Source organism: Oscillibacter valericigenes (genome assembly GCF_021531435.1).
Taxonomy (GTDB): domain Bacteria; phylum Bacillota; class Clostridia; order Oscillospirales; family Oscillospiraceae; genus Oscillibacter; species Oscillibacter valericigenes_B.
Window position 1 is genome coordinate 1 of sequence record NZ_JAFBIS010000009.1, and the last position, 55150, is coordinate 55150.

The following is a 55150-nucleotide window of genomic DNA, read 5'->3' on the forward strand; positions in this document are numbered from 1 at the left end:
GCAAATCTTTTCGGGCCCCTTAAGGGGCTTTGTCCGTATAAAGCCCTTATAGGGCTTACTCAAGCCTCCGGCTTAGCCGGAGGTTTTGACTCTTCAGGAGATGGATTCGACTGACGCGGCGGTAATTCGATGGAAATTGAGCTGAAAAGATGGTAATATATGGGTAACATCTTTTTTTGGAGAGGCGAATCATACGAATGGAACGGAAGTTTATTTTGACCTGTGAATCGACGGTAGACCTGCCCTATGCGTATATGCAGGAAAGGGAGATCCCCGTTCTTTTCTACTCCTACGCTGTGGATGGGCAGACATACATGGACGACATGGGACGGAACCCGGAAGCGCTGCCCCGCTTTTACGCTTTCCTCAATGAGGGAAAGATCCCGTCTACTTCCCAGCTCAATGCGTATCAATACGAGGAGTTCCTGGAACAGCAGTTACAAAAAGGCGATGTTTTACATATTGCGTTCGGGAGCGGAATGACATCTTCGGTTAAAAATGCCGTCATGGCGGCGGAGATACTGCGGGAAAAATATCCGGACCGCAGGATCGTGGTGATCGACTCCCTGTGCAGCTCGTCCGGGTACGGTATGCTGGTGGACTGCGCCGCAGACATGCGGGACCGGGGATGCACCCTTGAGGAGACAGAACAATGGGTGAATGCCAACCGGCAGAACGTCCATCACCAGTTCTTTTCCACCGATTTGAAATACTACCGCCGCAGCGGACGAATGTCAGGCCCTACCGCCATGATCGGAGCGATTTTAAATATCTGCCCGATCATGCGGCTGGATGACAAGGGCAAGATCATTGCTTACGGGAAAGTACGGGGAAAAGAAGCAGCCATTCGAAAGACCCTGGACATGATGGAGGAACACGCGGCGGGCGGTGTAAATTACAGCGGGAAGTGCTGGGTTTGCCATTCCAACTGCCGTATGGAGGCTGAAGAAACCAAAGCTGCGCTGCTGAAGCGGTTTCCGCATATCAGCGGAGAGGTCAGGATCTGTGACATCGGTACGATCATCGCGTCTCACTGCGGTCCCGGCACAGTCGCCGTGTTTTTCTTCGGCGACCGGCGTGAACCCTACGGCGGGAATATCAAAAAAGCATAAGAAAACCAGCCGATTCCCAACCCCAAAAAGGAACTATCCGGGCAGGGCGATGTATGAAATGTGCCCGCTGTATAGGAGATAGAGCGGTGGGCATACTTCCGTATGGGAATCAAACGTTTGACAGGATGGCTGGCGGGGAAGGGAGAAAGATCATGCGGATTCTGCTTGCTGTGGATGTCCAACATGAGTTTCGGGATCAAAACGGCAGATACGAAAAAATCGTGTCCTACATTAAAAATGCGTCTTCTGAATACGACTTTGTCTATGCGACGGTGTGTGCGAACAAACCGGATTCTCCATTCATAAAAAATGAGGTATGGTTTGACTGCATGAATGGAGTGGAGCCGCTGGCTTTTTCGCCGGACAAGATCTTTGTGAAGTATGGATACGGTTTTTTGGATTACAATTGGCTGGACCCGGAAAATCACTATGATATTATAGGCTTCAACACGGATTGCTGCGTTTTGAAAGTGGCGCTGGACTTATTTGACCGGGGATACGATTTCAGCGTTTTGACGGAGTATTGCTATTCTTCCAGCGGGGAAGAAGAACACCGGCGCGGTGTGGCTGTGTTAAGAGATCTGCTGGGAAAACTGGTCAAGTAAGGCTTTTTGCGGAGCAAAAGCCGGAAGTTCTGTTTTCAGGATCAACCAGGGCGGAAAAACCCCAAGGCACACGAAAAGCCCTGGGGCTTTTTTCGTGCACTGGAGCCGGATAAATTCAAGAAAATGTGTTAAAATAAAAACAAAAAATGGAAACTCTACAACAAACGCACACGTTTACGAAAATTTACGCACACGTTTACGTTGAATCTGCAAAAAAACATATCGCAGCTTTGTGCAAAAGGAAGAAAGCAATCGGTTTCCTGAAAATTTTCTTGCATTAAGAATTACGGTGGCCTATACTGAAATTCGTAAAGTGTCCACCGGATTTTTAGAAAATTTTATGCAAAGCGCGAAGCTTGTATGAAATTGCGGCATCCCCCGGCATTTGTCTATTGTGGGGAGCGGCAGTTGGGTGGCATGATAGCAATTAGCTTTAAGTGGTGCATTGAAGGAGAGAAGGTGAAAACGAAATGTCCCTGGAAGCAATCGAAAAGGTTACGCTGCTTGAACAGCAGAGCCAGGAGCGCAAGGCGGCTGCGGAAGCGGAGGCACGTCAAATCGTGGCCGACGCCGAGCGGGAAGGTCTTGCGCTCTTACAGCAGGTGCGCGCTGAAGCGGCGGCCAACGGCAGAAAGCTGCTGCGGGAGGCCGAGGAAAAGGCTGCCGTGAAAGCGGCCGAGATCAGCCGGACCGCTGAGGCGGAAAGCTCTTCACTGCGGGAGGCGGCCGGCAGGAACCTGGAGGCGGCCGCGGAGTATATTGTCGGAAGGGTTGTGAATCACTGAAATGGCCATTGTAAAAATGAAAAAGCTCCGGGTCATGGCGATGGCCGACCAGCGGGATGAACTGCTGAAAGGCCTTCTGCATCTGGGCTGTGTGGAGATCAGTGAACCTGACGACAAATTGGCGGATCCGGCCTGGTCCGCGCTTCTGAAGCGCGGGACATCCGACCTGGCGAAGGTCAGGACAGACCTGGCGGATGCCAACACAGCGCTGGAAGCCATCAAACGCTATGCACAGACCAAGGACGGTATGTTCACACCGCGCCCGGAAGTCACGGAAGAGGAATTCCTCGACCCGGACAGCAGCGAGCGGGCAAAGGAACTCTGCACGCAGGTCGGCGGGAACCTTCAGGATATCAGCCGGCTGCAGGGAGAGGAGAACCGCCTGCTGTCCCGGGAAGCCGCTCTGCGGCCCTGGATGCCTTTGGACATGCCTCTGGAGCTGGAGGGAACGGAACACGTGCTGTTCCGGCTGGGCACCTGTCCCGGTGCCACGGACACCGGCGCTTTGCGGACAGCCCTGGCTGCTTCCGACGCGGCGGTGGAGGTATATGAGATCAACGCGGATAAACAGCAGAAGTACTATCTTCTGATCTGCCACCGCTCGGATGAGGATGCGGTCCTGGAGGTCCTCCGACCCTACAATTTCAGTGTTGTCACATTTCAGGGCGTTGCCGGAACGGCGGCCGAAAATGTGGACGCGCTGGAAAAGCAGCTTGCGGAGAACCGGGCCGCGCAGGAATCGTCCGCGGCGGCCATTACCGAGAAAGCCGGAGACCTGGAAGCATTACGGATGTATGTGGACCGGCTGAACGCCGAAGTTTCCAAGGACACGGGGGCGGAACGGCTGCTGACGGATGGCACGATCCTGTTCTTCGAAGGCTGGGCCCCGGCGGAGAATCTGAAAGAGCTGGAGACCTTCCTGAACAGCATGTGCTGTGCCTGGGAGACAGCGGACCCCACAGAGGAGGAGACCCCCTCGGTGCCGGTGAAGCTGAAGAACAACTGGTTCACCAGGCCACTGAATATGGTGACGGAGATGTACTCCCTGCCGTCGTACAGCGGTGTGGACCCCAACCCGCTGATGGCGCCGTTCTTCATCTTTTTCTACGGCTTCATGATGGCGGACATGGGCTACGGTCTGCTGATGATGCTGGCGTCCTGGTTCGTTATGAAGAAGGCGAAACCAAATGGGCCGACCATGCGGCACATGATCCCGCTTTTGGGATTGTGCGGCGTGAGCACGTTTATCATGGGAGCCCTCACCGGTGGTTTCTTCGGCGACCTGCTGCCGCAGCTGGCCATGATGCTGAACCCGAATACCACCTTTACCGCGATGCCGGCGCTGTTTTCTCCGCTGAATGACGCGCTGGCGGTGCTGATCGGCTCCCTGGCTATCGGCCTGGCGCAGATCTTCACCGGCATGGCCATCAGCATGTACCGGCAGATCAAGCGGGGAGAGGTCATGGCGGCCCTTTGCAACGAGGGCGCCTGGTATCTCGTTTTTATCATCTTTGCCGTTGGCATTCTGGCGGGCCAGATCAAGGCGGCTCTGATCGCGATCTTGGTGCTGCTGGTGCTCACCCAAGGCTACGGAAAGAAGGGCATCATCGGAAAGTTCATGGGAATTTTCGGGTCGCTGTATAATAACATTACAGGTTATTTCAGCGACATCCTGTCCTATTCCCGCCTGATGGCCCTGATGCTGGCCGGCGCGGTCATCGCGCAGGTGTTCAACACTCTGGGCGGCATCACAGGCAATGTGTTCGCGTTCTTTATCATCTCCATGGTCGGAAACGCGCTGAACTTCGCGCTGAACCTGCTGGGCTGCTATGTTCACGACATGCGTTTGCAGTGTCTGGAGTATTTCGGCCGGTTCTATGAGGACGGCGGCAAGCCCTTCCGTCCCATTTCTATCGAACCTCGTTTTGTAGATATTGTTAAGAAGTAATTAATTTTAAGGAGGAAATCGTTATGTTCCTGGAAAACATTGGTGGACTTGCTATGGCACTGCTCGGCTCCGGCCTGGCGGTTGGTCTTTCCTGCGTTGGTTCTGCAAAGGGTACCGGTATTGCTGGTGAGGCCGGTACTGGCCTGCTGTGCCAGGACCCCAGCAAATCCGGTAAGGTCATGGTTCTGCAGCTGCTGCCCGGCACTCAGGGCTTGTATGGCCTGGTGGTCTGGTTCTTCGCTCTGATCCGCATGGGCATGATGAACGGCACCGCCGCTGACCTGACGCTGCTCCAGGGCTGCCAGTACTTTGCCGCCTGCATGCCCATGGCTTTGGGCGGCCTGCTGTCCGCCATTGCCCAGGGCCGCGTGGCTGCCGGCTCCATCAACATTCTGGCCAAGAAGCCCGATGACTGGTCCAAGGGCCTGATCCTCTGCGGTATTGTTGAGTTCTACGCCATCCTGTCTCTGCTGGCTTCCATGCTGATGCTGCTGTGGATCTGATCAGAACTGCCGGGACTGGAAAGGCGGGAAAAAGATGAACGGAATCGAAAAGATCACTCAGCGGATCGCGTCGGACGCGCAGGCTGAGGTCGACTGCATCCTGGGCGATGCCAGGGACGAGGCCGGCCGAATTGCCGCGAATTACCGCGCCCAGGCGGATGCTGAGGCCGCGGAGCTGGCCGCCAAGAATGAAAAGGCTGCCGCCGAGCGGGAAGAGCGGCTGGTGAGCGCGGCCCAGATGGAGGCACGCAAGGTCCAGCTGGCCGCCAAGCAGGAGATGGTGGAGAAGGCTTACATCCAGGCGCTGGATAAGCTCTGCGCCCTGCCGGAGGAGCAGTATGTGGCGATCCTGGCCGACCTTCTGGTGAAGGCGTCCTCCAACGGAAAGGAAGAGGCTGTGTTCTCCCCGGAGGACCGGGAGCGGGTCGGCGAGGCTGCCGTGGCGAAGGCCAACGAGCTTTCCGGCAAGCAGCTCCGCCTGTCTGAGGAGACGCAGCCCATCCGCGGCGGCTTTATCCTGAAAGATAAGAACGTGGAGGTCAACTGCACCTTCGAAACTCTGGTGCGCCTGCAAAAGGCGGAGACTGCGGGAGCGGTGGCGCAAAAGCTGTTCGCATAACAAGGAGGAAGTGTCTTGGCTAAAAGAATCAAAGACACCGATTACCTGGCTATCTCTGCCCGGGTACGGGCGATGGAGACCGGACTGCTGACCCGGGAACGGATGGAGCAGGTACTGGAGGCCCGCAGCGATGAAGAAGCTGTGAAGATCCTCCAGGAGTGCGGCTATCCGGAGCTGGACGCCACCCATCCCGAGGCGATGGACGCGGCGCTGTCCGCCGCCCGGGAGTCTACACTGTCCGACTTGGGCGACAGTGCTCCGGACCCCAGGTATATCGACATTTTCAAGCTGAAATATGATTATCACAATGCAAAGGCCGTCCTGAAGGCGGGCGCCATGGGGACTGACCCCGACCATATGCTGATGGATATGGGCCGTGTGCCCGCGGCGGAGCTGAAAGAGGCCATCCAGTCCGGCGAGCTGGACAACCTGCCCGCTCGTCTGGCCGCCGCCGTGGCGGAGGCCAAAGAGGTGCTGGATACCACCCGGGACCCCCAGCTTTCCGACATCCTGCTGGACCGCTGGTGCTACCGGGATATGGACGACGTGGCGGAGGCCACCGGAAGCAAGTTCCTGCATGGATACGTGAAGGCGCAGATCGACGCCGCCAACCTCCGTTTCCTGGTCCGCACCCTGCGGATGGGGAAGAACGCGGACTTCCTGCGGGGTGTCCTGTTTGAAGGCGGCGATGTCGCCGAGGACGCGATCCTGGCCGTCAGCGCGGGCGGCGGAAACGGTTTGGCGGAGCTGTACGCCTCCACCCGGTTCCGGGCGGCGGCGGAAGCCGGCGCCGAGGCCCTCCGGGGCGGAGCTTTGACCGAATTCGAGAAGCTCTGCGACGACGCGGTTGGCGATTACCTGGCGGGAGCGCAGATGGTGCCCTTCGGCGAGGCGCCGGTGCTGGGCTACTTGGCCGCCCGGGAGACGGAGTATACGAATCTCCGCATCCTGCTGCTGGGCCGCAGTATGGGCCTGCCTGCCGATGTCATTCGCTCCCGGCTTCGGGCCGGCTATGTGTAAGGCGGTGAAATGATGGCTACAACATATCAAATCGCCGTCATCGGCGACTGGGAGTCTGTTATGGGCTTCCGTGCCCTGGGCCTGGACACCTATCCCGTCACCTCCGTTGAGGAGGCCCGGGAGAAGGTGAAGGAGCTGGCAAAGACCGACTGCGCGGTCATCTACCTGACGGAGCAGCTGGCGAAGGACATGGAGGACGTGCTCTCCCGCTATAAGGACGAGCTGCGGCCCGCCATCATCCTCATTCCCGGACGGGAGGGCTCTCTTGGCATCGGCAAGGACAATATCCAGCGGGCTATCGAGCGGGCCGTTGGAGCGGATATCCTGTAAGGCGAAATAGCATTACAGATGAGACGAATAGCCTCGGAAGAAAATTTTCCAAGGAAGAAGGTATTCTGATTTGAGCGGTAAAGTTGTTAAAGTTTCCGGACCGCTGGTCGTGGCCACGGGCCTTGCGGACGCCAACATGTCCGACGTGGTCCGCGTCGGCCCCCAGCATCTGATCGGCGAGATCCTGACCATGAAGGGCGACACCGCCTCCATCCAGGTCTATGAGGAGACCTCCGGCCTGGGCCCCGGCGCCGAGGTGGTCACCACCGGTGCGCCTATGAGCGTGGAGCTTGGCCCCGGCATGATCGAGGGCATCTACGACGGTATCCAGCGCCCGCTGGAGAAGATCGTGGAGAAGGTGGGCGCCTGCATTACCCGCGGCGTGGAAGTGCCCGCCGTGGACCATGAGAAGAAGTGGGAGTTCACCGCCACCGCTAAGGTGGGCGATAAGGTCATCGGCGGCGACATCATCGGCACCGTGCCCGAGACCCCCGTGGTGCTCCATAAGATCATGGTGCCCCCCAACATGAGCGGCACCATCACCGACATCAAGAGCGGCTCCTTCAATGTGACGGAGACCATCGCCACCCTGAAGACCGACGACGGCAGGGAAGTGCCCCTGACCATGATCCAGAAGTGGCCCGTCCGTGTGGGCCGCCCCTACACCAAGAAGTATCCGCCTACCCGGCCCCTGTGCTCCGGCCAGCGGATCATCGACACCATGTTCCCCATCGCCAAGGGCGGCACCGCGGCTGTTCCCGGCCCCTTCGGCTCCGGCAAGACCGTGGTGCAGCACCAGCTGGCAAAGTGGTCCGACGTGGACATCGTGGTCTACATTGGCTGCGGCGAGCGCGGCAACGAAATGACCGACGTTCTGCGGGAGTTCCCCGAACTGAAGGACCCCCGCACCGGCGAGTCCCTGATGAAGCGTACCGTGCTGATCGCCAACACCTCCGATATGCCCGTGGCTGCCCGTGAAGCCAGCGTGTATACCGGTATCACCATCGCCGAGTATTTCCGCGACATGGGCTACGACGTGGCTGTCATCGCCGACTCCACCTCCCGCTGGGCCGAGGCTCTGCGTGAGATGTCCGGCCGTCTGGAAGAGATGCCCGGCGAAGAAGGCTACCCCGCGTATCTGGCCTCCCGTCTGGCTCAGTTCTACGAGCGGGCCGGCAGCGTGGAGTGCATCGGTTCCGACGACCGCAAGGGCAGCCTGACCGCTGTCGGTGCGGTTTCCCCTCCGGGCGGCGACCTCAGTGAGCCCGTGTCCCAGGCGACCATGCGTATCGTCAAGGTGTTCTGGGCTCTGGATTCCTCTCTGGCTTACAAGCGCCATTTCCCGGCCATCAACTGGCTGAATTCCTACTCTTTGTACCTGGACTCTTTGAATCCCTGGTTCGATGAGAACCTTGGGCCTGCGTTCATGCAGAACCGTGCCCAGGCCATGAGCATCCTGCAGAGCGAGGCCAGCCTGAATGAGATCGTCCAGCTGGTCGGTAAGGACGCCCTGTCTCCCGCTGACCAGCTGACCCTGGAGGTCGCCCGCATGGTCCGCGAGGACTTCCTGCAGCAGAACGCTTTTACGGATATTGACGGTTTCTCCTCCTACGACCGTCAGGAGAAGCTGCTGGCGATCATCCTCAGCTACGACAAGCTGTGCCGTGCGGCCATCGGCCAGGGCGCGCCTGCCGCGAAGCTGTTTGAGATCCCCGCACGTGAGAAGATCGGCCGCGCCAAGAGTGTGCCTGTGGACGATTATCCCCAGGTGTACCGCCAGATCCAGGCGGAAATGGAGCAGCAGATCGAAGCGATCGCCGCCCAGGGAGGTGAGCAGTAATGATTCGTGAATACAAAACCGTAGAAGAGATCAATGGCCCTCTGATGATGGTCCGCATGGTGGAGAATGTCACCTACGATGAACTGGTGGAGATCGAGCTGCATGACGGCTCCATCCGCCGCGGCAAGGTGCTGGAGGTCAACGGCGACGCCGCCGTGGTCCAGCTGTTCGAGTCCGCTGCCGGCATCAACCTGGCGGACGCCAAGGTCCGTTTCCTGGGCCATCCCCTGCAGCTGGGCGTGTCCGGCGATATGCTGGGCCGCGTGTTCAACGGCATGGGCCAGCCCATCGACGGCGGCCCCGACATCCTGCCCGAGGAATACCGGGACATCAACGGCCTGCCCATGAACCCCGCTGCCCGTGACTATCCCAACGAGTTCATTCAGACTGGTGTTTCCACCATTGACGGTCTGAACACGCTGGTCCGTGGCCAGAAGCTGCCGATCTTCTCCGGCTCCGGTCTGCCTCATGCCAACCTGGCAGCTCAGATCGCCCGTCAGGCTAAGGTGCTGGGCGACGAGGCCACCAACTTCGCTGTCGTGTTCGCCGCCATCGGTATCACGTTCGAGGAGTCTGAGTTCTTTGTCAGCGAGTTCCGCCGCACCGGCGCTATCGACCGTACCGTACTGTTCAGCAACCTGGCCAACGACCCCGCTGTTGAACGTATCAGTACGCCCCGCATGGCTCTGACTGCCGCTGAGTATCTTGCCTTTGAAAAGGGTATGCAGGTGCTGGTCATCATGACCGATATCACCAACTACGCCGAGGCTCTGCGTGAGGTCTCGGCGGCCAAGAAGGAAGTTCCCGGCCGCCGCGGCTTCCCCGGCTACTTGTACACCGACCTGGCCACGCTGTACGAGCGTGCCGGCCGCCGTCTGGGCAACCCCGGCTCCATCACCCTGATCCCCATTCTGACCATGCCCGAGGACGATAAGACCCACCCCATCCCCGACCTGACCGGTTATATCACCGAGGGCCAGATTATTCTGAGCCGTGCGCTGTACCGTCAGGGTATCCATCCTCCCGTGGACGTGCTGCCCAGCCTGTCCCGTCTGAAGGATAAGGGCGTCGGCAAGGGCAAGACCCGTGAGGATCATGCGGACACCATGAACCAGCTGTTCGCCGCGTACTCCACCGGTAAGGATAACAAGGAGCTGATGTCCATTCTGGGCGAGGCTGCTCTGACTCCCACCGATCTGCTGTACGCCAAGTTCGCGGACGAGTTCGAGCGCCGCTATGTCAATCAGGGCTATGAGGAGAACCGCTCCATCGAGGAGACCCTGGATCTGGGCTGGGAGCTGCTGAGCATTCTGCCCAAGAGTGAGCTGAAACGTATCAAACCGGAACTGATCGAGAAGTACTGGCCGAAGAAAGACCAGGAATAAGGAGGGGATAGCCAATGGCGAATATCACGGTAAGCCCCACCCGTATGGAGCTCACCCGCCTGAAAGGCAAGCTGCGTACCGCCCAGCGCGGCCACAAGCTGCTGAAGGATAAGCGGGATGAGCTGATGAAGCAGTTCCTTGACACAGTGCGGGAGGTTCGTGCCCTCCGGGCTGAGGTGGAGGAGGATCTGATGACGGTACACAAGTCCTTCACCGTCGCTTCCGCCCTGATGAGCTCTGAGGCATTGGAACAGGCCCTGCTGTATCCCAAGCAGAGCGTGGAACTGACGATGTCCTTCAAGAACATCATGTCCGTCAATGTTCCCGTGTATGACTTCCAGACCAAAACCAAATCCGATTCCGACATCTATCCCTATGGTTTCGCGGCTACCTCCGGCGAGCTGGATACGGCTGTGGATGCCCTCGGCAAGGTATTTCAGAAGATGCTGAAGCTGGCGGAGATCGAAAAATCCGCCCAGCTCATGGCGGAGGAGATCGAAAAGACCCGCCGCCGCGTCAACGCGCTGGAGTACGTGATGATCCCCGATACCCAGGAGGCCATCCGCTATATCACTATGAAGCTGGATGAGAACGACCGCGCCACCACGACCCGGCTGATGAAGGTGAAGGACATGATCCTGAAGCAGTCCCTGGAGGAGAAGAGAGCCGAAAATGCCAGAGCAATTGAGGCTTTCAACGCCGCGGAAGGACCGGTATAAGCAGCAACCTGCTGTCTGATACGGTGAACAGAAAGGCGGTCCTGATGGGCCGCCTTTCCTGCATTTGGATGCTTGGAAACGATATAAGATGTTGACAAAGCACATATAAAGGGCTAGATTAACATTTGACATATCAATCGGAGAGAAGGAGCAACGAACCATGTATTGTACACAGCATATTACATCGGACATCCTGTTTGTCGGAGCCTCTGACCGTAAGCTGGCCCGTTTTGAAAATGTGTTTCCCATTCCACGGGGTGTATCTTACAATTCCTATCTGATCCTGGATGAAAAGACGGTTCTGCTGGACACTGTGGATCAGGCTGTGAGGGAGCGGTTTTTCGAAAACCTGGCCGCCGGACTTCAGGGACGGCCGTTGGACTATGTGGTGGTGAACCATATGGAGCCGGACCATGCGGCTACATTGATGGATGTCCTGCGGGACTATCCCGAAGCAAAGGTCGTGGGTAACGCCAAGACGGTCTCCATGATCGGCCAGTTTTTTGACGGTGATATTTCAGGGCGTGCGGTAACGGTCAAAGAAGGGGACACCCTGACGACCGGCCGCCATACGTTTACCTTCCTGATGGCGCCCATGGTGCACTGGCCGGAAGTCATGGTAACTTATGACGCGGCGGAGAAAGTTCTGTTTTCCGCCGATGCGTTCGGAACTTTCGGTGCGTTCAGCGGCAATCTTTTTGCAGACCAGGTCAACTTTGAACGGGATTGGCTGGACGATGCCCGCCGGTATTATGCCAACATCGTAGGCAAATACGGTACACAGGTGCAGACATTGCTGAAAAAAACGGCAGGTCTGGATATTGCGTACCTCTGCCCGCTGCATGGCCCCATCTGGCGGGAAAACATCGGCTGGTTCGTGGATAAATACCAAACCTGGAGCAGCTATGCGCCGGAGGAGCAGGCGGTGGCGATTTTCTGCGGCTCGGTATACGGCCACACGGAAAACGCGGCGGAAATCGTGGCAAACCGTTTGGCGGAAAAGGGCATAAAGGAAATTTCCTTGCATGATGTTTCCGGCACGGATGTCTCCGTCCTGGTATCAGAAGCATTCCGGTGCAGCCATCTGGTGCTGGCGTCCTCCACCTATAACGGCGGCATTTTCACGCCGATGGAGAATTTCCTGACAGATTTGAAAGCCCATAATTTCCAGAACCGCACCGTCGCTGTGATCGACAACGGAAGCTGGGCCGCAACTGCCGGCAAGCAGATGCGGGAGCTGGTTGGCACCATGAAGAATATGACCGTGCTGGAAAACAGCGTCAGCCTGAAATCCTCTGTGAAAGAGGCGCAGCGGACAGAGCTGGAAGCTCTGGCGGATGCGTTAGCTGCCGAACTTCTGGGATAAGTACATCGTTGAAAGACGCCGGGTTCCCGGCGTCTTTTCTCTTGACAGCCATCAGGAAACAATGTATGATAAGTAAGAAAAGTATAACTTATCATACTTGATAGACTGGAGGACACGCATGGAAAAGACAAAGGGAAGGTTTGCCGGCACAGTCCGGGTAGGCGAGAAAGGACAGATCGTCATTCCCAAAGGGGCCAGGGAACTGCTAAAGATCCGGCCGGGAGACACGCTGCTGCTGTTGGCCGATGAAAAGCGGGGCATCGCCATCACGAAAGATGATGTGCTGCTCCGCCAGTTTGAGGCCATCCTGGGGCCGGAGAATGAGACATGAGTAAAATTGTCTTTTTCTGTATCCCGGCCTGGGGCCATACGAATCCCACGGTGGAAGTGGTGCGGAGGCTGACCAGCCGTGGTCATCAGGTGCGGTATTACAGCTTTGCGCCTTTTCGGGAAAAATTGGAAGAGGCTGGTGCGGAGGTGGTTTTGTGCGACGGTGCCCTGCCGCCGGCACCGCCGGATTTGGACCGCAAGGTGGGAAAAGACTTTACAGCGCTGGTAAAAATGGTAACAGACACCACGTTGGCCCTGGAAGAAAAGGTGTGCCGAGAACTGGAGGCGTTCCGGCCGGATGTCATTGTTTCCGACTCTGTGTGCTTCTGGGGAAAGCTTTTCGCGGGAAAGCTGGGAGTGCCGTATGTCTGTTCCACGACAACTTTCGCGTTTAACCAATACAGTGCGCAGCGCATGAAACCAACCAAAGGAGAGATGATCCGTTCTCTGCTTGGAATGCCCCGGGTGGGGCGGTGCATGGCCTTGCTGCGGCGTGACGGTTACCCGGTCCATAATTTGCTGGACCTGATCCAGAATGATAATGAGACGGATACCATTGTGTATACATCCCGTGCCTTTCAGCCTGTGGCGGAGACGTTCTCTGATCGGTACGTTTTTGTGGGACCTTCTCTTCCGGTACGAAAATCAGAAGAACAGCCGGCAAAGACCCGGCCGCTGGTCTATATTTCCCTGGGCACTGTGATGAATCAACAGGCGGATTTTTACCGTACTTGCATCTCGGCGCTGGGGAAAGAGCCGCTGGACGTGGTGATGTCGGTTGGGGAGGGCATTGACCCCGCAAGTTTTGCGCCGATCCCGGAGAATTTTCAAATAGAGCGCCGTGTAAACCAGTTGGAGATCCTGTCCAAGGCGGATGTATTTTTGACTCATTGTGGGATGAACAGTGCTAACGAGGCCATTTGGTATGGCGTCCCCACGGTTTTGAATCCACAGCAGAGCGAAGAAGCCGCCGTAGCCGACCGGATGGAGGAGCTGGGGCTGGGCTTGCGGCTGAAAGACAGGTCGAATATCCGGGAAGCTGTCTTTCAGGTTTTGGCCAACTCGGAATATCGGGAACGGACCCGCAGGATGGGTGAGACGTTCCGGGCTGCCGGCGGCGCGGAGAGGGCCGCGGAGAAGATATTGGCTTGCTGCCTATAAAAAAGGACCGTTCGTTTTCCCAGGAAAACGAACGGTCCTTCTGTATTGCATAAATACTTTACAGTAGTGTAATTCCAGCCTTTTCACAAGCGTCCACAGTCTCTTTATCCCACAGGCTGGCCTGCACCTCACCGATGTGACAGGTGCCCAGCAGCAGCATGCACAGCCGGGACTGGCCGATGCCGCCGCCGATGGACTGGGGCAGCTCGCCGTTCAGCAGCATCTGGTGGAAGGGCAGCCGGCGGCGGTAATCGCAGCCGGCGGCAGTCAGCTGGCGGTCCAGTGCGGCGGCGTCCACCCGGATACCCATGGAGGAGACCTCAAAGCGGCTCTCCAGCACGGGGTTCCACATCAGAATGTCGCCGTTCAGCTCCCAGTCGTCGTAGTCGGGAGCGCGGCCATCGTGTTTGATGCCGGATTTCAGCGTTTTGCCGATCTGCATCAGGAAAACCGTGTGGTGTTCCCGGCAGATGGCGGTCTCCCGCTCGTTGGGAGTCAGGTCGGGATAGCGGTCCTCCAGCTCCTGGGTGGTGATGAAATACACGTCCCGGTCCGGTCGGAAGGTCAGGACGGGGAAGGCGTTCCGCAGGGCGGTGGCGGTGTCACAGATGCAGCCCACGATGTCGCAGACGGTATCTTTCAAATACTGTACGGTGCGGTTGGTGGGATCGATATTCTTTTCCCAGTCCCACTGGTCCACATAGATAGAATGGAGGTTGTCCACCTCCTCGTCCCGGCGGATGGCGTTCATGTCGGTGTACAATCCGGTGCCGATCTTGAATTCATAGCGCTTCAGAGCCAGGCGCTTCCACTTGGCCAGGGAATGGACCACCTGTCCGTCCAGCCCCACATCGGGGATGTCAAAGGAGACGGGGCGTTCCACGCCGTTCAGGTCGTCGTTCAGGCCTGTGGAGCCGTCCACGAACAGGGGAGCGGAGACACGGTGAAGGTTCAGGCGCACCGTCAGGTTGTGCTGGAAATCCGCGTGGATCAGCTCAATGGCGCGCTGGAGTTCGTTGTTGGTCAGCGGCATACGGTAGCCGGCGGGGATGGTCAGTTTGCTCATAGGTGAAAACCAGTCCTTTTATTTGAAATTATCCATTCAGAAAAACAGGGATGCGATGACGGGGGTGATATACGCCTCGATCATAGCGGCCGCGGCCAGCAGCGGGATCAGCACCAACAGCAGCATCCGGGACATGAGCACAAGGCAGTCCCAGAGATGCAGGGCGTTTTCATCCTTTCGAAACAGGCGGCGGGTAATTTGTCCGCAGGCGAACAGGCCCACGGCAAAGGCCAGGATCAGAGCGGGAAACTCCAACAGCCCATGGGGAAGGACCGAAGCCAGAAAACCCAGCATGGAATAGCCCTCGGTAAAATACCATGCGGCCGTGACGCCGATCACCATGGCGTTGACGCCCAGGGCCATGGCGGGAAGCGGGATGAAAGGGATCAGGCCATAGGCCATGATGAACGCTGTGGCCCGCAGATTGTTGGAAAACAGCGCCAGAGCGGACAGCGTGCCGTCGTCCCGGATGGCACCTGTGCCATCCATGGAGGCGAGGACATAGGACAGCAGACTCTCCCGCAGCGTTGGGAACGCCAGACAAACGGCGAAAGAAAGCAGGATCAGCAAGGGAAAGACGATAACGGACCGCAGGGCCTCACCGGAAAGGCCGTTATGCCAGGCATCCCGCAGGCCCTTGATCTGATATGCAAGAATTTCCCTCATGCCCGCAGCTTTTCGCAGCCCTTCTCCAGGCGGCGGAGGGTCTCCTCCTTGCCCAGAATGTGGCACAGCTCCACAGCGCCGCCGGGCGTTACCAGCTTGCCGGCCACGGCAATGCGGACGGGCCACATGAGGGTGGCGTTTTTCACGCCCAGGGAGACGGCCAGGTCGATGAGGGTGTCATGGACCGCGTCCTGGGTCCAGTCGGAAATGGCCTCCAGAGCGGGGATGACGGCCTCCAGCATATTCAGGGAGACTTCGGAATTGGTCTTGGACTTCTTGTTGGTGAAGAATTCCACGTCATAGTCGGGAAGCTGGTCGAAGAAATCGACCTTTTCAGGGATGTCCGTCAGCTTTTCGCACCGGGCCTGGAGCAGGGCGGCGATGGCGGCGGTGTCGATGGCGGGATTCTTCACGGATTGGCGGATATAAGGCTCGGCCACTTTCGCGAATTCCTCAGGAGCCAGGGCCCGGAGATAAGTGGCGTTGAAATAGGTCAGCTTCTCAATGTCGAAGATAGCGGGGGACTTGGAAATGCCCGCGATGTCAAAAGCCTCCACCAGCTCGTCCAGGGAGAAGACCTCCTGTTCGCTGCGCTCGCCCTTGGGCGCCCAGCCCAGCAGGGCCACGTAGTTCAAAATGGCGTCCGTCAGGTAGCCCTGGGCCTTCAGGTCCTCGTAGGAGGGGTCGCCGTGGCGCTTGCTCATCTTGTTGTGCTGGTCCCGCATAACGGGGGAGCAGTGGACGTAGGTGGGGATGTCCCAGCCGAAGGCCTCGTACAGCAGATTGTACTTGGGAGCGGAGCTGAGATATTCGCTGCCACGGACCACATGGGTAATGCCCATCAGGTGGTCGTCGATCACATTGGCGAAGTTGTAGGTAGGCAGACCGTCCCGTTTCAGCAGCACCTGGTCGTCCAGGGTCTTGTTCTCCACGGTGATGTCGCCGAAGGACACGTCGTGGAAGGTGGTGGTGCCCTCGTGGGGGATGCGCTGGCGGATGACATAGGGCTTGCCGGCGGCAAGGTTTGCGGCCACCTCTTCGGCGCTCAGATTCCGGCAGGGGTCGTCGGCCCGGTCAAAGTCGCCGGAGTCCTCCTCGGACTCGGCCTTTTCGCAGAAGCAGTAGTAAGCGGCGCCCTTTTCCACCAGCAGCTGGGCATAGGGCAGATACAGGTCCCGGCGCTGGGACTGGATATAGGGACCCACGGGGCCGCCCACATCGGGGCCTTCATCGTGGGTCAGGCCGCACTCGGCCATGGTGCGGTAGATGACGTCGGTAGCGCCCTCCACCAGGCGGCCCTGGTCGGTATCCTCAATGCGGAGGATGAACGTGCCGTCCGCGTGCCGGGCGATGAGCCAGGTATACAGGGCGGTGCGCAGGTTGCCCACATGCATATAGCCGGTGGGGGAGGGGGCAAACCGGGTGCGGACCTTCCCCTTGGGGATGCGGGCTTCCATCTCTTCAAAAAATTTCATATCGAGTGCCATGAAAGTACCTCCATGCCAGAATTTTACGCAATACAACAGGTTACATTATCATCATTTTTCGGGAAATTGTCAAGGCATACCGCGCCTTTTTCCCCGGAAGCACCTCAAATGGAAAAACAACAACAAGAGGGAATTGCACTTTCAGGCGCTTCGTGCTATAATACACAAATTAGATTACCACGCAATGAGTGGTACTGAACAGCGAGGTGCGAATCATGGAAAACGAGATTCGGAAAAAGAGAATTTTCAGTGGTATCCAGCCCAGCGGTGAACTGACTCTGGGTTCTTATATGGGCGCCATCAAGAACTGGGTGGCTCTGCAGGATGAATATGACTGCATTTACTGCATCGTGGACATGCACGCCATCACCGTCCGCCAGAACCCGGCGGAGCTGCGCCGCCGCTCCGTGGCTCAGCTGGCCCAGTATATCGCCTGCGGCCTGGACCCGGAGAAGAATATCATGTTCATCCAGAGCCATGTGCCCCAGCACGCGGAGCTGAGCTGGATTTTGGGCTGCTATACCCAGTTCGGCGAGCTGAGCCGCATGACCCAGTTCAAGCAGAAGTCCCAGCAGCACGCGGACAACATCACCGCAGGCCTTTTCACCTATCCCGTTCTGATGGCGGCGGACATTCTGCTGTATCAGGCGGATCTGGTGCCTGTGGGCGAGGACCAGCGGCAGCACGTGGAGCTGACCCGCGACATCGCCCAGCGGTTCAACGGCGTGTACAGCGACACCTTTACGCTGCCGGAGGCGTTTATCCCCCAGATGGGCGCCCGGATCATGAGCCTGGGCAACCCTGACAACAAGATGAGCAAATCCGATCCCGACGGCTGCGTCTACCTGCTGGATAAGCCGGAGGAGATCCAGCGGAAGTTCAAGCGGGCGGTCACCGACAGCGAGACGGCGGTGCGCTTCGACAAGGAGAATAAGCCCGGCGTTTCCAACCTGCTGACCATTTACTGCGCCGCCACCGGCAAGACCATGGCGGAGGCCGAGGAGGAGTTCGCCGGCCAGGGCTACGGCGTGTTCAAGCCCGCCGTGGCGGACGCCGTGGTGGAGCTGCTGCGTCCCATCCGGGAGGAGTCCGAGAGGCTGATGGCCGACAAGACGTATCTGGAGAGCATTTACCGGGAGGGCGCCCAGCGGGCCCAGTATCTGGCCTCCAAGACCCTCACCAAAGTCCAGAGAAAGGTCGGCTTTGCCGCCCGCTGATGGAGGAATGAAATGTTATTGGACAATCAGCTGATTGCCTATGTGATGCTGGCGCTGCTGGTGGCGCTGGTGGTCAGCTTTCTGATGACGCCGGTGGTGAAGACCTTTGCCTATAAGGTCGGCGCCATTGATGTGCCGAAGGATGCCCGCCGGATGCACAAAGTCCCTATTCCCCGGCTGGGAGGATTGGCTATTTTCATCGGCTTTATCGTCAGTATCCTGCTGTTCGTAAAGATCACGCCGGAGATGAAAAGCATTTTGCTGGGCGCCGTCATCATCGTGGTGCTGGGCGTGGTGGATGACATCATGGCCCTGCCGGCTCTGTTGAAATTTGTGGTGCAGATCATCGCGGCCCTGATCCCCGCCCTCAGCGGGGTGCAGATCATCGCGTTCTCCAATCCCAACATCTTTTCGGACAACCTCTACTGGGTCCTGGGCAACCTGTCCATTCCTTTTACGGTGCTGTGGATTGTGGCCATCACCAACTCCGTGAACCTGATCGACGGTCTGGACGGCCTCGCCAACGGCGTCTCCGCCATCTCCGCCACAACCATGCTGGTCATTGCCCTGGTGGGCGGACAGAGCCAGGTGGCCATCGTCCTGGCGGCGCTGGTGGGCGCCTGCGTGGGATTCATGCCTTATAACATGAATCCCGCCAAGATGTTTATGGGCGATACCGGCGCGACATTCCTGGGATACATTCTGGCGACGATGTCCATTCAGGGCCTGTTCAAGTATTACGCGGTCATCTCCTTTGTGGTGCCGTTCCTGATCTTGGGCCTGCCCATTTTTGACACGGCTTTCGCTTTTATCCGCCGCATCGCCCACGGCCAGAGCCCCATGCACGCCGACCGGAGCCACATCCATCACCGGCTCATCGACATGGGACTGAACCAGAAGCAGGCGGTGGCGACGCTGTATGTCATTTCCGCTATCCTGGGCCTCAGTGCCGTGGTGTTGACCACTGGCGGCGAGCAGAAGGCCATGCTGCTGTTTCTGACGCTGTGCATCGTGGCGGTGGTGGCCGCCCGGGTGGTGTTCCCCAAGGAAGTCCGGGAAGAGCTCCATGAGGAGCTGGAAGAGCTGAAGGATCACGGTCATCACACGGAAGAAAAGAAGGACGGAGAAGCGTAATGGACAAGCTGCGTATTATGAGCGTGTTTGGCACCCGGCCGGAGGCTATCAAGATGTGCCCCCTGGTGAAGGAACTGGCCTCCCGCCCGGAGATCGAGAGTCTCTGCTGCGTCACCGCCCAGCACCGCCAGATGCTGGACAGCGTGCTGGAGGTCTTTGACCTGAAGCCGGACTGGGATCTGGACATTATGACCCCCCGGCAGACCTTGTCCACCATCACCAGCAAATGCCTGCTGGGGATGGACGAGGCTATCGACGCGCTGAAGCCGGACATGATCCTGGTCCACGGAGATACCTCCACCACCTTTGCCGGCGCCCTGTCCGCCTTTTACCACCAGGTCCCGGTGGGCCACGTGGAGGCCGGTCTGCGGACTTACGACAAATACTCCCCCTTCCCGGAGGAGATGAACCGGAAGCTGGTTTCGGCCATTGCAGACCTGTATTTCTGTCCCACGGTGCACAACCGGGAGAATCTGGTGAAGGAGGGCATTACAAACGGCCTGTTCGTCACCGGAAATACGGTCATCGACGCCCTGAAAACAACAGTCCGCAAGGATTATACCTTTACAACGGAGGAACTGAATCACCTGCCCTACGGGGAGAAGAAGGTCATCCTGGTGACCTGCCACCGGCGGGAGAATTACGGCGAGCCTATGAAGCATATCATGCTGGCCCTGCGGCAGATCGCGGAGCAGCATGAGGATGTGGAGCTGGTATATCCCGTCCATCTCAGCCCGGTGGTCCGGGAGGCGGTGGACACATATCTCCGGGGCGCGCCCCGGGTCCATCTGATCGACCCGCTGCCCGCCGACGAGATGCACAACCTGATGGCCCGGTGCTACATGGTGATGACGGATTCCGGCGGCCTCCAGGAGGAGGCACCCGCCTTGGGCAAGCCTGTCCTGGTGCTGCGCCGGGAGACGGAGCGGCCCGAGGCCGTGGCCGCCGGGACCGTGAAGCTGGCGGGTGTGGTGCAGGATGATATCGTCACCATGGCGGAGCGGCTGATCTGCGACAGGAATGCTTACGCCCGGATGGCCCATGCGGTGAATCCCTACGGAGACGGCAATGCCTGCCGCCGGATCGCCGACGCCATTTTGTGGCACTTTGGCCGGGGCGAAAAGCCGGAGGACTATCTGTCCTGACCGAAAGGAAGGAGGGCAGGCGTGGAAAAGCGGAAACTGAAATGGCTCACCTGGGGTATTGTGGCTTTTATGGTGCTGGCGGTGGGCGTGATCCTGAGCGGAACGCTGCGGCGTACCTCTCATATCACGCTTCCCGAAGCGGAGTCCTCCGCGGGGCAGGACAGCGAGAGGCCCGACAGTGCTGATGATACCTTGACGGTCATCGAAGTCGTGCCGTCTACGGTTCAGGCCGCCATTGAGACGCTGGCCCGGCCGGAGAGCTACCGGCGGACGGTGACCATCGAGCAGCTTTGGAACGGTGGTTCCGGATCCTATGAGGTCACGGTGACGGTCAATGGTCCCTGGACACGGACGGATCGCACCATGCCGGACGGCCGCGCCCGGCACACCATCACCGGATCGGAGACGGTCTATGTCTGGTATAACAACGAGAAGAATGTGTATTCCGGCCCGGTCGGGGGCGTTTCCGCCGATGTAGAGCAGTCTATCCCTACATATGAGGACATTTTGGAGCTGCCAGCGGAGCAGATCGCGGCGGCAGATTACCGCACAGTCTCCGATGTGCACTGTATTTACGTGGAAACCGCCGAGGACGAGGCGGGCTATGTTCTGCGCTATTGGGTCAGCGTGGATACCGGGTTGCTGGTGATGGCGGAAAAACTGGAGAACGGTTCCACCGTATACCGTATGGCCGCCCTGACAGCGGACCAGACGACTGCCACAGAGGGCAGCTTTACGCTGCCGGATGGCTCGTCCGTTCTGGAATGATCAAAACGCGCACCGTTTGGTGCGCGTTTTCTGCTGTCAGAGGATCAACAGCAGGCCCAGTGCTGTCAAGAGTTCCTCGTCCGCGTCTTCTTTAAAAAGGAAAAACAAGATCAATAACAGCAGCAGATCCCCGGTGTCCACCCGGTCCAGATGAAACTGGTCCAGCAGATGGCGGAGGAAGCCCGTAAGTCCGTCAACTGTTCTTCCGCCTGGTGGAGGAGAGAAGGGAGGCGGAGGAGCATCCCAATGTGCCTGCTGGTCGTGGGGCTCCTGACTTGGCGGCTGCTTTGGCTCCGGCGGGGGCGGTGCTTTTTGACGCTCCTCCTGTGGGATGCGGGTGTATGCGCCATTGTCATTGCGGACATAACGGTTATACATCCATCATCCCTCCCATCCTGCCAGGAATTTCTTTCCCAGGTGGAACAGGCGGGCCAGCTGCAGCGCCCGCTCGATCTTCTCCTGCCTCTCCGGTTTTAAGTAGGGCCGCAGAGCGTAGAGGAGCTGGCGGGCGTTGGAGTCGTTTTGACTCCCCAGTTCCTGGATCAGCGGCAGGAGCTTTGTCAGCATGGTTGGGTCTATGCCGCCTGTCAGACCGGAGAGGGAAGACAGCAGGTCGCCGCCGGAGGGAGGCGGCGCCTGTGCCGGAGGCGGTGGCGGAGCCGGTCGTACAGGCTGCTGAAGCGGCTGTTGAGGTGGCTGCTGCGCCTGCCCGCCGGAAAGGGACTGCGCCATCTGCATGATCTGCGCCATGGCTTCCGGGTTGGACAGTAGGCTGTTCAGTTTTTCGTCGAATTCCGCCATAAGTGCCAACCCCTCATTTCTCGGTTATTTTTGAACGGCCTTGTTGATGCGCTGCACCAGTTCGGCGCCCCCGGGACTCTGCATGACCTGATTGACCAGCCGAACCATTTCCGATGGATCGCCCTTCGCCGCGGACTGCACAGCTCTTTGCAGTCCGGCACCCCGGTCGCCCTGCGTCAGCATCTGCATCAACGCCTGGCCGTCACGGGACTGCATCAACGCCTGGAGCATGGCTGGGTTTGATTTTAATTGCTCTGCCATTCGAGCAGCTTTCTCATCCATAAGCGTCCTCCTTGTGGTCAGAAATCTCTATGCCAGTATATGAAGGCGGATAAAAAAACGTGCCTGCGTATCCACGCAGGCACGAAAATCATTTCTTTTTCTTGGCGGCTTTGGCGGTATCGCAGTCCTTTGCCAGCGGGCAGCCCTCGCACTTGGGATTCCTGGCGGTGCAGGTGTCCCGTCCGAAAAGGACCATCCGGTGGCAGAAGTCGCTGGACTCCTTGGGTGGGATGCACTGGCGCAGCTGCCGCTCCACCTGGAGGGGGTCCTTGGAGCCGTCCGTGATACCCAGTCGGCCTGTGATGCGGATGCAGTGGGTGTCACAGACATAGCCCTCCTGGCCGAAGATGTCGCCGAGGATGAGGTTGGCAGTCTTGCGGCCCACGCCGGGCAGGGCGGTCAGCTCTTCCATGGTGCCGGGAACCTTGCCGCCGTGCTTTTCCAGAAGCTGCTGGGCGCAGGCCACCAGGTCCCGGGCCTTGCCGTTAAAGAACCCGCAGGAGTGGATGTACTCGCCGACTTCCTTGGGGTCGGCCTCCGCGAAGCTCTCCAGCGTGGGGAACCGCTCAAACAGGGCGGGGGTCACCTTGTTCACCCGCTCGTCGGTGCACTGGGCGGACAGGCGCACGGCGAACAGCAGTTCGTAATCCTTTTCGTATTGCAAAGAGCAGAGCGCGTCGGGATAAATGCCCTTTAATGTCTCAATGATGCGCTTGATAGCGGATTTGGAGCTCATGGAATATCACCTCTTGGCCTTCAGAATACCATAAAATTCGGCAAAAGGCCAGAGAAATAACCATAGTATTTCAAACAAAAGTATGATAAAATAATAAATTAAATCGCACGAAGGGAGGGGCCGCCATGAACCGTCCCCTTGCGGACGAGATCCGTCCGAAGACCTTGGATGAAGTTGTGGGCCAGCGGCACCTGCTGGCTCCGGGAGCGGTGCTGCGCCGCCTGATCGAAAAGGGAACCGACGCCAACATGGTGTTCTATGGGCCTTCCGGCACGGGAAAGACCACCATTGCCAATATCATTGCGGAAAAGACCAACAAGACGCTGTACCGGCTGAACGCTACAACGGCGTCTCTCCAGGACATAAAGGACATCATGGCCGATGTGGGAACGCTGATGGCCCCCGGCGGGGTACTGCTGTACCTGGATGAGATCCAGTATTTCAATAAAAAGCAGCAGCAAAGTCTGCTGGAATTCATGGAGAACGGGAAGCTGACGCTGATCGCCTCCACAACGGAAAACCCCTATTTCTATGTGTACAGCGCCCTGCTGTCCCGCAGCACGGTGTTCGAGTTCAAAGCTGTCACAGCAGAGGAGGTGGAGCCCGCTGTTCTCCGGGCGCTGAATATTGAGAAAGAGCGCAGCCCCCTGCCGCTGGAGTGGGAGGAGGGCGTGCCCATGCAGATCGCCACCGCCTGCGGCGGCGATGTGCGGAAAGCCATCAACGCTGTGGAATTGCTGTGCCAGGCTGCCGTTCCCCAAAAGGGGACGCTGCGGCTGACGAAAGAGGAGGCGTCTCAGATCGCCCAGCGCAGCGCCATGCGCTATGACCGGGACGGCGACGCCCACTACGACATCCTCTCCGCTTTGCAGAAGTCCATCCGGGGCAGCGACCCGGACGCGGCGGTCCATTACCTGGGCCGCCTGCTGGAGGCGGGAGACCTGCTGTCTCCCTGCCGTCGATTATTAGTCATTGCCGCCGAGGATGTGGGACTGGCGTATCCCATGGCAATTGCCATTACGAAAGCCTGCGTGGATGCGGCTTTGCAGGTGGGACTGCCGGAGGCCCGGCTGCCACTGGCGGAAGCCGCCATTTTGCTGGCCACGGCGCCGAAGTCCAACACCGCCCATAACGCCATCATTGCCGCTATGGACGACCTGAAAAAGGGGAAAAGCGGGGACATCCCCCGGTGCCTCCAGAACGTCCACGCCGATACCACCGGCTTTGACAACCAGCAGCACTACCTGTATCCCCATGTATTTCCCAACCGCTGGGTGGAGCAGCAGTATCTGCCCGACGCGCTGAAAGACGTAAAATATTACGAATGGGGCGACAACAAGACGGAGCAAGCTGCTAAGGCCTACTGGGAGAAGATCAAGGGGAAAGCGCTGTGAAATCTGTTTCAATGGCCGATTTTTCGCAGCCCGGCGGAGAGTAGACCCAATGGGACAGGATGCCGTCGGTGACCTGATAGTGGATAGGGTCCGGTTCCGAAAGCGGCGGTAATTTTTCGATGATCTGGAGCTTGACTTTCATCCGCTCCGGGCGGATACTCTTGATGTAGACAGACACCGCGTCCCCGGGAGCCAGATCCTCGCGGGTATCGGTCAGACCGGACAGGTTTGGGGTCAGCTCAATGAAGCTGCCGTATTCCTTCACGCTTCGGACGATGCCCCGCACGGTTTCACCGGGGGCAAAGCGGCTGGCGTTTTCCATCCAGGTGCCCAGCAGCTCCCGGTGGGTCATGGAGATCCGGCGGTGTTCGCGGTCGATGGCGTATACCGCCGCCAGGATCTTTTGTCCTTCCCGAAACCGTTCTTTCGGGTGGGAGATGCGGGAGACGGAGATGTGCTCGATGGGCAGCATGGCCACAATACCGCAGCCAATGTCCAGAAAGGCGCCGAAGCGTTCCAGCCGGATGACCCGGCAGGTGAGAACGGCGCCCGGTGTCAGGCACTCCAAAAATCCCATGGCTTTTTCCTGGGCTTCCCGGCGGCTCAGCAGGGCCACAGGAGCGCCTTTGGCATCGGAAAAGACACTTTTCACTGTAAAGCAAGTTGACTTTCCAACTCTTGATAATACAGAAATATCCCGGCTGGCGCCGCTGATCCAGGGAGCCACGGCCTCCTGGCGGGGCATCCGGCCTTCCACGGCACCGAGAGAGAAGAACAGCGTGTGGTCGGTTCCGCATCGGCAGGCCACCGCCTCCAGAATTTCGCCGTGTTCAGCGGCGGCTTTTAAATTGCTCAGAGAACAGTCGGACGGGGGGCGCAGGCCCTCCGGGAGAAAAAATTTATTTTCCGGCATCATGATCGCATCCTATTCTGCCGCCCCTGGCGGCCTTGATAGACCACTATATGCAAAAGAACACCATGGATTGACAGGAGGCATGTATGGACCTGCATCTGCATGACAAGGTAGAGTTAAAAAAAGCCCATCCCTGCGGCAGTACCCAGTGGGAGATCCTGCGGGTGGGCATGGACATTAAACTGCGGTGCCTGGGCTGCGGGCACGAACTGATGCTGCCCCGCAGCAAGGCGGAAAAGAGTATTCGCAGGATCTTGACAGAGGGGGAGTCGAAGTGAACAAGAAAACGACGCGGATCATTGCGCTGGCACTGGTCGTGATCATGATTCTGGCTTTGGTAGCGTCCATGATCGCGCCCTACGTATAAAGGAAGATGAAAAACAGATGGACGGCTCAGGCCGTCCATTTCCTTTTTGCGACGGTATTTACAAACGCTCTGCCCTATAATACTGCCTGTGAAGCGAAAGGAGGACACGGGATGACGGTGGTATACGCGGACAGCGTATTTCTTCTGAACGGGGCCATGGATTATGTGCTGTTTTTGGTGACCGCGCGTCTGGCGGGCATCCCCCTGAAGCGGCGGCGGTATCTGCTTGCCGCCCTCCTGGGCGCTGTGTATGCGGTGGCGGTCTTTTTGCCGGGGCTTGGGTTTCTGGGGGCATTTCCCGCTAAAATGGCAGTAGGCGTGCTGCTGGCCCTGGTGTCATTCGGCGGAGAGGAGAAGCTGCTGCGCCTGGTGCTGCTGCTGTTTGCTGTGTCCTGCGCCATGGCAGGCTGTGTGCTGGCGTTGGGACTTCTGGCGGGCAGCCGGGTCCCGGTCAGCAACGGCATTTTCTACACGGATGTGGACGCGAAAGTGCTGCTCATTGCAACAGCGGCGGCCTATCTCGTTTTGACGGTGGTATTCCGGGCGGCGGCCCGCCACGGGGTGGGAGGAGAACTGCTTCCGGTTTCCGTCAGCATCAGCGGCAGGACTGTCAAACTGACCGCCCTCCACGACAACGGGAACAGCCTTCGGGACCCGGCGGGAGGCGGTGCGGTACTGGTGGCTGCCTCCGGCAGCCTGGACGGAGCTTTACCGGCGCTGGTCAGAAGGCTGCTGACACCGGAAATGCTGCGGTATCCGGCTGACCTGCTGGAGCCGCTGCGGGCAGCGGCTCCGGCTCTGCGGCCCCGACTGCTGCCTTACCGGGCGGTAGGGGTCCCGGGAGGGCTGCTTCTGACCATTCGGGCCGATTGGGTGGAGATCTGCGGCCAACGGTACATAAGTGTGCCGGTGGCACTGTCGCCGACAGCACTTGGCGCGGGCTACGCAGCGCTTTGGGGCGGCGAGGGGAAAAAGGGAGGAAATCATGTTAGAGCTGCAAATCAAGCTGCGGCGGCTGCTGGTATGGCTGGGGCTGCTGCAGCCGGAAGAGATCCATTACATCGGCGGAAGCGATACGCTTCCGCCGCCGCTGACGAAGGAGCGGGAAGCGGAGCTGCTGGCCCGGCTGGACGATGAGGACGCCCGGAAAGAGCTGATCGAACACAATCTGCGGCTGGTGGTGTACATCGCCCGACGGTTTGAGAACACCGGCATCAACATCGAGGATCTGATCTCCATCGGAACCATCGGCCTCATCAAAGCCGTGGGGACTTACAGGGCAGATAAGAACATCAAGCTGGCGACTTACGCCTCCCGGTGCATTGAAAACGAGATTTTGATGTACCTGCGAAAAAATGCCTCCCGGCGGGGAGAGGTGTCCTTTGACGAGCCGCTGAACACCGACTGGGACGGCAATGAGCTGCTGCTCTCCGATGTGCTGGGCACGGAAGCGGATGTGGTGATGCGCCCCATCGAGGAGGATGTGGACCGGAGTCTGCTGGCGGCGGCGATCAACATCCTGTCGCCGCGGGAAAAGCAGATCATCACCCTGCGGTTTGGACTGGACGGCGGACGGGAACAGACCCAGAAAGAGGTGGCGGACCAGCTGGGCATTTCCCAGTCCTATATCTCCCGGCTGGAAAAACGCATTATTTCCAGGCTGAAAAAGGAGATTTTACGGCTATCCTGACTCTTGACAATCCCAAACGGGTATACTATACTGACAAAGTATATTGGAAACTGCGAGGATGGGAAGCAGTACCCGGCAGGCGGAGACACAGAGAGGGAACGGTTGGTGGAAGTTCCCGTGAAGCGGCCGGGGAAGTCGTCCCGGAGCATTGGGCTGAAAGAGCAGTAAGCCGCAACGGTGGATCCCTCCGTTACCGGGGAAGGGCGTATAAGCGCCCATGAGCGCGGGATTTTCCCGAATCCAGGTGGTACCACGGACATTTGTTCGCCCTGAGCCGAAAGGCTCAGGGCGTTTTTCGTCTGCCTGGAAAACGATCTGTCAAGCAAGAACGCAAGTTCAGAGAATAGGAGAGAATCAACATGAAGAAAGAACTGCCAAAGGTGTATGAGCCGCAGCAGGTGGAGTCCCGCATTTATAAAATGTGGGAGGACAACGACTGCTTCAACGGCGACCCCGACCCCAAAAAGAAACCCTTCTCCATTTCCATGCCGCCCCCGAACGTCACGGGCCAGCTCCACATGGGCCACGCCCTGGACTGCACCCTGCAGGATATTCTGACCCGCTTCAAGCGGATGCAGGGCTATTCCACGCTGTGGCTGCCCGGCACCGACCACGCCGGCATCGCCACCCAGATCAAGGTGGAGGAGGAGCTTCGCGTCAAGGAGGGCAAGACCCGCTACGACCTGGGCCGCGAAAAATTCCTCCAGCGTGTCTGGAAGTGGAAAGAGGAATACGGCAACCGCATCGTGGAGCAGCAGAAGAAGATGGGCGTTTCCTGCGACTGGAGCCGTTCCCGCTTCACCATGGATGACCGCTGTGCCAAGGCCGTCCGGGAGACCTTTTGCGAGCTGTACGATAAGGGCCTCATTTACAAGGGCAGCCGCATCATCAACTGGTGCCCCCACTGCGTCACCGCCCTGTCCGACGCCGAGGTGGAGTACGTGGACAAGCCCGGCCACCTGTGGTATATCCGCTATCCGCTGACCGACGGCTCCGGCGACCTGGTCATCGCCACCACCCGGCCCGAGACCATGATGGGCGATACCGGCGTGGCCGTGAACCCGGAGGACGAGCGCTTCAAGCACCTGATCGGGCAGAAATGCATCCTGCCCATCATGAACCGCGAAATTCCCATCGTGGGCGACGAATACTGCGAGATCGGCTTCGGCACCGGCGCGGTGAAGATGACGCCGGCTCACGACCCCAACGACTTCGAGGTGGGTCTGCGCCACAACCTGGAGGTCATCCGCTGCATCGGCGACGACGGCAAGATCAATGAGAACGGCGGCCCCTACCATGGTATGGACCGTTACGAGTGCCGCAAGGCCATCGTGAAGGACCTGGAGGAGAAGGGCTATTTGGTCAAGACCGAGCCCTACAACCACAACGTGGGCACCTGCTACCGCTGCCACAACGACGTGGAGCCCTTGATCTCCGCCCAGTGGTTCGTGAAGATGGAGCCCCTGGCCAAGGAAGCCCTCCGCGTCGTGAAGGACGGCGAGGTGAAGTTCGTCCCCGAGCGCTTCTCCAAGACCTATATCAACTGGATGGAGAACGTCCATGACTGGTGCATTTCCCGCCAGCTGTGGTGGGGCCACCAGATCCCCGCCTGGTACTGCGACGAGTGCGGCCACATCAATGTCAGCCGTGAGGACCCGACGAAGTGCGAAAAGTGCGGCTGCACCAGCCTGACTCGGGACCCCGACGTGCTGGATACCTGGTTCTCCTCCGCCCTGTGGCCCTTCTCCACCCTGGGGTGGCCGGAAAAGACCGAGGACCTGGATTTCTACTATCCCAACAGCGTTATGGTCACCGGCTACGACATCATCTTCTTCTGGGTGGCCCGGATGATCTTCTCCGGCTGCGAGCAGATGAAGCAGATCCCCTTCCACACCGTTCTCATTCACGGACTGGTCCGGGATGACAAGGGCCGCAAGATGTCCAAGTCCCTTGGCAACGGCATTGATCCCCTGGAGATGGCGGAGAAGTACGGTGCCGACGCCCTGCGCTTTAACCTCATCACCGGCAACAGCCCCGGCAACGACACCCGGTTCTACACCGAAAAGTGCGAGGCCATGCGGAACTTTGCCAATAAGATCTGGAACGCCAGCCGTTTCGTGCTGATGAACCTTTCCATCGACAAGTGCGAGCTGCCCGAGGCCTCCAAGCTGGCTCCTGAGGACAAATGGGTTCTTTCCAAGCTGAACACCCTGGTGAAAGAGGTCACCGAGAACCTGGACGCCTACGAGATCGGCGTGGCCTCCGCCAAGGTCTACGACTTCATCTGGGACACCTACTGCGACTGGTATATCGAGCTGACCAAGACCCGTCTCAACGGCGGGGACGAGGAGGCAAAGCTGGTGGCCCAGAACGTGCTGTGCTACGTGTTGACCGACCTCTTGAAGCTGCTGCATCCCTTCATGCCTTTCATCACCGAGGAGATTTTCCAGGCTCTGCCGCATGAGGGTGATTTCATTATGACCTCTCACTGGCCCGAGTATCAGGACAGCCTGAACTTCCCCGCCGAGGAGTCCGCCATGGAGGCGGTCATGGATACCATTAAGGCTATCCGTGCCCGCCGTGCCGAGATGAATGTGCCGCCCTCCAAGAAAGCGGAGGTGCTGCTGGTCACCGAAACCCCCGAAATTTACCAGCAGGGCCTGCACTTCATTCAGCGTCTGGCCTATGCCAGCGAGGTGACCTTCGCAGGCGCTGCTCCCGCCGATGTTTCCAAGCAAGTGTCTGTGGTGACCCACAACGCCACAGCCTACATGCCGATGGCGGAGCTGGTAGACATTGCCGCTGAGCTGGACCGTATCAACAAGGAGATCGAGAAAGCCAAGAATGGTCTGCGTATCGTGGAGCAGAAGCTCTCCAACGAGAAGTTCGTCTCCAAGGCCCCTGAGACGGTGGTTAATGCCGAGAAGGAAAAGGCAGCCAAGTACAGCGAGCTGATCGCTAAGCTGGAGGAATCCGCCAAGGCGATGCAGGCGTAAGATTCTGCGCAGAAACGACTGTGCCCCCGCTCTTGCGGGGGCACAGCAATTATCGGGAGGAAAATCGACCTTCGAAAATCGAAAGAAGCGGAAAAAATCGCGGCAATGGAGACGGCGTGGCGCCGAAGGGGAGCAGGCGGAGCCCTGTTCCGCCGCTTTCCGGAGGAAATCACCGCCGAAAGAGTGACGGTCAACGCATCCCCCTATGCAGTGGAAATTTACCGCCATTTGAGATTCCGGACGAAGGAATCGGAGCAGATTACCGATGGTATCCGCTATCCGCCAATGGAATATTTACGGTAAACCGGCCTGAAAAAGCCCCTCTGACGATCGTCAGAGGGGCTTTTTCAGTATGATTCAGCGAATAAAATTGGTGCGCGCACCGGATTCCGCCTGAGGCGGCTGGATGCCGACGTCCTTTCCGGCTTCGATGCAGCGAAGGAGCCAAGCCATGTTGACGGCCAGATTCCGCATGGTCTGAAGACCTTCCTCATCTTTTAAAACGTCCGCGGGTTCTTTGCCGTGGACCATGGTCCAATAAGTTGAGGACACCACCGGCATCTGGGAGATGGTGAAATACTTCTGCAGGACGTCCAGTGTGGCGGTGGTACCGGCCCGGCGGGCGGAGGCGATGGCGGCCGCCGGCTTATGAACAAAGGCGTCCTTGCCTGCGTAAAAAACTCGGTCCAATACAGACAAAATTCGTCCGCTGGGGTGCGCGTAATAAACCGGCGTGCCAAATACGAAGCCATCGGCTTCGCAGGCCTTTTCGATGATCCGGTTTACAACATCGTCGTCAAACGCGCATCGGCCAGGCTGTCTGGCACAGGTGCCGCAGGCAGTGCAGTCCCGTACAGGTTCGTTGCCCAGGAACAGGATTTCTGTTTGGATGCCGGAGCTTTCCAAAGTAAGAGCGATTTCGTGCAGTGCCGTATGCGTGCATCCGTTGGGATGGGAACTGCCGTTAAGTAAAAGAACTTTCATGCTAAGATATCCTTTCTGCGCCGGAGTTGGTAATGTGATCAGCCTCATTATATTCGGATAGGGAGGGGACCGCAAGTATCCGGCAAAGAATATCCGGCAGTCGGAAGAATCCGACAAAAAAGAAATGGGACAACTTGTATAATCAACTTTAAGAAAAATCCATGGAAAATATGCAGGGCTTTGACAAAAAGGGGAGTTCAATATGGAAATCAATGCGAAAAGTGTAGATAGGAATTTACTGCTGGAGCTCAGCGGGGAAATCGACCATCACAGCGCCAGAAACGCCATGCGGGAAATGGAATTGGCCGTAGACGCGGCATTGCCCAAAAAGCTGGTATTGGACATGACAGGCGTGACCTTTATGGACAGCTCCGGGATCGCTTTGATCCTGCGGGCCCAGCAGCGGATGCGGCTTCTGGACGGGAGCCTGCTGGTGTGCCATGTTCCGGAACAGGCCAAGCGGGTCCTGGACGCCGCCGGGATCGGACGGCTGGTGACGATACGATAAAAGGAGGTTTACATAAAATGAAAAGTAAGGCGATGAATGAGGTCACATTGGAATTTCCCAGCCGCAGCAGCAACGAAGGGTTTGCCCGGTCCGCGGCGGCCTGCTTCGCGGCCCAGATGGACCCAACGCTAAATGAGCTGGAGGACATCAAAACGGCAGTCAGCGAAGCGGTGACAAACGCCATCGTTCATGCCTACCCGGATGCCATCGGCAAGGTGACACTGAAGCTGCGGCTCTGTCCGGGAAATGTGCTGGAGCTGACTGTCAAGGACAGGGGCAGAGGAATTGCGGACGTAGAAAAAGCCCGCGAGCCCATGTTTACCACTGGGGGTGAGGAGCGCAGCGGCATGGGCTTTACGATCATGGAGAGCTTTACGGATCAATTGACGGTTCGTTCCGTGCCGGGACGGGGGACAACAGTGACCATGAAAAAGAAACTGGCTCCCAGGCTGAAAACAAAATGAGCACGACGCTGGAACTGCTCCGAGCTGCGCAGGAAGGGGACCGGGAGGCGTGCCAGCAGGCAGTGCTTGAGAACAACGGCTTGATCTGGAGCGTCGTACGGCGGTACTATGGCCGGGGAGTGGATTCTGACGACTTGTATCAGCTGGGCTGCCTGGGTTTTTTAAAAGCGGTACAGGGGTTCGATTTTGATTACGGTACCTGTTTTTCCACCTATGCCGTTCCCAAAATTGCAGGAGAGATCCGGCGCTTTCTGCGGGATGATGGAGCCGTCAAAGTCGGGCGCAGCATCAGGGAGCAAGCTCAAACTCTTTACAGTAAACGAGAGCAGCTCCGGCATGAGCTGGGCCGTGAGCCGGTCCTTTCCGAGCTGGCGGAAGCTACCGGACTTACTCCTGAGGACATCGCGCAGATCGAATTGGCAACAGATACGCCGGATTCCCTGCAGCAGGAAATGGCCGACGGCCTGACTTTGGAGAGCACGCTGGGTACGGATGCGCCGGAGGATGGGCTGGTAGAGCGTATTGCCCTGCGGGAGGCGATCGATAAACTGCCGGAAAAAGAGCGGATGACGATTTTGCTGCGCTATTTCAAGAGCCTGACCCAGGAGCAGACGGCCCGCATTCTGGGTGTGTCCCAGGTGCAGGTATCCCGTCTGGAGCGGCGGGGCCTGGAACGGCTGCGGGCGAGCTTTGAGCCTTGAAATAGGAGTCACCCTGAAACTCGGTCATGGTGTTCCAGTACCGCTTCGGCATATTCCGCATCCGGCATTTGGGGTTGTACCGCTCTTTAATGGCAATCGTGTCATAGAAGCGTTTCCACAAAATACGGTAAGCGGCTTCTGTTTCGTCCGGCGGGGCCATTTGAAAATCCTCCAGAGGACAGATCACCGATTTTCCGGCGGCGTAGAACAGGGCCTCTTTGTGCGTACGGTCGTAGATGAAAAATGTATCGTTCATATACCGGGCGCAAAAATGGCTGCGCAGGACGGGTAATACCCGGTTTTTCGGTTCAATCTCACTGCCCAGTACCCCACCCAGCTCGGAGAAGCGGACAAAGCCCTTCAGCAGATGCGCTTCGCCGTTGAGACGGCGCACGGCAGTGATGACAGGGAACAGCGTTTCATCGGAGAAATTTCGGAGGAAACCGGAGCCATCCCGCAGCAGTTTCACGACCAGCCGGTATAAATGGATCTCCTTGTCCGGCATACAGGTGAGAAAGCCTTTCTGCAATAAATTCCCTGCATAGGGAGAAACCTTTACAACCTTTTTGAACACACGGTTTGCGTGGCTTTTGTCGGTATTGACCACGCGGGAAGCAAAGAGCGTTGGAATAAAGTCCTCATCGCGGCAGATCGCGGTGAGGACTTCTTTGTTGGCGTAGCTGTCAAAGACGCAGCAGAGGAATCCATCGAAGCTGCCGTCATAAATATAAATCATTTCATGGTCCATTGTACAAAATCAGGCGGGCGGATCAGACCGCGGTATCGAAGAGGGATAATTGCACCATCTCCTGCTGGGGCAAAGAGGGGCGTTCCGCGGCGATCAGTCCCCGCAGCAGGCTGTCAGGGGTGAAGCGGAGGCCGTCGGGCATTTTGCCGGAGGCGGTCAGAAAATATTGGGCCCGCTTCATGACGACCCCCAGCTTCGGAAGGTTTTCAATGTGAAGGGGACCGGCCCGCCGGGCGGATAGGATGCGCCGTGCGGAAACTACACCAACGCCGGGAACGCGCAGCAGAGTTTCGTAGTCCGCCGTGTTGACCTCCACGGGAAAAAAGTCCAGATGGGCCAGAGCCCAGCTGCACTTGGGGTCCACACGGGGATCAAAGTCCTGGTGCCGGTCATCCAGCAGCTCTTCCGCCCGAAAGCCGTAAAATCGCAGAAGCCAGTCGGCCTGATACAGGCGGTGCTCCCGCAGTAGGGGCGGTTTTACGTCTTTGGAAGGGAGCAGCGCGTGCTCCACCACTGGCACATAGGCGGAATAGAACACGCGTTTTAGTTTGTAACGGTCGTATAGTCCCTGGGTCAGCCGAAGAATATGGAAATCGGAATCCGGTGTCGCGCCAACGATAAGCTGGGTGCTCTGCCCCGCGGGAGCGAATTTGGGAGCGTGGCGGTATTTCACCAGCTCCTCCTTGTTTTGCTGATTGCGCGTCTGGATCTGCCGCATGGGAGCGAGGATAGCGGTTTTGCTTTTATCCGGCGCCAAGGTTTTAAGACCGGCCTCTGACGGCAGTTCGATATTGACGCTGAGCCGGTCGGCCAGCAGCCCCAACTGTTCCACCAGCTCCGGCGCTGTGCCGGGGATAGCCTTGGCATGGATATAGCCGTTGAAGCGGTGCTGTTCCCGCAGGAGCCGCAGGGTGCGGATCATCAGCTCCGTGGTATAGTCCGGGCTGCGGAATACGCCGGAGGAGAGGAACAGCCCTTCGATATAGTTCCGGCGGTAGAAGTTGATGGTCAGGTCCGCCAGCTCCTCGGGGGTGAAAGCCGCCCGTTTGGTGTCGTTGCTGCGGCGGTTGACGCAGTATTTGCAGTCATAGACACACTTGTTGGTCATCAGCACTTTCAGCAGCGTTACGCAGCGTCCGTCGGCGGAAAAGGTGTGGCAGCAGCCGGCTACGGAGGACGAGGTATTTCCGATATACCCTTTCTTGGCGGTGCGGTTCCCGCCGCTGGAAGTACAGGCGGCGTCATACTTGGCGGCGTCAGTCAGGATCGTCAGCTTCTCCAGAACATCCATGATTTACCGGGCCACAGCACGGCGGCGGGACCGACGGGCGGGACGTTCAATAGCGTCGATGATGCGGAACAACTGGGCGGCCAGGGAGGCAACACCCATCAAAACAAAGAAAAAGCTCCATCCAGTCATTGTCAATTCCTCCTTGTTAGAACTTATGTTCTATATATACTATAACTCGAACGAATGTTTCTGTCAAGAAGAAATCGAACAAAAATTCGAAAAAAATCCCCGCCTTTTTGAAAAGGCGGGGAAAGGGATCAGGATTCCCTGAAAAACACAAATGTGGAATAGCTTTGGGCGTACCAGTCTGTCTGGAAGGTGTCTGTGGTCAGTTTCCCGTAGGGATAGAAATTCCGGTAGGTGGTGAGGTAGGCCCGGAGAACGCTGCATGTCAAATTGACGTCGTCTTCCTCATAGCTGGTGTAGGCCATATATCCGGCCCGGTCTTCAGAAAAGAAGGGATAGCTGAAAATCGCGGAGGAGAGGGTGGAGCTGCCGAAAAACATGCTCTCATAGGCCTGACGGGAGATAGGGAGCTGGCTCCGGTAAGCCGTGCCGTTCATTGTCCAGGTGAGCCCGCCGGTGATATCGGAGACCTGGGCGGAACGGGTAGGCTCCAGCATGGTCATCGTTCTGAAGTTGGAGCGCAGAATATCCTCCTGGAAATTGAAAAATTCGTAGACCCGGATGGTGTGGGGGGCAGTCTGGACATAAACCGTATCAAACCGGATGGCTTTCACACCCTTTTTGCTGCCCGCCTCCGCTTCACCGCCGTCCCGGTGGACGGAGCAGTAATAGGCGTCCTCCAGGCGCAGCAGCTCCTCGTCCGGCAGCCGGTCCAGCAGATCTTCCGGGAAGCCCAGACCCTGTAATTTGACCTGGATAGCTGCTGTTTCAGAAGAATCGAACACCTGTTCACAAGACGGCATGGCGATATGATTGGAGGCCGCGGCGGTCAGCAGAACCGCCAGCAGGAGGGAGGCAAGATACAGGGCGGAGAACCACCCGCATCCGATTTTCACCGGAGCGGCCCGAACTGCATAGCCCCAGTTTTCCAGCTCCTCTTTGACATACAGCATGGAACGGATGATGCAGACGAAGGCAACAAGTGAGGGGATGACACCCAACCAACGGATATCCGGCACGAACAGCGCCATCAGCACCAGTACAGCGTACCACACTGTGGCCCACAGGGCGGGACGGCGTTGAGGTGTTTGGTCTACCTCCCGGGCAGCCTGAGTCAGGCCGAGATGAAAGCACAAAAACAGTGCAAAGGTCATAGCTATGGAGGGGACCATCCAGCCAATCGGGATAGCGTCCGCGAAAGGCGTTGCGTCCAGGACCATAGAAATATACAGTAAAATTACTTTACAGGTACTGATATACCATGCACGGCGGAACCAGCAATTGCTCTGCCGCAGAGTCCGAAACCCGAAGTATATCAAAAGGGAACCCACAGCGGGGAGAATGTATTGCAGATACCAGCCATTCAGAGTAAAGCAGGTGAGGCACAGGCCCAGAATGATTTGGTCCATGGCCGTGCGCCAGGGGGTCACGTCCCGGACGGTCTCCTCGGAAGGAGGCAGCTCGCTGAGGGCAGTGGCTAAGGTACAGTCGAAATCATCCCATTGGGTCATGTGTCATCACCTCCCAACTCCTGCCGCAGCCGATTGCGGAGGCGGTACAGCCGCCCTTCCACGGCCCGCTGGGACAGGCCCAGCTCCGCGGCGATCTGGCTGACAGGCTGTAAGTAGTAGTAGCGGCGGTAGAAGATCTTCCGGTCCAGGTCCGGCAGTTTTGCCACGGTGTCCCGAAGCTGTTCCGCCCGTTCCCAGCGGAGAACTTCCTGCTCCGGCGTCAGGACCTCCGGCGGCTCCTCCGGCTGACGTTTTTCCCGGCGAAGCCGGGCTTTCAGATGGTTCAGGGCGGCGTTCCGGGCGATGGCGGTGAGCCAGGCGGAAAGGCTGCCTTTTTCCGGGTCGAAGCTGTCCAACTTCTGCCACAGGGCCAGGGATACCTCGGAAAAGCAGTCCTCCGCATCCTGCGGGTCCCGGAGAACGCCGCCGATCACGTAGCGCAGGAGGGGGGAGTATTGCCGCAGCAAGTCCTCTATGCCCCGGCTCCGGCTTTGGGCAAACCGTTCCAGAAATTCCGTGTCGGTCATGGGCGTCCTCCTTTCACCGGCCTTTACTGTATCATACAACGTTCTGTGTCAAAATCCCACAAAAAAAGAGGCTGTGATCGGATCACAGCCTCCCGGCGGAAAAACGGTACGGAATCATTATTTCCATTTCAGAAGGAGCGCGGAGTTGATAATGACCAGCACGGAACCGGCGTTATGTACCAGTGCGCCGACAACAGGATTCAGAATGCCGGTCATAGCCAGCACGATGGCAATGAAATTCAGGGTCATGGAGAAGGTCAGGTTGCACTTGATGGTCCGCATCATGCGCTTTGACAGGCGCAGAAGGTGGGGGAGTTCCCGGATGTCGTCATTGACCAGCGCAATGTCGGCGGCGTCCACGGCGATGTCGCTGCCGATACCGCCCATGGCGATGCCGACAAAGGCCCGTTTCAGCGCCGGGGCATCGTTGACGCCATCGCCGATCATGCAGACCTGCTGCCCTTGCCGCTGATAGGTGTCGATGCTCTGCAGCTTATCCTCCGGCAGACAGTCGGCATGGTATTCCCCAATGGACAGCTGACCGGCGATATGGCGGGCGGCGTTGGCGTGGTCGCCGGTGAGAAGAACAGGCTCCGCCCCCGCCTGCCGGATCTCACGAATCATCCCGGCCGCCTCCGGGCGGAGGGTATCGGACAGGGCGAGAAATCCCGCCAATCGGCCGTCCAGCGCCAGATAGATCACTGTACAGCCTTGGTCCAGGTAGGCTTCCGCTTTTTGAACAGCGATGTCCGGCAGAGAAATTCCCTGCTCCGCCAGCAGTTTTTCGTTTCCGGCGGCTACCTTACGGCTTTCCACGGACGCCAGAACGCCCCGGCCGGGCAGCATCTGGAACTGCTCTGGAGCCTGAGGCATTTGTCCGGACGCGGAGCGGTAGCAGTCCACCACGGCCTTGCCCAGCGGGTGCTCGGAGCGCAGCTCCGCGCCGGCGGCGCAGGCGTACAGAGCCTCCTCCGGCAGTTCGGAAAGGATGCTTTGAACACTCACCACCCGGGGCGTTCCGAAAGTCAGGGTCCCCGTTTTGTCAAAGGCAACTTTGGAGACGGAGGCCAGCCGTTCCAGCGCGTCTCCTTCCCGCACCAGAAAACCGTGCTTCGTGGCGTTGCCGATGGCGGCCATAATCGCGGTGGGCGTAGCCAGCACCAGTGCGCAGGGACAGAACACCACCAGAATCGTGACGGCCCGGACGATCTGCCCGGTCACCAGCCAGGTCAGCGCCGCGGCGGACAGCGCGATCACCACGACCCAGGTGGCCCAGCGGTCCGCCATGCCAACGATTTTTGCCTTGCCCGCGTCCGCCGACTGCACCAGCCGGATCATGCGCTGGATGGAGCTGTCCTCTCCGACTCTGGCGGCCCGCATATCGAAGGAACCGAACTGGTTGACAGTGCCGCTGGAGACCTCGTCTCCCACGGTCTTGTCCACCGGCAGGGACTCTCCCGTCATGACCGCCTGGTTGATGGAGGTTTCGCCTGCGGTGATAACGCCGTCCACAGGGACCGTCTCACCCGGCAGAACCCGCAGCAGGTCGCCGACCCGGACCTCCTCGGCGGGAACGATGGACTCGCCCGCATCTGAAAAGACTCTGGCTGTGCGGGGCGTCAGGCGGACCAGCTTTTCGATGCCTGCCCGGGCCTTTGCGACTGTCAGATCCTCCAACAGGGCGCCCAGCTGCATGATGAACGCCACCTCACCGGCGGCAAAATCCTCGCCGATGAGTACGGAGGCAACCAACGCCATAGAGACCAGCACATCCGCCTTGATGTCAAAGGCCGTGACCAGGCCGATCAAGGCCTCAAGAATGATGGGGATGCCGCAGAGGACGATGGAGATCCAAGCGGGGTCAAAGGGAAAGGGGGTGAGATCAAAAATACTTGCCGCCAGTGCGACACCGGAGATCACCAGAAAGGCAATGTCCCGTTTTGTGCCGCCCCATTCCAAAAGAACTTCCAGCTGTTTCATGTTGCTTGCCTCCCCATACGCTTGTTCGCAAAAAACACGCTGCCGCTGTCTTTTACGAAAAGTGAGAAGAGCCAATCCTCCGCGGATTCGTGAATATTCATAAAGGAAACCTCCTTGGAAACAGATGTTTGCGTATAGGTTAACATCAACTAACCAAATTTGCAAGTTTTTATCAAACAGGCTTGACAAAAGCGGTTAGTGGTGTTAAACTGACGGCGATTTAAAGGTTAGCAATCACTAACCTAATATTTTTTAAAGAAAAGTTAGGTTAAACTAACTTTAAGGGGAGCGATGGTATGATGCCTCTGACGATGGCAAAAACAGGTGAGACGGTCACCATCCGCAAGATCACCGGCAAGGACGAGGTGCGCCAGCATCTGGCGGAACTGGGCTTCGTGGTGGACAGCGATGTGACAGTGGTGAGCGAGATCGCGGGAAACCTGATCCTGCAGGTCAAGGACAGCCGGATCGCGCTGGACAAGACCATGGCAAACCGCATTATGATTTGAGACGACGCCCTGATTTTCGTTTGGATCAGGGTTTTCGTGCTGTGTTCCCATGAAATGAAAACTGATACAGGAGGAGAGCGAATATGAAGACACTGAAAGACGTGAGGGTAGGCGAGACTGCCGCTGTGGTGAAGCTCCACGGCGAGGGCCCGGTGAAGCGCCGCATCATGGACATGGGCATTACAAAAGGCGTGGAGATCTTCGTCCGCAAGGTGGCGCCGCTGGGGGACCCTATGGAACTGAATGTCCGGGGCTATGAGCTGTCTGTCCGCAAGGCGGACGCCGAGATGATCGAGGTCCAGTAAAACCGGGGCGGTGCAAGGCCGCCTATGATTCAGCAAAAAAGTTAGTTAAAACTAACATTTTGAAAGGAGAGCGCTATGGAGATCAAAATTGCGCTGGCGGGCAATCCGAACTGCGGCAAGACGACCCTGTTCAATGCCCTGACCGGTTCCAACCAGTACGTGGGCAACTGGCCCGGCGTCACCGTTGAAAAGAAGGAGGGGCATCTGCGCGGCCACAAGGATGTCATTATCCAGGACCTGCCCGGTATTTACTCCCTGTCCCCCTACACCCTGGAGGAAGTGGTGGCCCGGAGCTATCTGGTGAATGAGAAGCCCGACGCCATTTTGAACATCGTGGACGGAACCAACATCGAGCGGAACCTGTATCTCACCACGCAGCTCATTGAGCTGGGACTGCCTGTGGTGGTGGCGGTCAACATGATCGACCTGGTGCGGAAGAACGGCGATACCATCGACCTTGCCAGACTGGGCGCGGCTCTGGGCTGCGAGGTCGTGGAGATGAGCGCCCTGAAGGGCGAGGGCGGCATGGAGGCCGCCGGAAAAGCAGTGGCTCTGGCACAGAGCCGCAAGGCGGTGGAACTGCCCCATGTGTTTACCGGCAGCGTGGAGCACGCCCTTGCACATATCGAGGAATCCATCCAGGGCAAGGTGGATGAAGGGTATCTCCGCTGGTACGCCATCAAGCTCTTCGAGCGGGATGAAAAAGTCCTGGCGGACCTGAGGCTGGACAAGGCCCTGACGGAGCACCTGGAAGAGCACATCACCGACTGCGAAAAGGAACTGGATGACGACGCCGAGAGCATCATCACCAACCAGCGGTACGCCTACATCAACGGCGTGGTGACCAAGGCGGTGAAGAAAAAGGCCGATAAACAGAATCTGACCACCTCCGACAAGATCGACCGGATCGTCACCAACCGCGTTCTGGCCCTGCCCATTTTCGCCGTGGTCATGTTCCTGGTGTACTGGATCGCCATGGGTCCCTTCGGCTCCTTCCTGACGGACTGGACCAACGACGTGCTGGGCGGCGCCTGGCTCACGGACGGCTCCCGTACCCTGCTGGAGAGCTGGGGCTGCGCCGAGTGGCTTACCGGTCTGGTGTCCGACGGCATCGTCGCCGGCGTGGGCGCGGTGCTGGGCTTTGTGCCCCAGATGCTGGTGCTGTTCTTCATGCTGTCCATTCTGGAGGACGTGGGCTACATGGCCCGAGTCGCCTTCATCATGGACCGGATTTTCCGGAAGTTCGGCCTCTCCGGCAAGAGCTTCATCCCCATGCTGATCGGCTCCGGCTGCGGCGTCCCCGGCGTGATGGCCTCCCGTACTATTGAAAATGAGCGGGACCGCCGGATGACCATTATGACCACCTGTTTTGTGCCCTGCGGCGCGAAAATGCCCATTATCGGCCTGTTCGCCGGCGCCATCTTCGGCGGCAGCGGTCTGGTGGCCGTATCCGCCTACTTCATCGGCGTGGCGGCCATCATCTTCTCCGGCATCATCCTGAAAAAGACGAAGGCCTTCTCCGGCGACCCGGCGCCCTTCGTCATGGAGCTGCCCGCCTATCATGTGCCCTCTGCGAACAACGTTCTGCGGGCCACCTGGGAGCGGGGCTGGAGCTTCATCAAGCGGGCCGGCACCGTCATCGTGGCCTCATCCATCGTGCTGTGGTTCCTCCAGGGCTTCGGCTTTACGGATGGCGGCTTTGGCATGGTGGAAGACAACAACAACTCTTTGCTTGCTGCCATCGGCGGCGCCATCTGCTTCATCTTCGCGCCTCTGGGCTTCGGCGACTGGCAGTCCACCGTGGCCACCATCACCGGCCTCATCGCCAAGGAGAACGTGGTCTCCACCTTCGGCGTTCTGTTCCGGATCGGCGAGGAGGTGGCCGAGGACGACTCCGCCCTCCAGGCCGCCGTGGCGCTCCACTACTCCGGCATCTCCGCTTACAGCTTCATGGTGTTCAACCTGCTGTGCGCGCCCTGCTTCGCCGCCATGGGCGCCATCAAGCGGGAGATGAACAACGCAAAGTGGACCCTGGCCGCCATCGGCTACATGTGCGGCTTTGCCTATCTTATCTCCCTGATGATCTACCAGTTCGGCAGGCTGTTCACAGGCGGCGGGTTCGGCCCCGGCACCGTGGCCGCTGTCATCGCCCTGGCCTTCCTGGTGTATATGCTGTTCCGCAAAAATCAGTATGACGGCAGCAAGCTGACCGTTACTGCGGTGAATGCGGCTGCCGCCCGGTAACAGAGAGGGAGGATATTCCGATGAATGCACCTACGATTATCATCGCTTTGATCGTTCTGGCCGTTTTCGCGGCAATTATAGCCCGGGGCGTCCATAACTGGAAAAGCGGCAAGAGTGGCTGCTCCTGCGGCGGCGACTGCGGCGCCTGCCACGGAGCTTGCCATTCCAAGTAAAAAATACCGGAAAGGGGATACGGGAAGCTGTCCGTGTCTCCTTTCCGCTATGAGGGTCAAAACATGGAATTACGGGAATCACATCTGCGGTATTTGCTAGGGGCCGCCGGAAAATCCGGCGGCCCCGTTTTATACGTATAAGAGATTTTTGCTGTCCCCGAACGGTATCTTGTTACTGGCAGAGTGCCAAATCTGCCAGGAAGTCCTCCACCGCCGATTCCGGCGTGGCCCAGCTGGTTACCAGGCGGATACGGGTGTGGGTGTTGTCCACGTGGGCGTCGATCTCAAACTCGTACCCCATTTCCTGGAGCTGCTGCATCACAGTGTTGGGCAGCACCGGGAACTGTTGGTTGGAAGGAGAAGGCACGGGGAAGGGGTAGCCCAAGGCGGTGATGCCGTCCCGCAGGCGGAAAGCCATTTCATTTGCGTGGCGGGCCATCTCAAAGTACAGGCCGTCCTCCAGCAGGGCCTGGAACTGGACGCCCAGCAGCCGGCCCTTGGCCAACATAGCGCCCCGCTGCTTCATGTGCCAGCGGAAGTGGTCGTTGGGGGCGTTCATCACCAGGGCCTCGCCGAACAGGGCGCCGTTTTTGGTGCCGCCGATGTAGAAGGCGTCAGTCAGGGCCGCCAGGTCCGGCAGAGTCAGATCGTTTTCCGGGGAGGTGAGGGCGGAGCCCAGCCGGGCGCCGTCCAGAAACAGCAGAAGGCCATGCTGCCTGCAGCAGTCCCGCAGGGCGGTCAGCTCAGCCTTGGTATAAATGGTTCCGACCTCCGTGGTGTCGGAGACGTACACCAGCCGGGGGGACACCATGTGCTCCGTGCCGTTGTGCTCCGCCAGAACCGTCTCCACAAGGGAGGGGGTCAGCTTTCCGTCGGGAGAGAAAATGGAGCAGACCTTGTGGCCGGTGGCCTCGATAGCGCCGGTCTCATGGGTGTTCACATGGGCGGTGTGGGCGGCAATGACCGCCTCATAGGGCTGCAAAAGGGATTCGATCGCGAGAAGGTTCGTCTGGGTGCCGCCCACCAGGAAGTGAACATCCGCATTCGGCGCGGCGCATACGCGGCGGATGGTCTCCCGGGCAGCCTCACAGCGGGGATCCGTACCGTAACCGACGGTCTGTTCCAGATTGGTGTCCATCAGGGCCTGGAGGACCTTGGGATGGGCGCCTTCACTGTAATCGTTTCGGAAGCTGTACATATTTTTTCACCTGCTTTAAAAAAGTAACAAATTGATGTTGCAATCATACCTCGAATCCTGTATAAATGCAAGCAGGGGAGGCCCCTTTCATAAAACTGAAAAAAACGTCCATACTGGGGACGGAGCGGGAACTTTTTCAGCGGGTGCTCCGTCTGTCATGTAGGAAACGTGAAAATAATCAAGGAGAACGGTATGAAAAGACTTTTAACGCTTGGAATTGCTTTCGTAATGATGGTTGGCCTGCTGGCTGCGTGCGGCGGAAAACAGGAGACGGTGCCCGATGCGGACCTGACAGCTTGCTTTGACCAGATGATGAAGGACGCGGGCTTTGACGAGTTCTATATGACGGATCTGGAAGGGGAGATGCTGGACAGCTACTACCCCGGGCTCAGCGAGATCCCCACGAAGCAGTTCCTTGCCAAGGCGCCCATGATGTCCGGCGTGGTGAATGAAGTGGTTCTGATGCAGTGCGAGAATGAGGATGACGCTGCCAAGGCCGTCACGATCCTCCAGCAGCGCATCACCGACCAGGCCGAGGGCGGTGCGTGGTATCCTGAGTCCATGGAGGCGTGGAGCCGGGGCCAGGTCATCCAGAACGGCACCTATGTGGCGATGATCGCCTCCGCTGGATTCCAAAGCGCCTGGGCCGACGATTTCAACGCCCTGTTTGCCTGAACCATAAGAGCGGAAACAGCCGCAGCTTCGCTGCGGCTGTTTTTCTAAAGAGGGAGGAAACCTGCTTGATCTTCAGCAGCCTGACATTTTTATTCGCCTATCTGCCGCTGACGCTGGCGGTGTATTTTTTGGCGCCTCTGCGGTGGCGGAATCTGGTACTGCTGCTGGTGAGCCTGTTTTTCTACGGCTGGGGAGAGCCCGTCTATATCGTTATCATGCTGCTCTCCATCCTCATCGACTACACCCACGGCCTGCTGGTGGAGAAGTACCGGGACAACGACAAAAAAGCCCGGTGGTTCGTGGGGCAGTCGGTAGTGTTCAACCTCCTGCTCCTGGGCTTTTTCAAATACTGGGATTTCCTGGCGGCGAATCTTTCCCTGATCCCCGGCATCAGCATCCCACAATTCGGCATCCCTCTGCCCATCGGTATTTCCTTTTTTACCTTCCAGACCATGAGCTACACCATCGACGTCTACCGGCAGGACGCCCCGGTGCAGCGGAACATCCTTGATTTCGGCGCTTTTGTCACCATGTTCCCCCAGCTCATCGCGGGTCCCATCGTGAAGTACAAAACGGTGGCGGAGGACCTGAACCACCGGGTCAATACCACGGAGGATTTCGCACTGGGCGCCCGGCGCTTCTGCGTGGGCCTTGCGAAAAAGGTGTTGCTGGCAAACTCCATCGGCGCCCTGTGGGACGCCCAGCTGGCGTCCCAGCAGGCGGGGACGCTGACGGTGGCCGGCGGATGGCTGGGATTGCTGGCCTTTGGCTTCCAAATTTACTTTGATTTCTCCGGTTACTCCGACATGGCCATCGGCCTGGGCCGCATTTTCGGCTTCCGCTTCCTGGAGAATTTCGACCACCCCTATCTCTCCGCCTCTGTGACGGAGTTCTGGCGGCGGTGGCACATGTCATTGACCAATTGGTTCCGGGAGTATCTCTATATTCCCCTGGGCGGCAACCGGGGTGGCACGGCAAAGACCCTGCGGAACATCCTCATCGTCTGGTTCTGCACCGGCTTCTGGCACGGGGCAAGCTGGAATTTCATCCTGTGGGGGCTGTACTTCGCGGGCTGGCTGATTTTGGAGAAGTATATTTTGAGAGATGTTCTGGCTAAAACACCAGCCTGGCTCAAGCATGTCTATACGCTGGTCGTGGTGTTTGTAGGCTGGGGGATTTTCGCGATGGAGGACCTGTCCGTCTGCGGCGCGTATCTGGCGGACTGCTTCGGCGGCGCGCCGCTGTGGAACGCCCTGGACGGCTACCGTCTCCGCAGCTACGCCGTCACGCTTTTGGCGCTGGTACTGGCCTCCACCACGTTAGGCAAGACCCTTTGGGACCGCCTGCCGGCCAAGGCCCAAAAAGTCCTGACGCCGGTATGGATGGCCCTGTCGCTGGTCATCTGCACCGCCTATCTGGTGGACGGCAGCTACAATCCCTTTCTGTATTTCAGATTTTAAAGGAGGCGGCCTTATGACAAAAGCATACAGCCGCTTTCTGACGGCGTTTTTCTGTATCTTCCTGGGCGGTCTGCTGGTGTTGCATATTTTGCTGCCGGACCGGGAGACATCCGAAACGGAAAACCGCACGCTGGCCCAAGTGCCGGAGTTTTCCTGGGCGGCTTTGGTAAACGGCAGTTTTACGGATGACGTTGAAGAATATTTTGCCGACCAGTTTCCCCTGCGGGACGGCTGGACGGGCCTGAAAGCCCGGACAGAGCAGCTCATCGGAAAAAGCGAGTTCAACGGCGTTTACCTCTGCGGCGATACGCTGATCTCGAAAGTAGAGACGCCGGACGCGGAGCTGGTGAAGAAGAACCTCTCCTATGTCACCCGCCTGGCGGAGAAAACGGACATTCCGGTATACCTGGGGCTGATCCCCTCGGCGGCGGAGGTCTGGAAAGAAAAACTTCCCGCCGGAGCGGAGAGCTGGGACCAGACGCAGCTGCTGGACGCGGCGGCGGAAACAGGCGTGCCCCTCATTGATTTTAAGACTGTGCTTTCAGCCCATGATGACGAACCTATTTTCTACCGCACGGACCACCACTGGGCCACCTTGGGCGCTTATTACGGCTATACCGCTGTGATGGATGCCTTTGGCAGAGAGGCAATAAAGGAATCAGACTTTACACTTGAAACTGCGTCCTCGGATTTCAACGGCACGCTCTATTCCCAGTCCGGCATCCACTGGCTGGAGCCGGATACCATGGTGTTCTGGGCGGAGGACACGGGGCTGGACATTACCTCCTGGCGGAACGGAACACCGGAGCCGGGCAGCCTGTATGACCGCTCCTATCTGGAGAAAAAGGATAAATATTCCGCCTTTTTGGGCGGTAACCAGCCGCTGTGCGTTATCAAAAACGAGGCTATCCCCGACGGCGGCAAAATTCTGCTGATCCGGGACAGCTACTCCGATTCCCTGGCGCCCTTCCTGGCACAGAGTTTTTCCGAGGTCCATCTGCTGGACCTGCGGTATTACCGCTCCCCCGCCGCCCGGTACGCGGAGGAGAACGGTATTGACGCCATCTGCGTGCTGTACAGCGCCCAGAATTTTATCTCGGACCGTAATCTGGTCCTGCTGACCCAGTAAAAAAAGAACGCCCGGTTTCGGGCGTTCTTTTTTTAATCGGTGGTGGTCTCGTAGGGCCAGTCCAGGATGCAGCCGATGTCGCTGACATTCGTATAACCCATGGCCCGCAGCCTGGAAGCAGCCTCGGCACTCCGCTTGTCGGAGTGGCAGTAGAGCAGGATCTCCGCATCTTTGTCGAAGGAGAAGGGCATCCCCTCTTCGATCATATCGCTGGGCAGACAGACAGCGCCGGGAATATGGCCGTCGTCGTATTCCTCCTGGGTGCGGACGTCCAGCAGAATGAGGTCGGGGTTTGCCTCCATCCGGGCTTTGGCTTCCTCCGGGGAGAGGTCGACCCGTCGTTTCGGCGCGGCGTTGTTTGGTTTCATCCGAGCGGTGCAGAACTTGATGGCGGCCATGCCGAAGCAGATGAGCGCCGCCAGTAAAAAGAGCTGTTTCATCAGTAAAGATCCTCCTGTTTTTTGAAAACTGCCCACAGTATACCCGAAAACAAACAAAAAGGGAAGAATTTTCTGCGCGTCAGCTTTGGCGCTTCCATAAGTACAAAATGGATTTGCAGTCCGGAAGTGCCTCTTTGGAGAGACACTGGATGGCCAGTTCTTCCGCGGCGGAGAAGCCCGCCAGCAGGCACAGGGCGGCGCAGAGCCAGTCTGCGGATACCAGCGGCAGCAGATAGGGCATGCAGAACAGGGCCGCACCGGTGGCTTTATTGGCGATGGTATGGAGAGCGGAGAAACAATGGTGTTTCAGAAAGCCGACCAGACAGGCACAGCAGCGCAGCAGCGCGATGGCTGCCGCTGCCCAGATGACCCAACCGGGGAGAGACAGTACAGGCAGCAGGCAGGACAGAGCCGCGACCAGGAAAACAAGATCCGCGATACTGTCCAGCCGGGCACCGGCCCGGCTTGCCGTATGGCTTCGGCGGGCAATGGGGCCATCCAGCATGTCGCTGATGCCTGCCAGTGTATAGAAGAGAAAAAAGAGCGGGGACAAAGGTGCGGTGAACAACAGGCCCAGCGCCAGCGGGATGCGGCACAGCGTGAGCAGGTTTGCGGGCGTACAGCGCATGATAGACGCCTCCAGATTGTTTTTTCCAGCGTAGCACAGCACAAGCCGTCCGTCAATAAAACCCACGGTTGACCCCGCCGGGATTTTGTCCTAAAATAGTCTCCGAGACTTAAGAAAACTGGTGAACATATGACTGACTTCAAAGAACGCTATATTGCCGCCCGAAAGACCGTTATCGCCCGGGACCTGGCACGCTTGAATCCCATGCAGCGCAAGGCCGCCATGACCACGGAGGGCCCGCTGCTGCTGCTGGCCGGCGCAGGGTCCGGAAAAACCACTGTGCTCATTCAGCGGGTCTACAATCTGCTGACCTATGGCCGGGGCAGCGACTCCGATTTCGTCCCCGAATGGGCTACTGAGGATGACCTGGCCTTTCTGGAGAGCTTCCCGGAGCACCCGGATGACCTGGAAATTGACCGGGCCCATCGGCTCTGCGCCGTGGATGTGCCCCGGCCCTGGGAGATCATCGCCATCACCTTTACCAACAAGGCGGCGGGAGAATTAAAGGACCGCCTGGCGGCCCGGTTGGGGCCGATGGCCAACGACATCTGGGCCTCCACCTTCCACTCCGCTTGCGTCCGTATCCTGCGGCGGGATATCGACCGCATCGGCTTCGACAAGGATTTTACCATCTACGACACCGATGATTCCAAGCGGGTCATTAAGGACATTCTGAAGGAACTGAACCTGGACGAAAAGACCTTTCAGCCCAAGAGCATCCTCGCTATCATCAGCAGCTCCAAGGACAAATATGAGAGCCCGGAGGAGTTTGCGGCCAAGCACAACAACGAGATGGACTGGAAGATGGCCCGCATCGCCAAGGTCTACGCCCGGTACACACAAAAGCTCCGGGCGGCCAACGCGCTTGACTTCGACGACATCATCTACCATACGGTGACGCTTTTGCGGCAGGAGCCGGAGGTGCTGTCCTACTATCAGAACAAATTCCGCTATGTGCTGGTGGACGAGTACCAGGACACCAACCATATGCAGTATCTGCTGACCTCGCTCTTGGCAGGGGGGCGGAAGAATCTCTGCGTGGTGGGTGACGACGACCAGTCCATTTACCGTTTCCGGGGCGCTAATATCGAAAATATCCTGAATTTCGAGCAGCAGTATCCCGACGCCCAGACGATCCGTCTGGAGCAGAACTACCGCTCCACACAAAATATCCTGGACGCTGCCAATGCCGTCATCAAGAATAACCAGGGCCGGAAGGGAAAGACCCTCTGGACAGACAACGGCAGCGGTGATGTGGTGACGGTGAAGACCACCTTCAACGAGAGCGACGAGGCCAACTACGTAGTAGGGGACATCCTGATGGGGGTGAACCGCGGCCGGAATTTCCGGGACACGGCGGTGCTGTACCGCATGAACGCCCAGTCTAACGCTCTGGAATATGCCATGAAGCGCAACGGCATCCCCTACAAAGTGGTGGGCGGCATGAAGTTCTTTGACCGGGCCGAGGTCAAGGATATGCTGGCCTATCTGTGCGTGCTGAACAATCCCCTGGACGACCTGCGCCTGCGGCGCATCATCAACAACCCGCCCCGGGGCATCGGCGCCACCACGCTGGACAAGGTGGCGGTTTTAGCGGAGGGGCAGGGGGCATCTCTGTATGAGATCATCCGCAACGCGGACCTGTTCCCGGAGCTGAAATCCGCCAGTGCCAAGCTGCTGAAATTCGCGGACCTCATCGACGGCCTCCGCCGCCAGGGAGCGGAGCTGGCCCTGCCGGAGTTCTACGACGCCGTCTGCGACCAGACCGGCTATGTGAAGGCTCTGGAGGAGAAGAAGGACATGGAGAGCCGGGGCCGTATTGAGAACGTCCAGGAGCTGAAATCCAACATCCTTGGCTTCCTGGAGCAGGACCCGGAGGACGCCACCCTGTCCGGCTTCCTGAATGAAATTGCCCTGTACACGGACCTGGACAGCGTGGAGGCCGATGACAACTGCGTCACCATGATGACCATTCACTCCGCCAAGGGCCTAGAGTTCCCCGCGGTGTATGTGGTGGGCATGGAGGAGGGCATTTTCCCCGGTTCCTCCGCCCAGTACGACGAGGAGGAGCTGGAGGAGGAACGGCGGCTTTGCTATGTGGCTATGACCCGGGCCAAGGAGAAGCTGACCCTCACCAACTGCCGCCAGCGGATGCTGTACGGCCGCACCAGTGCCAATAAGCCCTCCCGGTTTCTGGAGGAGATCCCCGAGGACAACATGCGCTGGGAGAGCAAGCCGGAGCCGAGATTTGGCGGTCTGGGCGATGACGATACCTTCGGCGGCGACCGCTACGAGGGCGGCTTCGGCGGTGCATCCTACGGCGGCTACGGCCAGCGCTCCGCCCGGCCAGCCTCCGGCGGCGCGTCCTGGAGCAGCGGCGGCGTCCACAGCTACCGGGATACCGCCCCCAAGACACCGGCCCAGCGGCCTTTGCAGTCGGTGAGAAAGAACGCCGCGCCTGCCGCGCCGCTGATGCAGCTCCGACAGGGAGATATGGTCGAGCACACCGCGTTTGGCAAGGGCATGGTCCTGTCTGTCCGACCCATGGGCGGCGACGCCTTGGTGGAGGTGGCCTTTGACCAGGTGGGTGCCAAGAAGCTGATGCTGAAATCCGCCGGAAGCCATATGAAAAAGCTGTAAAGAAACCGTCCGAAGCAGAACGCTTCGGACGGTTCTTTTATTCCCCTTCGTATTGCTCGCCCTCGTTGGCTTCTTCCTCGGCGGCGGCTTCCTGGGGCAGCTTGGCAGGGAAGTGTACCTGGAGCACCGCCTGCGGGCGGTTGTAGGATACGGCGGCGTGGCGGTTTCGCTTTTGGGCGGCTTCCTCCAGGGCCTGTACCAGCTGGATAAGCACCTCCCTGGTAAACGGCCCGCCCCGCCAGTGGAAGACAAAAGGCAGGCCTTTGCGGATGGCCATTTGCGCCCGCTTCACCACATCCTCCACCTTCGTGAAAGACAGCTTGGCCTCCCGGTAATAGAAACGGTCAGACGCAGCGCAGGCGGGGACCGGATAGATGACGGGCTGATGGTCCCGGAACAGCCGTTTGTCATCCAGATTGAAGTAATCGTAGCGGATGACGCCGTCGTGACCCAGGGAGTTGTCAAAAGTGGCGTCCAGATGAACATACTGGCCGTCCAGCTTCAAAATGTTCCAGGCGTGGCGGTATTTGACGCCCTGGTCCGGGTTGGCCTCGGAAACGGCGATGATGCACCACAAGCCCAGCGCGTCACAGAGAATTTTCACGGACTTGGCGATGCCCTCGCATACGCCCACACCCTGGCCCAGAGGCCCGATGATTTCATGGGAGTAGGGCTTTTTCAGCTTGTCGTACCGGACGTTCTGGCAGATGAAATCGTGGATGTACCGCTCTTTTTCCGACGCTGTCATGTTCATCGCGGGCCGTGCCAGCTTGTCCACCCGGGACGCAAGAGCTTTCTGGTGGTCCCGGATTTTCGCCTTATCGAACAGGTACTCCGGCAGCAGCTCCACGTTTTCCGCGCCCGGAGTAAAGCGGTAAGTAAAACCAGTTACATAGAAAATCTCCGGGCAGTCCAGCCGCAGCCGGAAAAAAATATCGCTGAGCTCCCGGTTTTCCAGCCGGGGCACGGAAAAGCCGGGGGACAGGGCGGCGAATCCGGTTTTCATAGCGTGGTACGCCGCCTGCTGGGGCTTGGGCAGATGTTGGTAATAGTAAGCTTCCATATTCGTTATTTCCGCTTTGCTTTCTGCTCCGGAAGCCACAAAAGCTCTTCAAAGCTCTTGATGTAGACATCACAGAAGGCCCGCATTTCCTTTTCGTCCTGGGCAAAGAAGCCGTCGTGAACGCCCACCACCCGCATTTTGGCGGCCCGGGCGCCCCAGCAGGCTGCCAGACTGTCGTCGAAGATGGTACAGTCCTCCGGGCGGACATTGGTTTCCTTTGCCGCCGCCAGCCACAGCTCCGGCTGCTTTTTCTCCAGCCCCAACTGCTGGGCGAAGATGATACGCTCAAAATACTTTTCCAGGTCCAGATTTTTCAGCGCGGTATGACAGTGCTCCGGCACGCTGGAGGTCACCACGGCCATCCGCCGGCCCTCCGCCCTGCACTGCTTCAGATAGGCCCGGACGCCGGGCTTCACGGATACATGGGCATACATATCCTGCGCAAGCTCCATCCACTCCGCCATGATCTCCTCGCAGCTCTCCGGCAGATGGCAGAATTCCTTGGTGAACTTGGCGGCCAGGGGGAAGATGGTGTGGGCCACGCCCTCATAGTAGGCGTGAGTATAGGGCAGACCCCGTCGGGCCAGAAATTCCCGGTCCACGTTCTTCCAGATTCCGTTGGAGTCGATGAGGGTGCCGTCCATATCGAATAAAAACATCAGGTTTCCTCCTTTTCCAGCCAGAATCGCCAGGGAAAGTCCCGGGCCTCCTCCGCATAGTCAATGCCGATGCGTGGGCCGCAGCGCAGGACCTCTCCGACGGGCGGCGGGGCTTCCGGCAGGCCAATATCCGCCAGGGAATCACAGACGAACAGGGTATCGCCCGTTAAATCCATTCTGTTTTCAGTGCTGGAAAGGGATAATGCCTTACAGACTTTTCCCGGCCCGTTGGAAAAATTCTTCCGCCGGTAGGCGTTCATGGGCGCGTCCCCAAACCGCAGGCGCCGCATCGTTTCCATGCCCATCGCGGGTTGGATGGCCCGGATGAGGACGGCGGAGGGCTCGCCTTCAGGCTCCGTGACGAAATTCAGGCAGTGGTACATGCCGTAGATAAAATAAATATAGGCGTGACCCGGAGCCATGAAAAGGGTGGAGGTGCGGGCCGTCTTTTTATACCCGTAGGCATGGCAGGCCTTGTCGCATCGGCCCACATAGGCCTCTGTTTCCGTGATGCGGCCCGCCAGAAGCTCACCGTCCAGCCGGCGCACCAGGTACTTGCCCAAAAGCTGGCGGGCAATTTCCACGGTATCGCCATTGTAGAATTCGCGGGAAAGTCTTGCCATTTTCTCACCCCGGTGCTAAAATACCAAACTGTTGTGATTCTTTATCACAGAGTATACCATAGAGTGGATATTGGAGCAAGTCATATGAAAGTCAACCGCATTCGTCAAAATGTGCTGCCGGTGCTGGCAGCGTTCATCTGGGGCACGGCTTTTGTGGCCCAGAGCGTGGGCGCCGACTATGTGGAGCCCTTCACCTTCAACGCCGCCCGCTCGGCCATTGCCTTTTTGTTTCTGCTTGCCCTTTGCCTGGTGCGCAGGAAAATGCAGAAGGGCATCGTGGAGAGCGCCACAAAGTCCTGGAAGGATTTGGCGGTTGGGGGCATCTGCTGCGGCGTGGCCCTGACGGTGGCGTCGAATCTCCAGCAGAAAGGCCTGGAGACCACCACCAGCGGCAAGGCCGGCTTTATTACGGCGCTGTATATCGTCATTGTGCCCATCATCAGCATTTTTCTGAAAAAGAAGGCGCCCCGCACCATCTGGCTCAGCGTGATTTTGGCCGTGGCTGGTTTGTATTGCCTGTGCATCACGGAGGAATTCACCATCACCAGCGGAGATTTTTACATCCTGCTGTGTGCGTTCTGCTTCTCCGCCCATATCCTGGTCATCGACTACTTTACACAGAAGGTGGACGGCGTGGAGCTCTCCTGCGTCCAGTTCCTTGTGGTGACGGTGCTGTCCTGCGTTGGGATGCTGGCCACGGAGACGCCTACGCTGGAGGCGCTGCGGATGTGCGTTCTGCCGCTGCTTTACGTTGGCATTTTCTCCAGCGGCGTAGCCTACACGCTCCAGATCCTGGCCCAGAAGGACTCTAACCCCACGGTGGTGTCGCTGCTTCTCAGCCTGGAATCCGTGTTCGCCACACTGGCGGGCGCTGTGCTCCTGCATGACCGCATGAGCGGGAAAGAGTATCTGGGCTGTGTACTGATGCTGATCGCGGTGATCCTGGCGCAGCTGCCTGAAAAGAAGCCGAAAGCGGCTGTCAAACAAAACTGAACGGGAGCGGGGAGGCCAAACTTCGGCATCCCCGCTTCATTTGGGGTTGGACAAAGGCCAACCTATATGGTATAATGCAAAACTGTACAAGTATGTTGCGAGGTGGTTCCATGCGGATCGACGTTTTAGGCGTTGGCTTTGACAATGTGACAATGGCGGAAGCCGTGGAACAGGGAATGGCCCTGCTGCACAGCGAGGGCTCCCACTATGTGGTGACACCCAATCCGGAGATCGTGGAAGCCTGCCGGGAAAACGGGGCGGCGAGGGCCGCCGTCAACGGCGCCGACCTGGTCCTGCCGGACGGCATCGGGATCATCAAGGGTGCGGCCATGCTGGGCACGCCGTTGAAAGAAAAAACGCCGGGCATCGAATTTGCCGCGCATATGATGGAAAGAATGGCAGGAGAGGGGATGTCCCTGTATTTGTTGGGAGCCAAGCCCGGAATTGCGGAGCAGGCCGCGGAAAAGCTGTCAGCCCAGTATCCCGGCTTAAAGATCGCCGGGACCCACGACGGCTATTTCAAGGAAGACGGCCCTGTGGTGGAGGACATCCGTCAAAGCGGCGCCGACTGTGTGTTCGTGTGTCTCGGCGCCCCCAAGCAGGAGTTCTGGATGGCGAAGAACGGCCCCGCCACCGGAGCCCGTCTGCTCTGCGGTCTGGGCGGCAGTCTGGACGTGTTCGCCGGAACGGTGGAACGCGCCCCTAAGTTCTTCTGCGACCATGGCCTGGAGTGGTTCTACCGCCTCTGTAAGGAGCCCAAGCGCATCGGCCGTATGATGAAGCTGCCCCTCTTTTTGGTGCACGTCAAACAGGAGAAGCGAAAGAAATGAGCGGAAAACTGATCGTATTTGAAGGAACGGACGGGTCCGGCAAAGCTACCCAGGCCAGACTCCTCTGCCAACGCTTGGAGCGGGAGGGCATCCCCTATCAGGAGATCGACTTCCCCCGGTACGGCAAACCTTCAGCCGCCATGGTGCAGGAATATCTGGACGGAAATCTGGGCAAAAAACCCGGAGATGTAAACGCCTATGCCGCGTCGCTGTTCTTTTCCATGGACCGCTATGCCTCCTATAAGCAGGACTGGGGCGATTTCTATGAAGCCGGCGGCCTCATTGTCGCTGATCGATATACCACTTCCAATGCCGTCCATCAGGCATCAAAACTTCCGGAGAGTGAGCGGAAGGCG

At 58.5% G+C, this 55150-nt stretch carries 59 protein-coding genes and 1 other annotated feature (1 of these 60 cut by a window edge); of the genes, 38 read left to right on the plus strand and 21 right to left on the minus strand.

Annotated elements, in window-relative coordinates:
• Positions 1-197 precede the first annotated feature (197 nt).
• From JQM68_RS06475 to JQM68_RS06540, 14 genes are all read left to right on the plus strand, one after another.
• Positions 198-1112 (plus strand): DegV family protein, encoded by a 915-nt coding sequence (locus JQM68_RS06475; RefSeq protein ID WP_235222181.1) that lies wholly within the window; start codon positions 198-200, stop codon positions 1110-1112.
• Between the two features lie 152 nt (positions 1113-1264).
• Positions 1265-1717, plus strand: a complete 453-nt coding sequence (locus JQM68_RS06480) for a cysteine hydrolase family protein (RefSeq protein WP_235222182.1) — start codon at positions 1265-1267, stop codon at positions 1715-1717.
• Between the two features lie 470 nt (positions 1718-2187).
• Positions 2188-2502: a hypothetical protein gene (locus tag JQM68_RS06485; RefSeq protein ID WP_235222183.1), complete on the plus strand. Its 315-nt coding sequence runs from the start codon at positions 2188-2190 to the stop codon at positions 2500-2502.
• A gap of 1 nt (position 2503) precedes the next feature.
• The gene (locus JQM68_RS06490; RefSeq protein ID WP_235222184.1) at positions 2504-4450 is read left to right on the plus strand and encodes a V-type ATP synthase subunit I; all 1947 of its coding nucleotides are present in this window, start codon (positions 2504-2506) and stop codon (positions 4448-4450) included.
• 23 nt (positions 4451-4473) lie between these two features.
• Positions 4474-4953, plus strand: coding sequence for a V-type ATP synthase subunit K (locus tag JQM68_RS06495; protein ID WP_235222185.1), 480 nt, complete (start codon positions 4474-4476; stop codon positions 4951-4953).
• Positions 4954-4987: 34 nt separating this feature from the next.
• Entirely contained in the window at positions 4988-5572 is a 585-nt protein-coding gene (locus JQM68_RS06500; RefSeq protein WP_235222186.1) for a V-type ATP synthase subunit E, read from the plus strand.
• Positions 5573-5587: 15 nt separating this feature from the next.
• Positions 5588-6592 carry a V-type ATPase subunit gene (locus JQM68_RS06505; protein WP_235222187.1) on the plus strand — a complete coding sequence of 335 codons (1005 nt, stop codon included), beginning with the start codon at positions 5588-5590 and terminating at the stop codon, positions 6590-6592.
• Between the two features lie 12 nt (positions 6593-6604).
• Positions 6605-6922: a V-type ATP synthase subunit F gene (locus JQM68_RS06510; RefSeq protein ID WP_235222188.1), complete on the plus strand. Its 318-nt coding sequence runs from the start codon at positions 6605-6607 to the stop codon at positions 6920-6922.
• 70 nt (positions 6923-6992) lie between these two features.
• The gene (locus JQM68_RS06515) at positions 6993-8762 is read left to right on the plus strand and encodes a V-type ATP synthase subunit A (protein ID WP_235222189.1); all 1770 of its coding nucleotides are present in this window, start codon (positions 6993-6995) and stop codon (positions 8760-8762) included.
• A complete protein-coding gene (locus tag JQM68_RS06520) occupies positions 8762-10147 on the plus strand; it encodes a V-type ATP synthase subunit B (protein WP_235222190.1) in 1386 nt (461 codons plus the stop codon). The genes JQM68_RS06515 and JQM68_RS06520 overlap by 1 nt, the downstream gene beginning before the upstream one ends.
• 14 nt (positions 10148-10161) lie before the next feature.
• Positions 10162-10866, plus strand: coding sequence for a V-type ATP synthase subunit D (locus JQM68_RS06525; protein ID WP_235222191.1), 705 nt, complete (start codon positions 10162-10164; stop codon positions 10864-10866).
• Positions 10867-11026: 160 nt separating this feature from the next.
• A complete protein-coding gene (locus JQM68_RS06530) occupies positions 11027-12232 on the plus strand; it encodes an FprA family A-type flavoprotein (RefSeq protein ID WP_235222192.1) in 1206 nt (401 codons plus the stop codon).
• A 118-nt stretch (positions 12233-12350) separates the two neighbouring features.
• Positions 12351-12563, plus strand: a complete 213-nt coding sequence (locus tag JQM68_RS06535) for an AbrB/MazE/SpoVT family DNA-binding domain-containing protein (RefSeq protein WP_235222193.1) — start codon at positions 12351-12353, stop codon at positions 12561-12563.
• The gene (locus JQM68_RS06540) at positions 12560-13723 is read left to right on the plus strand and encodes a macrolide family glycosyltransferase (protein WP_235222194.1); all 1164 of its coding nucleotides are present in this window, start codon (positions 12560-12562) and stop codon (positions 13721-13723) included. The genes JQM68_RS06535 and JQM68_RS06540 overlap by 4 nt, the downstream gene beginning before the upstream one ends.
• A 58-nt stretch (positions 13724-13781) precedes the next feature.
• Here JQM68_RS06540 and asnA read toward each other — a convergent pair whose 3' ends face one another.
• The 3 genes from asnA to gltX are packed head-to-tail and all read right to left on the minus strand — an operon-like array spanning position 13782 to position 16942.
• Positions 13782-14789: an aspartate--ammonia ligase gene (gene asnA, locus JQM68_RS06545; RefSeq protein WP_235222195.1), complete on the minus strand. Its 1008-nt coding sequence runs from the start codon at positions 14787-14789 to the stop codon at positions 13782-13784.
• 36 nt (positions 14790-14825) lie between these two features.
• Positions 14826-15455: a stage II sporulation protein M gene (locus JQM68_RS06550; RefSeq protein WP_235222196.1), complete on the minus strand. Its 630-nt coding sequence runs from the start codon at positions 15453-15455 to the stop codon at positions 14826-14828.
• Complete coding sequence (gene gltX, locus JQM68_RS06555) at positions 15452-16942, minus strand: glutamate--tRNA ligase (protein ID WP_235222197.1); 1491 nt, start codon at positions 16940-16942, stop codon at positions 15452-15454. The genes JQM68_RS06550 and gltX overlap by 4 nt, the downstream gene beginning before the upstream one ends.
• A 215-nt stretch (positions 16943-17157) precedes the next feature.
• On the opposite strand from gltX, the gene trpS reads away from it, so the two are divergent.
• From trpS to JQM68_RS06575, 4 genes are read left to right on the plus strand one after another with little or no spacing between them, the layout of a single operon-like run.
• Positions 17158-18159, plus strand: a complete 1002-nt coding sequence (gene trpS / locus JQM68_RS06560; protein WP_235222198.1) for a tryptophan--tRNA ligase — start codon at positions 17158-17160, stop codon at positions 18157-18159.
• Between the two features lie 12 nt (positions 18160-18171).
• On the plus strand, positions 18172-19293 hold the full coding sequence (locus tag JQM68_RS06565; protein ID WP_235222199.1) for an MraY family glycosyltransferase: 1122 nt from the start codon (positions 18172-18174) through the stop codon (positions 19291-19293).
• On the plus strand, positions 19293-20438 hold the full coding sequence (wecB, locus tag JQM68_RS06570) for a non-hydrolyzing UDP-N-acetylglucosamine 2-epimerase (protein WP_235222200.1): 1146 nt from the start codon (positions 19293-19295) through the stop codon (positions 20436-20438). Before JQM68_RS06565 ends, wecB begins: the two co-directional genes overlap by 1 nt.
• A gap of 21 nt (positions 20439-20459) precedes the next feature.
• On the plus strand, positions 20460-21206 hold the full coding sequence (locus tag JQM68_RS06575; RefSeq protein WP_235222201.1) for a hypothetical protein: 747 nt from the start codon (positions 20460-20462) through the stop codon (positions 21204-21206).
• 36 nt (positions 21207-21242) lie between these two features.
• Here the strand turns inward: JQM68_RS06575 and JQM68_RS06580 are convergent, their stop codons facing one another.
• The 4 genes from JQM68_RS06580 to nth all read right to left on the minus strand — a co-directional run bounded on the left by JQM68_RS06580 (position 21243) and on the right by nth (position 23025).
• A complete protein-coding gene (locus JQM68_RS06580; protein ID WP_235222202.1) occupies positions 21243-21584 on the minus strand; it encodes a hypothetical protein in 342 nt (113 codons plus the stop codon).
• Positions 21585-21587: 3 nt separating this feature from the next.
• Positions 21588-22007, minus strand: coding sequence for a hypothetical protein (locus JQM68_RS06585; protein ID WP_235222203.1), 420 nt, complete (start codon positions 22005-22007; stop codon positions 21588-21590).
• Positions 22008-22031: 24 nt separating this feature from the next.
• A complete protein-coding gene (locus JQM68_RS06590) occupies positions 22032-22289 on the minus strand; it encodes a hypothetical protein (RefSeq protein WP_235222204.1) in 258 nt (85 codons plus the stop codon).
• A gap of 88 nt (positions 22290-22377) precedes the next feature.
• Positions 22378-23025, minus strand: a complete 648-nt coding sequence (gene nth / locus JQM68_RS06595; protein WP_235222205.1) for an endonuclease III — start codon at positions 23023-23025, stop codon at positions 22378-22380.
• Between the two features lie 125 nt (positions 23026-23150).
• Between nth and JQM68_RS06600 the strand changes: the two genes are divergently transcribed.
• Complete coding sequence (locus JQM68_RS06600; protein WP_235222206.1) at positions 23151-24419, plus strand: replication-associated recombination protein A; 1269 nt, start codon at positions 23151-23153, stop codon at positions 24417-24419.
• Here JQM68_RS06600 and JQM68_RS06605 read toward each other — a convergent pair.
• Complete coding sequence (locus JQM68_RS06605) at positions 24400-25335, minus strand: S1 RNA-binding domain-containing protein (protein WP_235222207.1); 936 nt, start codon at positions 25333-25335, stop codon at positions 24400-24402. The genes JQM68_RS06600 and JQM68_RS06605 overlap by 20 nt on opposite strands.
• A gap of 83 nt (positions 25336-25418) precedes the next feature.
• On the opposite strand from JQM68_RS06605, the gene JQM68_RS06610 reads away from it, so the two are divergent.
• The 5 genes from JQM68_RS06610 (at position 25419) to JQM68_RS06630 (ending at position 30688) form a co-directional block, all read left to right on the plus strand.
• Positions 25419-25610: a DUF951 domain-containing protein gene (locus JQM68_RS06610; RefSeq protein ID WP_235222208.1), complete on the plus strand. Its 192-nt coding sequence runs from the start codon at positions 25419-25421 to the stop codon at positions 25608-25610.
• A 200-nt stretch (positions 25611-25810) separates the two neighbouring features.
• Positions 25811-26836 (plus strand): sigma-E processing peptidase SpoIIGA, encoded by a 1026-nt coding sequence (locus JQM68_RS06615; protein WP_235222209.1) that lies wholly within the window; start codon positions 25811-25813, stop codon positions 26834-26836.
• On the plus strand, positions 26736-27389 hold the full coding sequence (sigE, locus tag JQM68_RS06620; RefSeq protein ID WP_235222298.1) for an RNA polymerase sporulation sigma factor SigE: 654 nt from the start codon (positions 26736-26738) through the stop codon (positions 27387-27389). The genes JQM68_RS06615 and sigE overlap by 101 nt, the downstream gene beginning before the upstream one ends.
• A 46-nt stretch (positions 27390-27435) precedes the next feature.
• Positions 27436-27664, plus strand: a binding site (T-box leader).
• Positions 27665-27748: 84 nt separating this feature from the next.
• Entirely contained in the window at positions 27749-30385 is a 2637-nt protein-coding gene (locus tag JQM68_RS06625) for a valine--tRNA ligase (protein WP_235222210.1), read from the plus strand.
• Between the two features lie 105 nt (positions 30386-30490).
• Positions 30491-30688 carry a GNAT family N-acetyltransferase gene (locus JQM68_RS06630; protein ID WP_235222211.1) on the plus strand — a complete coding sequence of 66 codons (198 nt, stop codon included), beginning with the start codon at positions 30491-30493 and terminating at the stop codon, positions 30686-30688.
• Between the two features lie 54 nt (positions 30689-30742).
• Here JQM68_RS06630 and JQM68_RS06635 read toward each other — a convergent pair whose 3' ends face one another.
• Positions 30743-31369 (minus strand): flavodoxin family protein, encoded by a 627-nt coding sequence (locus JQM68_RS06635; protein ID WP_235222212.1) that lies wholly within the window; start codon positions 31367-31369, stop codon positions 30743-30745.
• Between the two features lie 202 nt (positions 31370-31571).
• Between JQM68_RS06635 and JQM68_RS06640 the strand changes: the two genes are divergently transcribed.
• From JQM68_RS06640 to JQM68_RS06650, 3 genes are read left to right on the plus strand one after another with little or no spacing between them, the layout of a single operon-like run.
• Entirely contained in the window at positions 31572-31877 is a 306-nt protein-coding gene (locus JQM68_RS06640) for an STAS domain-containing protein (RefSeq protein ID WP_235222213.1), read from the plus strand.
• Between the two features lie 17 nt (positions 31878-31894).
• Positions 31895-32341: an anti-sigma F factor gene (gene spoIIAB / locus JQM68_RS06645; RefSeq protein ID WP_235222214.1), complete on the plus strand. Its 447-nt coding sequence runs from the start codon at positions 31895-31897 to the stop codon at positions 32339-32341.
• Entirely contained in the window at positions 32338-33042 is a 705-nt protein-coding gene (locus JQM68_RS06650) for a sigma-70 family RNA polymerase sigma factor (protein ID WP_235222215.1), read from the plus strand. The genes spoIIAB and JQM68_RS06650 overlap by 4 nt, the downstream gene beginning before the upstream one ends.
• Here the strand turns inward: JQM68_RS06650 and JQM68_RS06655 are convergent.
• The 6 genes from JQM68_RS06655 to JQM68_RS06675 all read right to left on the minus strand — a co-directional run bounded on the left by JQM68_RS06655 (position 32930) and on the right by JQM68_RS06675 (position 39225).
• Positions 32930-33790, minus strand: coding sequence for a TIGR03915 family putative DNA repair protein (locus tag JQM68_RS06655; protein WP_235222216.1), 861 nt, complete (start codon positions 33788-33790; stop codon positions 32930-32932). The genes JQM68_RS06650 and JQM68_RS06655 overlap by 113 nt on opposite strands.
• Before the next feature lie 22 nt (positions 33791-33812).
• Complete coding sequence (locus JQM68_RS06660; protein WP_235222217.1) at positions 33813-35081, minus strand: putative DNA modification/repair radical SAM protein; 1269 nt, start codon at positions 35079-35081, stop codon at positions 33813-33815.
• A gap of 3 nt (positions 35082-35084) precedes the next feature.
• Complete coding sequence (locus JQM68_RS13745; protein ID WP_268821436.1) at positions 35085-35210, minus strand: hypothetical protein; 126 nt, start codon at positions 35208-35210, stop codon at positions 35085-35087.
• A 128-nt stretch (positions 35211-35338) separates the two neighbouring features.
• The gene (locus tag JQM68_RS06665) at positions 35339-36718 is read right to left on the minus strand and encodes a hypothetical protein (RefSeq protein WP_235222218.1); all 1380 of its coding nucleotides are present in this window, start codon (positions 36716-36718) and stop codon (positions 35339-35341) included.
• Positions 36715-37245: an RNA polymerase sigma factor gene (locus tag JQM68_RS06670; RefSeq protein WP_235222219.1), complete on the minus strand. Its 531-nt coding sequence runs from the start codon at positions 37243-37245 to the stop codon at positions 36715-36717. Before JQM68_RS06670 ends, JQM68_RS06665 begins: the two co-directional genes overlap by 4 nt.
• Before the next feature lie 117 nt (positions 37246-37362).
• The gene (locus tag JQM68_RS06675) at positions 37363-39225 is read right to left on the minus strand and encodes a heavy metal translocating P-type ATPase (protein ID WP_235222220.1); all 1863 of its coding nucleotides are present in this window, start codon (positions 39223-39225) and stop codon (positions 37363-37365) included.
• Positions 39226-39521: 296 nt separating this feature from the next.
• Here JQM68_RS06675 and JQM68_RS06680 point away from each other — a divergent pair, with 296 nt between their 5' ends.
• From JQM68_RS06680 to JQM68_RS06695, 4 genes are all read left to right on the plus strand, one after another.
• Positions 39522-39734, plus strand: coding sequence for a FeoA family protein (locus JQM68_RS06680; RefSeq protein ID WP_235222221.1), 213 nt, complete (start codon positions 39522-39524; stop codon positions 39732-39734).
• An 83-nt stretch (positions 39735-39817) separates the two neighbouring features.
• Positions 39818-40039, plus strand: a complete 222-nt coding sequence (locus JQM68_RS06685; RefSeq protein ID WP_235222222.1) for a FeoA family protein — start codon at positions 39818-39820, stop codon at positions 40037-40039.
• A 75-nt stretch (positions 40040-40114) separates the two neighbouring features.
• Positions 40115-42283, plus strand: coding sequence for a ferrous iron transport protein B (gene feoB, locus JQM68_RS06690; RefSeq protein ID WP_235222223.1), 2169 nt, complete (start codon positions 40115-40117; stop codon positions 42281-42283).
• 20 nt (positions 42284-42303) lie between these two features.
• Entirely contained in the window at positions 42304-42456 is a 153-nt protein-coding gene (locus JQM68_RS06695; protein WP_235222224.1) for a FeoB-associated Cys-rich membrane protein, read from the plus strand.
• 172 nt (positions 42457-42628) lie between these two features.
• On the opposite strand, the gene JQM68_RS06700 is transcribed toward JQM68_RS06695, so the two are convergent.
• Complete coding sequence (locus tag JQM68_RS06700; protein WP_235222225.1) at positions 42629-43654, minus strand: threonine aldolase family protein; 1026 nt, start codon at positions 43652-43654, stop codon at positions 42629-42631.
• 192 nt (positions 43655-43846) lie between these two features.
• Here JQM68_RS06700 and JQM68_RS06705 point away from each other — a divergent pair, with 192 nt between their 5' ends.
• From JQM68_RS06705 to JQM68_RS06715, 3 genes are all read left to right on the plus strand, one after another.
• A complete protein-coding gene (locus JQM68_RS06705; RefSeq protein WP_235222226.1) occupies positions 43847-44329 on the plus strand; it encodes a DUF4358 domain-containing protein in 483 nt (160 codons plus the stop codon).
• A 65-nt stretch (positions 44330-44394) separates the two neighbouring features.
• Positions 44395-45789 (plus strand): MBOAT family O-acyltransferase, encoded by a 1395-nt coding sequence (locus JQM68_RS06710; RefSeq protein WP_235222227.1) that lies wholly within the window; start codon positions 44395-44397, stop codon positions 45787-45789.
• Positions 45790-45802: 13 nt separating this feature from the next.
• The gene (locus JQM68_RS06715) at positions 45803-46918 is read left to right on the plus strand and encodes a DHHW family protein (protein WP_235222228.1); all 1116 of its coding nucleotides are present in this window, start codon (positions 45803-45805) and stop codon (positions 46916-46918) included.
• 32 nt (positions 46919-46950) lie between these two features.
• Here JQM68_RS06715 and JQM68_RS06720 read toward each other — a convergent pair whose 3' ends face one another.
• A complete protein-coding gene (locus tag JQM68_RS06720; RefSeq protein WP_235222229.1) occupies positions 46951-47358 on the minus strand; it encodes a rhodanese-like domain-containing protein in 408 nt (135 codons plus the stop codon).
• Positions 47359-47437: 79 nt separating this feature from the next.
• Positions 47438-47986 (minus strand): CDP-alcohol phosphatidyltransferase family protein, encoded by a 549-nt coding sequence (locus JQM68_RS06725; RefSeq protein ID WP_235222230.1) that lies wholly within the window; start codon positions 47984-47986, stop codon positions 47438-47440.
• 129 nt (positions 47987-48115) lie between these two features.
• On the opposite strand from JQM68_RS06725, the gene JQM68_RS06730 reads away from it, so the two are divergent.
• Positions 48116-50626 carry an ATP-dependent helicase gene (locus JQM68_RS06730; RefSeq protein WP_235222231.1) on the plus strand — a complete coding sequence of 837 codons (2511 nt, stop codon included), beginning with the start codon at positions 48116-48118 and terminating at the stop codon, positions 50624-50626.
• A gap of 37 nt (positions 50627-50663) precedes the next feature.
• On the opposite strand, the gene JQM68_RS06735 is transcribed toward JQM68_RS06730, so the two are convergent.
• The 3 genes from JQM68_RS06735 to JQM68_RS06745 are packed head-to-tail and all read right to left on the minus strand — an operon-like array spanning position 50664 to position 52971.
• A complete protein-coding gene (locus JQM68_RS06735; RefSeq protein WP_235222232.1) occupies positions 50664-51689 on the minus strand; it encodes a transglutaminase domain-containing protein in 1026 nt (341 codons plus the stop codon).
• 5 nt (positions 51690-51694) lie between these two features.
• A complete protein-coding gene (locus JQM68_RS06740) occupies positions 51695-52348 on the minus strand; it encodes an HAD family hydrolase (protein WP_235222233.1) in 654 nt (217 codons plus the stop codon).
• Positions 52348-52971: a DNA-3-methyladenine glycosylase gene (locus JQM68_RS06745; protein WP_235222234.1), complete on the minus strand. Its 624-nt coding sequence runs from the start codon at positions 52969-52971 to the stop codon at positions 52348-52350. The genes JQM68_RS06740 and JQM68_RS06745 overlap by 1 nt, the downstream gene beginning before the upstream one ends.
• An 84-nt stretch (positions 52972-53055) precedes the next feature.
• On the opposite strand from JQM68_RS06745, the gene JQM68_RS06750 reads away from it, so the two are divergent.
• From JQM68_RS06750 to JQM68_RS06760, 3 genes are all read left to right on the plus strand, one after another.
• On the plus strand, positions 53056-53964 hold the full coding sequence (locus JQM68_RS06750) for a DMT family transporter (RefSeq protein WP_235222235.1): 909 nt from the start codon (positions 53056-53058) through the stop codon (positions 53962-53964).
• Positions 53965-54074: 110 nt separating this feature from the next.
• Positions 54075-54794 carry a WecB/TagA/CpsF family glycosyltransferase gene (locus JQM68_RS06755; protein WP_235222236.1) on the plus strand — a complete coding sequence of 240 codons (720 nt, stop codon included), beginning with the start codon at positions 54075-54077 and terminating at the stop codon, positions 54792-54794.
• Positions 54791-55150, plus strand: partial view of a dTMP kinase gene (locus tag JQM68_RS06760; RefSeq protein WP_235222237.1) — the 5' portion only. 306 nt of this gene lie beyond the right edge of the window; the window shows 360 of its 666 coding nt (coding positions 1-360); the start codon lies at positions 54791-54793; its stop codon lies beyond the right edge, outside the window. The genes JQM68_RS06755 and JQM68_RS06760 overlap by 4 nt, the downstream gene beginning before the upstream one ends.

Coding starts and splice junctions, on each gene's coding strand:
- JQM68_RS06475 (WP_235222181.1), top strand. CDS start 198: ATGGAACGGAAGTTTATTTTGACCTGTGAATCGACGGTAGACCTGCCC.
- JQM68_RS06480 (WP_235222182.1), top strand. CDS start 1,265: ATGCGGATTCTGCTTGCTGTGGATGTCCAACATGAGTTTCGGGATCAA.
- JQM68_RS06485 (WP_235222183.1), top strand. CDS start 2,188: ATGTCCCTGGAAGCAATCGAAAAGGTTACGCTGCTTGAACAGCAGAGC.
- JQM68_RS06490 (WP_235222184.1), top strand. CDS start 2,504: ATGGCCATTGTAAAAATGAAAAAGCTCCGGGTCATGGCGATGGCCGAC.
- JQM68_RS06495 (WP_235222185.1), top strand. CDS start 4,474: ATGTTCCTGGAAAACATTGGTGGACTTGCTATGGCACTGCTCGGCTCC.
- JQM68_RS06500 (WP_235222186.1), top strand. CDS start 4,988: ATGAACGGAATCGAAAAGATCACTCAGCGGATCGCGTCGGACGCGCAG.
- JQM68_RS06510 (WP_235222188.1), top strand. CDS start 6,605: ATGGCTACAACATATCAAATCGCCGTCATCGGCGACTGGGAGTCTGTT.
- JQM68_RS06520 (WP_235222190.1), top strand. CDS start 8,762: ATGATTCGTGAATACAAAACCGTAGAAGAGATCAATGGCCCTCTGATG.
- JQM68_RS06525 (WP_235222191.1), top strand. CDS start 10,162: ATGGCGAATATCACGGTAAGCCCCACCCGTATGGAGCTCACCCGCCTG.
- JQM68_RS06530 (WP_235222192.1), top strand. CDS start 11,027: ATGTATTGTACACAGCATATTACATCGGACATCCTGTTTGTCGGAGCC.
- JQM68_RS06535 (WP_235222193.1), top strand. CDS start 12,351: ATGGAAAAGACAAAGGGAAGGTTTGCCGGCACAGTCCGGGTAGGCGAG.
- JQM68_RS06540 (WP_235222194.1), top strand. CDS start 12,560: ATGAGTAAAATTGTCTTTTTCTGTATCCCGGCCTGGGGCCATACGAAT.
- asnA (WP_235222195.1), bottom strand. CDS start 14,789: ATGAGCAAACTGACCATCCCCGCCGGCTACCGTATGCCGCTGACCAAC.
- JQM68_RS06550 (WP_235222196.1), bottom strand. CDS start 15,455: ATGAGGGAAATTCTTGCATATCAGATCAAGGGCCTGCGGGATGCCTGG.
- gltX (WP_235222197.1), bottom strand. CDS start 16,942: ATGGCACTCGATATGAAATTTTTTGAAGAGATGGAAGCCCGCATCCCC.
- trpS (WP_235222198.1), top strand. CDS start 17,158: ATGGAAAACGAGATTCGGAAAAAGAGAATTTTCAGTGGTATCCAGCCC.
- JQM68_RS06565 (WP_235222199.1), top strand. CDS start 18,172: ATGTTATTGGACAATCAGCTGATTGCCTATGTGATGCTGGCGCTGCTG.
- wecB (WP_235222200.1), top strand. CDS start 19,293: ATGGACAAGCTGCGTATTATGAGCGTGTTTGGCACCCGGCCGGAGGCT.
- JQM68_RS06580 (WP_235222202.1), bottom strand. CDS start 21,584: ATGTATAACCGTTATGTCCGCAATGACAATGGCGCATACACCCGCATC.
- JQM68_RS06585 (WP_235222203.1), bottom strand. CDS start 22,007: ATGGCGGAATTCGACGAAAAACTGAACAGCCTACTGTCCAACCCGGAA.
- JQM68_RS06590 (WP_235222204.1), bottom strand. CDS start 22,289: ATGGATGAGAAAGCTGCTCGAATGGCAGAGCAATTAAAATCAAACCCA.
- nth (WP_235222205.1), bottom strand. CDS start 23,025: ATGAGCTCCAAATCCGCTATCAAGCGCATCATTGAGACATTAAAGGGC.
- JQM68_RS06600 (WP_235222206.1), top strand. CDS start 23,151: ATGAACCGTCCCCTTGCGGACGAGATCCGTCCGAAGACCTTGGATGAA.
- JQM68_RS06605 (WP_235222207.1), bottom strand. CDS start 25,335: ATGATGCCGGAAAATAAATTTTTTCTCCCGGAGGGCCTGCGCCCCCCG.
- JQM68_RS06610 (WP_235222208.1), top strand. CDS start 25,419: ATGGACCTGCATCTGCATGACAAGGTAGAGTTAAAAAAAGCCCATCCC.
- JQM68_RS06615 (WP_235222209.1), top strand. CDS start 25,811: ATGACGGTGGTATACGCGGACAGCGTATTTCTTCTGAACGGGGCCATG.
- JQM68_RS06625 (WP_235222210.1), top strand. CDS start 27,749: ATGAAGAAAGAACTGCCAAAGGTGTATGAGCCGCAGCAGGTGGAGTCC.
- JQM68_RS06630 (WP_235222211.1), top strand. CDS start 30,491: ATGGAGACGGCGTGGCGCCGAAGGGGAGCAGGCGGAGCCCTGTTCCGC.
- JQM68_RS06635 (WP_235222212.1), bottom strand. CDS start 31,369: ATGAAAGTTCTTTTACTTAACGGCAGTTCCCATCCCAACGGATGCACG.
- JQM68_RS06640 (WP_235222213.1), top strand. CDS start 31,572: ATGGAAATCAATGCGAAAAGTGTAGATAGGAATTTACTGCTGGAGCTC.
- spoIIAB (WP_235222214.1), top strand. CDS start 31,895: ATGAAAAGTAAGGCGATGAATGAGGTCACATTGGAATTTCCCAGCCGC.
- JQM68_RS06650 (WP_235222215.1), top strand. CDS start 32,338: ATGAGCACGACGCTGGAACTGCTCCGAGCTGCGCAGGAAGGGGACCGG.
- JQM68_RS06655 (WP_235222216.1), bottom strand. CDS start 33,790: ATGGACCATGAAATGATTTATATTTATGACGGCAGCTTCGATGGATTC.
- JQM68_RS06660 (WP_235222217.1), bottom strand. CDS start 35,081: ATGGATGTTCTGGAGAAGCTGACGATCCTGACTGACGCCGCCAAGTAT.
- JQM68_RS13745 (WP_268821436.1), bottom strand. CDS start 35,210: ATGACTGGATGGAGCTTTTTCTTTGTTTTGATGGGTGTTGCCTCCCTG.
- JQM68_RS06665 (WP_235222218.1), bottom strand. CDS start 36,718: ATGACCCAATGGGATGATTTCGACTGTACCTTAGCCACTGCCCTCAGC.
- JQM68_RS06670 (WP_235222219.1), bottom strand. CDS start 37,245: ATGACCGACACGGAATTTCTGGAACGGTTTGCCCAAAGCCGGAGCCGG.
- JQM68_RS06675 (WP_235222220.1), bottom strand. CDS start 39,225: ATGAAACAGCTGGAAGTTCTTTTGGAATGGGGCGGCACAAAACGGGAC.
- JQM68_RS06680 (WP_235222221.1), top strand. CDS start 39,522: ATGATGCCTCTGACGATGGCAAAAACAGGTGAGACGGTCACCATCCGC.
- JQM68_RS06685 (WP_235222222.1), top strand. CDS start 39,818: ATGAAGACACTGAAAGACGTGAGGGTAGGCGAGACTGCCGCTGTGGTG.
- feoB (WP_235222223.1), top strand. CDS start 40,115: ATGGAGATCAAAATTGCGCTGGCGGGCAATCCGAACTGCGGCAAGACG.
- JQM68_RS06695 (WP_235222224.1), top strand. CDS start 42,304: ATGAATGCACCTACGATTATCATCGCTTTGATCGTTCTGGCCGTTTTC.
- JQM68_RS06700 (WP_235222225.1), bottom strand. CDS start 43,654: ATGTACAGCTTCCGAAACGATTACAGTGAAGGCGCCCATCCCAAGGTC.
- JQM68_RS06705 (WP_235222226.1), top strand. CDS start 43,847: ATGAAAAGACTTTTAACGCTTGGAATTGCTTTCGTAATGATGGTTGGC.
- JQM68_RS06715 (WP_235222228.1), top strand. CDS start 45,803: ATGACAAAAGCATACAGCCGCTTTCTGACGGCGTTTTTCTGTATCTTC.
- JQM68_RS06720 (WP_235222229.1), bottom strand. CDS start 47,358: ATGAAACAGCTCTTTTTACTGGCGGCGCTCATCTGCTTCGGCATGGCC.
- JQM68_RS06725 (WP_235222230.1), bottom strand. CDS start 47,986: ATGCGCTGTACGCCCGCAAACCTGCTCACGCTGTGCCGCATCCCGCTG.
- JQM68_RS06730 (WP_235222231.1), top strand. CDS start 48,116: ATGACTGACTTCAAAGAACGCTATATTGCCGCCCGAAAGACCGTTATC.
- JQM68_RS06735 (WP_235222232.1), bottom strand. CDS start 51,689: ATGGAAGCTTACTATTACCAACATCTGCCCAAGCCCCAGCAGGCGGCG.
- JQM68_RS06740 (WP_235222233.1), bottom strand. CDS start 52,348: ATGTTTTTATTCGATATGGACGGCACCCTCATCGACTCCAACGGAATC.
- JQM68_RS06745 (WP_235222234.1), bottom strand. CDS start 52,971: ATGGCAAGACTTTCCCGCGAATTCTACAATGGCGATACCGTGGAAATT.
- JQM68_RS06750 (WP_235222235.1), top strand. CDS start 53,056: ATGAAAGTCAACCGCATTCGTCAAAATGTGCTGCCGGTGCTGGCAGCG.
- JQM68_RS06755 (WP_235222236.1), top strand. CDS start 54,075: ATGCGGATCGACGTTTTAGGCGTTGGCTTTGACAATGTGACAATGGCG.